The following is a 56523-nucleotide window of genomic DNA, read 5'->3' as shown; positions in this document are numbered from 1 at the left end:
CGCTGTTTCAGAGCTGGTTGACGAAATCCTCCCATCTCGAATCCCATGGCAGCCGGAGCGTGGACAGCTCCCACTCTGGACCGACGTTCAAGAGTGTCTCCCGGACGACGCAGTAGACTGGACGAACACGCTGGCCAGCGAGACCGTCGGAAATATCGGCGGTACTGTCAGGCACGATGGGGAAGAGCTCGCGGTTGGGGTTGCGCGCGACCGTGTGCTAAACCTGGCAACGGCCACTCTGGATGGGAGTCTTTCACCGAGAGCCGAGCGGGAAATCCTCCAGGTTGGGTCGCTGACTGGCCCGTCGACACCGTCGCCATCGCTCTCTCACAGCTACACGTCGCTGGCGGCCTATGAGGAATGCCCGCGGAGTCACTATCTGGACTACGTGGTCAACGCGTTCCCTGACTATCAGGAGACTGCGGCCACGGGCGATGTGAAGGAAGGTGTATCGCAACGTGAGATCGGATTGCTGTTCCACGACACCGCTGAGCAAGCCGCGAATCAAGGGGTGGAACGTCGTGAGGAGTGGTACGAGATCTGCGAGCGACTCGCCAGTCAGCGCCGCGCTGAGGACGCGCTCCCGGCGGCAAAACAGTGCATCGACCGGTACTTCGAGTTAGATCTCCCCAGTTACGAGATCATCGACGCGGAGCGAGAGTTCGAACTCACTATCGATGGGCACGAACTCGTCGGCTACATCGACGCCGTCTACCGGACGCCTGACGACGAACTGGTCGTCATCGACTACAAGGCGACCGAACGTCACCGCGACTTGGAGGACGACAAGCAACTCCCGATCTACCTGTTAGCGTGCCGTGACCTGTACGATGAGCCTGTCGCACGTGCGGGATACGCTTATGTTGGTGACATCGGGCCGAAAGTCGAATCCCGAACGTTCAGCGATAGTGACCTGGAAGCAGTCAGAGATGACGTGACGTCGTCGATGAACGATATTGCCGAGTTCTCGTTCAGTCGGTACACTGCGGGTGAGCACTGCCGGTGGTGTCAGCACAACCAACTTCCCTGCGCGCCGGCCTCGTTTACCGTCGGTCCCGGGTTCGAGGAGTGAATCGTCGACACCACGCGAAAACAATTTCCCGTAGATCCAGTTCCCATCTCGCCTGTATCCCTCGTCAGGTTCGGTGTCTTGGTTGCAGTGTGAGAATCACTCCAGTGGCTACCCGAATTCTTAAGTCATTATCGCAGTAATCATTATCCTAAGTATGACCTTCTACGACCGGGAGGAAGAACTCGATACACTCACGGGTGCGGTGGAGTCCCCCGGTTCGGACTTCGTTGTCGTCTATGGCCGGCGTCGGGTCGGGAAAACGGAACTCCTCAAAGAATTCTGTGCTGATCGTCCCCACATGTACTTCCTTGCCGCGCAGGAAGCCGAGCATCGACAGCGCGAGAAGTTCCTCGACCAAGTTGCGGACTACTTCGACGAGCGCGTCCCCAGAATCGACAGTTGGGACGAAGCGTTCGAATACCTCGGGGAGAACTTCCAGCGGGAGGACCTTGTCGTCGTCATCGACGAGTTCCCGTATCTCGTCGAAGAGAACGACTCGCTCCCATCGTACATGCAAGCATTCGTTGACCAGGCGCTCGACGGAACGGACTCGATGCTGGTGCTCTGTGGGTCGAGCGTGAGCACGATGGAGTCAGAGATCCTGGGGCACGAGAGCCCACTGTACGGGCGACGAACGGCCCAACTCGACGTAACGCCGTTCTCCTTTCAACAGGCACGAGAGGTCATCTCATACGACATCACGGACGCGATTCGCTCGTATGCCGTCACAGGTGGCACCCCGATGTACCTCACGCTGTTCGACTACGACCAGTCGCTCGCGGCGAACATTCGATCACACGTCCTATCACCATCTGCGGTACTGTATAATGAACCCGAGTTCCTCCTGCGCACCGAGCTCCGAAACCCAGCCCGGTATATGAGCATCCTCGAAGCAGTCGCACTGGGCCATACGACACCGAACGAGATCTCCGGCACAACAGGGATCGATCCGGGACCGCTCTCGAAGTACCTACAGACACTTCGCCGCCTCCGCCTCATCGAACGAGATGTCCCAGTCACGGCCTCGGGGAAGAAATCGAAGCGGTCACGGTACCGAGTTGCGGACGAGTTCCTTCGGTTCTGGTTTCGGTATGTCGAGCCGCATCGATCCAGTATCGAGGAAGCACCGGAAATCGTGTACGAGGGGACGATTGAACCGGACCTCCCAACGCACGTCGCAACCACGTTCGAGGACGTATGCCAAGAAGCCGTCTGGGAAGGGATTCGACGCGGTGCATTCGAACCGTACTCCGAAGTCGGTCGCTGGTGGTACGGAGAAGAGGAGATCGATATCGTCGGGCTGGCACCGAATGACGACCGAGTCCTCCTCGCCGAATGTAAGTGGACGACGGATCCGGTCGGGGAAGACCTCGTCGAGAGCCTGCGAGCAAAGGCGGAGAACGTCCGATGGGGACCGTCGGATCGAGACGAGCAGTTCGCCCTGTTCTCGAAAAACGGGTTCGTCGACGGACTCGAAGCACAACTCGACGACTCGTGGTCCCTGTTCAGCGTAGCGGACATCGACGACCTACTCACGCCGTCCTGAATGCTTCGCTACTAATCCAAGGGAACGTATATACGACGAACAACCAACAAATAAAAACATCAAAAATGGCTGTTCTGGACGATCTCTCCGGATTCGAGTTCGAGGACGTTATCGAGGATGTGTTCCGGAATCTCGGCTACGAGAACGTTCGACAAGCAGAACGGACGGCTGACGAAGGACGCGACATCCTCATGGAAGAGGTCGTGGACGGGACTCGCCGAGCCATCGTTGTCGAGTGTAAGCACACAGGAACTGTCGGGCGACCGGTGGTGCAGAAACTTCACTCGGCGATTGCGACCTTCGAGTTCGACGGACCGAAGCGTGGGATGGTGGTCACGACTGGTCGATTCACTAATCCGGCTCTCGAGTATGCTCAGCGACTCCAGCGGAATGATGACCCGTATCCGATTGAACTCGTTGACGGTGAAGACCTCCGTGAGATCGCTGACGAAATCGGACTTGACCTCTACAACGGTCGAATCGAGATCCTGTGCGACGAAACGCTCCGACCGCATGACCCAGCGACGTCGGTGACTGCGCCTGTCAAAGAAGCATTCCAAGACATCGAAAACATCCAGTCATCGAATCTTCCCGCGCCGTATTCCACCGTCACGTTCCGACCAGTCGTCGCCGTGACTGCGGATACGAACGCAGTCTTTGAAACGTCGGTTGGCGTGATTCACCGGATCAACGAACGGTCCCAGTTCGTCGTCCACGCCGAACGCGGACGCCCCCAAGCTGCGTCAGATGATGTTTCGACCCTCGTGTTGGAGAACCTCCACGCGACTGTTGATCTCGACGCGGACCGGTTCGAGAGTTCGTTCGATGCAGTTGAAGATCGGCGGTTCGGGCAAACCCAGACCGAATACAAAGACTGGGCCGTTGACCGTCTCAAAGACCATCACACGACGACCGTCTCCTACACCGGAGACAACAACGTCACGTACACGAAAACGTGTGAACCGAATCGATCCGACATCTCAGTACAGTCAATCGAACCGGTGTACCTGCCGCAGGTTCGGCACACGACTGACCTACAGGAGTACTCGTATCCGTACGAGTATTTCGCAGCAGGACCATCACGCGTAGCGAGCGAAGACGGAATCCACCAGTGCGTCCACTGCGACACAACAGGCACCGACAACGCCTACACGTACTGTGCGAACTGCGGAAGTATCAACTGTGACTCGCACATCAAAACCGAGCGATTAGAGGACACACCGGTCTGTACCGGGTGCGCGGTGACCGAGCGCTTCGCGTTCAAAACGAAGTACTTCTACGACGAGGCGAACCGAGACGCGTTCCGCGAACAGTACGAAGCCATGCCATTCTACGAGAAAGCGATGGAAAACACGCCGCTCACCGTCGGCACAGTCGTTATCGTCGTACTCGTCTTGCTCGGGATACTCGTCAGCATCGGTGGCCTCTAACAGGTCCTCGTGGCCGGTTCGCTACCGCTCCTCAATTTCGTCGATTGCGACCGACGCAGCGTGTCGTACCTCCTCGTTTGGATCTGTTTCCTCGATGTCTCGTAACCGCTCCAGTGCGTCTTCGGCTGCGAGGTAGCCGAGTGCCCAGCAGGCATTGGACCGGGCGTACGCGAAGTCCTCGTCTAATGCGTCGATCAACGGTTCGATTGCGGGTTCGACGGCATCCGGATCTGCTTTAGCGATTCGTGCGAGGATCGATGTCGCGTTGTACCGTGCCTTCTCATCAGAGTCGTCCAACAGCTCGATTGCCCGTGGGACCACCGGCTCGACCTGATCAGGGTATGCGTCAGCCAGGTCTGCCAACAGACCGGCTGCATTCGCGCGAAGTTTGTAGTGATCCGCGTCAAGTAATTCGATTGCCGTTGGGATCGTGTCTTCAGCGACGTTGGGGTAGTCCTTCGAGAATGTTCCGAGGATGGCGAGCGCACCGATCCGGTGTGACTCATCACTCTCGCCGAGGTACGCGGTGAGCTGCGGAGTGATCGGAACAACAGCGTCAGGGTATGCTTCTGCGATGCGTTGAATTGCTGTGATTGCTGTCGCGTCAGCGGGCGAGCCATCTTGGAGGAGCGCCGCGAGTTTCGGTACCGCATCGACGACAGCACCGGGATTCGAATCGGCAATCTCCGCGACGATGGTAATCGCGTCAGCAAGAACGTCAGGATCTGCTTCCGAAGCGAGAAATTCGATGATGTCCGCAGCAGCGGGGGTTACCTCTTCAGGATGCTCTTGAGCGACAGACGAGAGTATTGTTACAGCGTCAGCCTGGATAGCCGGGTCTGATCCCTGTAATTCAGTCGTTAGTACGGGAACAGCCGTAAGACCGGCACTGGGATCTGCTTCAGCGAGTCGTGCGAGCCTGAATAAGGCCAGTCGCTGCGCTTTACTCTCGCCCGTTTGGATAGTGTCAATCATCGCGTCAACATCGGTCGTGTCCACGGCTTCCAAAGGATTCTGAAGGTCGTCGTGGTCGTAGGCGTGACCGTACTGGTCGTACACTACGTACTCTTCGAATTCGGTTGCTGGAGGTATCGTGATGCTGGAGAGTGCTAGGTGGTGACTGACCGCCGCGAGTGCCTCACCCGGTGGCCGCATCAGATTAATCTCAACGAGATTGTAGCCAGCGTCCGGATAGTGGGCTTCTCGCTCCTCGTGGCCGCTTTCGAACGCGCGGTCAGAGTTCTCTTCCATTCCGTCACTCGACGGTTCATCGTTGCCGGTCATACTTGTTCGTAGAGACTGCGTTGACCCGAGGCCGGAGCGCAACGTGGGCTCTGCTATACCCGTTGAAGGATCAGATAGTTAATTCCGGAGGGGATTCTGGCTTGCTTCAGTTCAGACAGGCCCACTGAATTGCTGAGTTGAGTGGCGGGAAGACGACCAAAGTCTCTCGCGCGCGCCACCAATTACACTCTCTACCCAAGTATTATGTCCTCACAGTGTCATTCAAATGTAAGCGAATCGCATGACACCGGCGACCCCCGTTCCGCAGCGTGATGAAATCAGATCGGTCGAAGAGGGGTTCCTTTATAAGCGTCGTACTGCCGTCTGCCAAATGTTGCCCGTCACGCAGAATGATGGGCGCTGCAGGATTTGAACCCGCGACAACTTGGTCCGAAGCCAAGCACTCTATCCAGACTGAGCTAAGCGCCCGTACCGATCGGTACCTCGCAAACGGTTTTAAGTCCCGCGATCCGGTCTCATCGATGGCCTTCGGTTGCGGAGGGTCTCCCGACTGTGACGGATTCGCCGTCGTCTCGGGCGACTCGGTTCAGGTCGTCGTCCAGGCGGCGCCGATCAAAAAGAATATTATCCGGACTAGAGATGTTTGCCGTAGTCGATGTATCCCGGTCGGAGACGGTCGTCGAACGAGTGGTCCGCGTCGCTCCCCTCGCGATCGAGGTACACTCATGTATGATTTGACACCTCATCTCGACGCGGAGGTGGAACCGGGAACGAACCTACTTCTCACCGGACCACCGCTCACCGGGAAGCGATCGCTCGCGATGGACGTCCTCGCCGACGGAACCGACCAGGGTGACGGCGCGATCGTCGTCACGACGAAGGACGGTGCCGAGCGGGTGTTGAAAGACTACGAGAAGCGGACTCCCTACGAGGGGAAACCCGTGGCCGTCGTCGACTGTGTCACCCGCCAGCAGGGCTCCGACGTGCGCGACTCCGACCGGATCAAGTACGCCTCCTCCCCGGTCGACATGACGGGGATCGGGATCAAACTCTCGGAGTTCCTCCAGGCGTTCGGCGACCGCGGGATCGACCGCAACCGAGTCGTGGTCCACTCGCTGTCGACGCTTCTCATGTACTCGGACCTTCAGACGGTCTTCCGGTTCCTCCACGTGTTCACCGGTCGTGTCCAGAGCGTCAACGGTCTCGGGCTGTTCAGTATCGACTCGACCGCTCACGACGAGCAGAGCCTGAACACTCTCAAACAGCTGTTCGACGGGATCGTGATGGTCTCGGACGACGGTGACGTCGAGATCCGACTCGCCTGACCCTGCCAAGGTTTACCACCTTCCCCGACCGATCACGGGTATGCCCATCACTGACGATGCGGGACTCGAGCGTGTGCTCTCGGCCGAAACGATCGCCGTGATCGGCTGCTCGACGACGGCCGGAAAGGCCGCTCACGACGTGCCGGCGTACCTCCAACGACACGGTTATCGGGTGATCCCGGTGAACCCGTTCGCCGACCAGGTGCTCGGCGAGCCCGCCTACGACGAGCTCGCAGATGTTGAGGAGGAGATAGACGTGGTAAACGTGTTCCGGCCGAGCGAGGAGGTGCCGGAGGTCCTCGAGGCGGTGCGCGAGCGACACGCCGAGCGGGGGGACGCGGGGATCGCGTGGCTCCAGCTCGGGATCAGTCACGACGAGGCCGCCACTGCCGCGGAAGCGGACGGTATCGACGTGGTCCAGGACCGGTGTATGAAGGTCGAACACGGCCGCCTGCTCGGGTGAGGTCGGACCCGACGCGGGACGTCCGTTTCGTGAGCGTCGTCGAACGTCCGGACCTCAGCCCTCCCACTCCGCGAAGTCACGATACACGCCCTTCGAGAGGTAGCGCTCCGAGGAGTCGGGGAAGACGGTGGCGACGCTGTCGTGGGGAGCGTCGATCGCGCCGTCACGGATTTCGCGGGCGACCCGTTTCGCGGCGATCGCGTTCGCGGCCGCCGAGGAGGCGACGAGGTGTCCCTCCTCGGCTGCGAGCCGGCCCATCTCCTCGTGGACCTCGCGGTCGGCGATCGCATGGATCTCGTCGACGAGGTCGGGGTCGAACAGCTCGTTCGTCTCGATGTCGTGTGTTCCGATGCCCTCGGTCTTGTACTCCTCGTGGTCGACGTCCTGACCGAAGAACTCGCGGTAGGCGGAGCCGGCGGGTTCGACGGCGACGACGTGCGTGTCGGGGGTTCGATCGCGAAAGTAGCGGGCCATGCCGATCAGCGTTCCGGCGGTGCCGCAACCGGCGACGACTGCCCCAACCTCGCCGTCGAGGGCGTCGTCGATCTCCGGCGCGGTCGTCTCGTAATGTGCTTCCGCGTTGAGCGGGTTGGAGAACTGCTGGGGGACGACCGCGCCGTCCAGCTCCGCCGCGATCTCGTGGGCACGCTCGATGGCGAACCCCATCCCCTCGTCGGTCGGCGTGTTGATCACGTCGGCGCCGAGCGCCCGCATCAGTTGCTGTTTCTCGACGGAGAAGCGCTCGGGAACGACGAAGACGGCGTTCACGTCGAGGCGTCCTGCGGCCACCGCGATCCCGATCCCGGTGTTGCCGGCGGTCGGTTCGATGACGGTCCCGCCCGGCTCGAGGTCCCCCCGTTCGAGCATCCGTTGGAGCATGTACTTCCCGATGCGGTCCTTGATGCTCGCGCCGGGATTGAACGACTCGAGTTTCGCGTACACCGGCACCGAGTCGGGCGAGCCGTGGACCCGGACGAGCGGCGTCTCGCCGATCGTCTCCAACACCGAGGGGAGGGGCTCGTGATGGGTAGTCACGTCCAGGCAAGGGTTGCCGGTCGGTTTGTGTGTTTCCATCGCCGGGTTCGTCAACGGGCTCGAACGGTATGTCCCCACGCGGTACCGCTTCACTTCGATCCGGCGGTCCTAACGGCACGTTCCGCACCGATCGAACAACACTTATGCCGCTCGTCCGGTTTTCCGAGGGTATGAGCGAGACGGACGCGCAGGCCGACGTAACGGTCGTCCTCCCGGACGGGTCGGAACTCTCCGTACCGACCGGATCGACGGTGGAGGACGTCGCCTACGAGATCGGTCCCGGGCTCGGACGCGACACGATCGCCGGAAAGATCGACGGCGAACTCGTCGAGAAGTACGCCGAGGTGGACGACGGCGACCGGATCGAGATCGTCACCGAGGGATCCGACGAGTACCTGACGGTGCTGCGCCACACCGCCGCACACGTCTTCGCGCAGGCGCTCCAGCGGCTCCACCCCGAGGCGACGCTGACGATCGGTCCGCCGACCGACGAGGGGTTCTACTACGACGTGGCCGACGTCGACCTCGACGAGGACGACCTCGCGGCCATCGAGGCGGAGATGGAGGAGATCATCACTGCCGACTACGACGTCGAGCGCGTCGTCCGGTCCCACGAGGACGCCATGGAGATCTACGCCGACAACGAGTACAAACGCCAGATCCTCGAGGAAGAAGCCGACGAGGACGAGGTCACGTTCTACGTCCAGGACGGCTGGCAGGACCTCTGTCGGGGCCCGCACGTGGAGTCGACGGGCGAGGTCGGCGCGGCGGCGTTGCTCGAGGTCTCGGCGGCCTACTGGCGCGGCGACGAGGAGAACGACACGCTCACCCGCGTGTACGGGACGGCGTTCGCCTCCGAGTCAGACCTCGAGGAACACCTCGAGATGCGCGAGCAGGCGAAAGAGCGGGACCACCGGAAGATCGGCGGGGAGATGAACCTCTTTTCGATCCCGACGGTGACGGGTCCCGGGCTCCCGCTGTATCACCCGCCGGGCAAGACCGTGTTGAACGAGCTCTCGGCGTTCGCCAACGGGCTCAACCGGGAAAACGGCTACGAGGAGGTCGAGACCCCGCACGTGTTCCGGACGGAGCTGTGGAAGAAGTCGGGGCACTACGAGAACTACAAGGAGGACATGTTCCTCCTCGACGTCAACGACGAGGAGTACGGGCTCAAACCCATGAACTGTCCGGGCCACGCGACGATCTTCGATCAGCAGTCGTGGTCGTACCGCGACCTGCCGAAGCGCTACTTCGAGAACGGGAAGGTGTACCGGAAGGAACAGCGCGGCGAGCTGTCGGGGCTCTCCCGTGTCTGGTCGTTCACCATCGACGACGGCCACCTGTTCGTCCGCCCCGACCAGATCCGCGCGGAGATCGAGTCCGTCATCGGGATGATCTTCGAGGTCGTCGAGACCCTCGATCTCGAGGTCGAGGTCGCGCTCGCGACCCGCCCGGAGAAGTCCGTCGGCGGCGACGAGATCTGGGAGTCAGCCGAGGAGCAGTTGCGCGACGTGCTCGAGTCGGGCGGCTACGACTACGACGTCGAGCCCGGCGACGGGGCCTTCTACGGCCCGAAGATCGACTTCGGCTTCGAGGACGCTCTGGGCCGCGTCTGGGACGGCCCGACGGTCCAGCTCGATTTCAACATGCCCGAGCGGTTCGGGCTGACTTACACCGGGGAAGACAACGAGGAACACCGCCCGGTGATGATCCACCGGGCGCTCTACGGGAGCTACGAGCGCTTCTTCATGGTCCTCATCGAACACTTCGACGGCGACTTCCCGCTGTGGCTCGCGCCCGAGCAGGTTCGGATCCTCCCCGTCTCCGACGGGACGCTGGGGTACGCCCACCGCGTGAAGAACGCGCTCGCGGACGCGGGGATCCGTGCCGAGGTGGAGGACCGCGACTGGACGGTCGGCCGCAAGATCCGGCAGGGACACGACGACCGGCTCCCGTACATGGTTATCGTCGGCGACGACGAGGCGGAGGCGGGCACCGTCTCCGTGCGCGACCGCTTCGAGAACCAGCGCGGTGACGTCGACCTCGACGAGTTCGTCGACCACGTACTCGAGGAGTACGAGGAGAAACGCGTCGAACCCGACTTCATCGCGGAGACGGGAACGTAGTCGGGTTCCGCCGGTCAGCCGTCGACGAACTCGACGCCCGACTACTCCACTATCCGGGGTCGGTCCCGTGACTCCCGTCGAGATGACGGTAGGCCGTTCGTCCCGAGGTGGAGAGATCGTTCACCCCGAGGTGGAGAGATCGTTCACCCCGAGGTGTGGTGACCGTGTCACCGTGCGGAACGGCCGTGTTTCCGTCGCGTTTTTCACGTCCGGCACGAGAGGGTCCGGTATGTCCGATCGATCGTTGGAGACCGTGGTGGACGACGAAGCGCCCGAAGTCGGGGAACTCTCGCCGCCGGACCGGACCCTGATGGGGCCGGGACCGAGCGAGGTCCATCCGCGGGTCCTGCGCGGGATGAGCACGCCGCTCGTGGGGCACCTCGACCCCTCGTTCATCGAGATCATGAACGAGGTCCAGGAGCTGTTGCGGTACACGTTCCGGACCGACAACCGGTGGACGATCCCCGTCTCGGGGACCGGGTCGGCGTCGATGGAGGCGGCGATCGGTAACCTCGTCGAGCCGGGCGACACGATGCTCGTCCCGACGAACGGGTACTTCGGCGGGCGGATGGCCTCGATGGCCGAACGCGCCGGCGGCGACGTCGTGGAAGTCGACGCGCCGTGGGGCGAGCCGCTCGACCCCGCCGACGTCGAGGCCGCCTTCGACGCCCACCAGCCGGACGTGTTCGGGTTCGTCCACGCGGAGACCTCGACCGGGGTACTTCAGCCCGGCGTGCCGGAGCTGACCGACATCGCACACGCCCACGACGCGTACGTGATCGCCGACTGCGTCACGTCGCTCGGGGGCGTCGAGATGCGCGTCGACGAGTGGGACGTCGACGTGGCGTACTCCGGCCCCCAGAAGTGTCTGTCGTGTCCACCGGGCGCGAGCCCGCTGACCCTCAACGACCGGGCGATGGACAAGGTTCTCGATCGCGACGAACAGCCCCGGTCGTGGTACCTCGACCTCTCGCTTCTGGAGGGGTACTGGGGCGACGACCGGGCATACCACCACACCGCGCCGATCACCAACGTCTACGCGATCCGCGAGGCGCTCCGGCTCGTCGCCGAGGAGGGCATCGAAGAGCGGTGGGAGCGTCACCGTGCGATCGCCGGCGACCTCAAGGCCGGACTACAGGAACTCGGTCTGGAGATGAACGCGCCCGACGAGTACTGGCTCCCCAGCCTCAACGCGGTCCGAGTACCCGACGGCGTCGACGACGCCGCCGTCATCGACCACCTCCTCTCGGAGTACGACCTCGAGATCGCCTCCGGGCTCGGCGACCTCGCCGGCGACATCTGGCGGATCGGCTGTATGGGCTACTCGGCGCGCACCCAGAACGTCGAGTTTCTGCTGGCGGCCGTCGAGGACGCCCTCGACGCACAGGGGTTCGACGGCTAGCTCCCGGCCGACTCGGGACGGTCACGTCCCGGACGAATCGATGGGCGAGACCGCCAAACCTCGGGGGTCCCCGTCGAACGCCACCCGAACAGTCCAACCGCCGTCGGTCGACTCGACCCGAACTCCGATCGACCGGCGCTCCGGAGATCGTCGGAGGAACTCGACGACGATCGGCAACACCGGGAGAGCTCCGTTCCGCGGTGAGAGCGCGTAGCCGGTGATCCGGGCACTCTCCACGAACGAGTCGATCCCGGCACCGAGAACGGCATCCTCGGAGACTGCCGAATCGTGAGTGAACCCCTCGAGAAGCCCGTGTTTGTGAAGGTCGCCGAGCGTCCCGGAGAACCGGGTGGCCGTGTCGCCATCGTCGGCCCCGGGAGCGTCGTCGAGACGCGCGGCCCCGCCGTCGGTGTCGTCGAACGCGTCGATCGACGGATCCCCGAGACGGTCCGCGGCCCGGGAGAGGACATCGAGTTGGTCTCCGGCTGCGAGTCGGTCGGCGAGCTCCGCCGCCATTCCCTCGAGCAGGCAGAGACAGAGATCGTCGGGGTCCGGCACGCTCTCGGCGAGCTCGAAGTACCGGTCCAGTACCGCCGTCTCGACGTCGCGCCAGCCGGCCTCGGAGAGCGCCTCGAAGACCGCTGCCGCGATGCGGTGACAGAACTCGACCAACCGTCGTCGTTCGTTCCGCCGACCCCGACCGTTGATCACCGGCTCGGAGAGGGTCCACCGTTCCTCGTCGACGACGTGCCCGTCGGTTCGGCGGGTTCGCGATCCCTCCGGACGTGGTGTCGGATCGACGGACCGTCCCGGACGGTCACATAGCTGGCAGACGATGACGTCGTACCGCGGGACGGCAGGGTCGTACCGACGGAGCGCGGCCCGATACTGCTCGGTCGCCCGTACAGCGGCCCGTCCCGTGGATCGGTCCTCGAACCGGAGCCCCGCCGCGGGAACCGGACGGTCGCCGTAGCGCGCACAGACGAGGTAGTAGTCGCCCTCGGCGGTGGCGAGCCGTTCGATGTGGTCGCGGACCTCCTCGAGCGTGGTGCCGATCACTCGTCCTCCGTCGAAGGGATCGGAGCCTCACGCATCCGATCAGTCCCCCCGGAGACTCGGGTGCGTCTCCTGGTCGTCCGGGTGCGGTTCCGCGAACCGCTGGCGCGTGGTCTCGAGCGATCGGGCTTCGCGCCGCCGACGCTCCCGGTCGTCGACCTCTTCACACCCCGGCGGGATCGCCCGGCCGCGATCGGAGAAGTACCCCTCCGGAGCGACCCAGTCGTGGTAGAACGGCCGGTCGTCGTCCTCCAACAGCGTGACCGCCACTTCGGCGCCGTGGCCGGCACACACGACGGCCTGGTGCGGCTTCTCCGCGAGTCGGCCCGCCGCGTACAGCCCGTCCACGCCGGTCCGCCCGCGTTCGTCCGTGTCGACGAACGTCTTTCCGCGGTCGAGAAGGCCGACGCCGTCGACGTCTTCGAGGTACCCGGTCTCGTTCTTCGTCGCTGCGACGACGTATCGCGTCCGGATCCGGTCGTCGTCGTCGGTCGTGATCGCGAATCGGGCCCCGTCCGGGGTGATGTCGTCCGAATCGGCCGGCCCCCCAGAGTCGTCGTCGAGGACCGCGACGCGGATGACACGAGCGGTTGCCCGCTTCGCGCCGGCGTTCTCGGCCTGCTCGCCGAGGAGGTCGAGCAGGTGACGCGCGTTGACGCCGACGGGGAACCCGGGAAAGTTCTCCAGGTGGGCGTTCCGACGGAGGATCGAGCTGCCCGGGTCGACGACGAGCGTGTCGAGACCGTGGCGTGCCGTGAAGACGGCCGCCGAGAGTCCGGCGACCCCGCCCCCGACGACGACCACGTCGCGGTCGACGGCGTCGCTCACACAGCACCCCCGGTCGCGACGTCTGCGAGCGTCCCATAGTCGAGCGCGTCCGCGAGCGTCCCACGGTCGAGCGCGTCCGCGAGCGTCCCACGGTCGGACGGCTCCGTCTCGTCGAATCCGCCGGGGGAGACGTCCGTTGTCGCCGGTCCCGGCCCTGCGCCGGTCCCGCCGACGGGTCGGGCCGCGGAGACTCCCGCACCGACGACGGCGCCGTGTCCGACGGCGTCCCGACGGGTCGTCGCTGCCTCTCCGATATCTCTCGCCATATGTTTTAGGCCAGCCTAAAGCATTAAATCGGTTTCGAATCTTCGGGAGCGCAACCGAACGGTGACGAGCTGTATACCAACTGCGGTCGGCCGGAAGTCGCGGATCCGCCCGTGAGGCCTCCGGAGACGACACCCGTTTAAGTTCCCGGACGGCGTCGGACGCCCCATGAGTGCCTACGAGCGGATCGCGGACCTCACCGTCACGATCGAGTCGGTAGGGAGGCGACGCTACACCGCCGTCACGACGAGCGGGTTCGAGCGGACGACCACCGAGTTCCGGCTCGCGGGCGACGGGCTCGTCGGCCGCGGCGAGGACGTCACCTACGACGCTGCCGACCACGACGCGCTCGCCGGCACCGACCCGATCGACCTCGAGGGCGAGTGGACGATCGCCGAGCTGTCGGCCGCCCTCGACGACGTCGACCTGTTCGCCGTGAAGCCGCCCGGGCGGGAGACCTCCCGAAACTACCGTCGGTGGGCCGTCGAGAGCGCGGCGCTCGACCTGGGATTGCGGCAGGCGGACGCGAGCCTCGGGGAGTTCCTCGGGATCGAGCCCGACCCCGTCGACTTCGTCGTCTCCACACGGCTCGGCGACCCGCCGACGACCGACAGGGTGACCGAACTGCTCGCGATCGACGACGACCTGGAGTTCAAACTCGACCCGACCCCCGACTGGCCCGACTCGGTGTTCGAGCGCCTGCGCGAGACCGGCGCGGTCCGCGTGCTCGATCTGAAGGGGTGGTACGAGGGGACCGACGTGGACGTGCCCGCCGACCCCGAACTGTATCGGGACACCCTCGCCGCGTTCCCGACCGGCGTGGTCGAGGACCCGGCGTTCACGCCCGAGACGCGGCCGCTCCTCGAACCGCAGGCCGACCGACTCTCCTTCGATTACCCGATCGACGGGATCGAGGCGATCGAGTCGCTGCCCGTCGATCCGGGCTGGTGTAACGTCAAGCCGTCCCGGTTCGGAACCCTCGAATCGCTCTTCGAGACGATCGCGTACTGTCGGGAGGCCGGGATCGGGATGTACGGCGGCGGCCAGTTCGAACTGGCGAGCGGGCGGACCGCGATCCAGACGCTCGCGGCGCTGTTCTACCCGGACGGCCCCAACGACGTCGCTCCCGGCGCGTTCAACGACCCCGACGCGTCCCCACCGTATCCGAGGAGCCCGCTCACGCCAAGCGACGACGCCGTCGGGTTCGAGTTCTAGGCTACCGTACGGTGGCGCGCCTCCGAGCGCCCGAAAGGCGCGAGGAGCCCGCGAGGGACGCGAGGAGCGCTCGGAGAGCGCGAATCGCGAGGTTGGGGAGGCGTGAGGAGCGGTTGCGGTGCTGTGCGGGGTGGAGCGGTGCGGGGTGGGACTCAAAGGGGCAGTCGCGAGGAGGCCGTAGGCGACGCAAGCACCGCAACGAGGAAGCGAGTGAAACGAGCGACCGAGTGAGGAGCACAGCGAGCGTACGGCCTCCTCGCGACTGGGGCTTTGGAGGTGTTCTCCACGATCGTGATAAAGATGCGAGCGCATACCCCCGTCTTTGGGCGGGGGGTCAAGCGGACAATAGCCTACACACCCACCGACGACGCCACGTCTGGATTTCCCACGGTTCATCGGCAGTATTAACATGACGACGTACTATAGTGTACGACGCGGATGAAGACCACACGGCACGCGAGCTATAACCTCAACTACCACATAGTGTGGTTGCCGAAGTACCGTCAATCGGTACTCGTCAACGAGGTCGCTGACCGTGTGCGGACCATCCTCCACGAAATAGCCGAGAGCAAAGGCGTCGAAATTCTCGACCTCACCGTCCAGCCCGATCACGTTCACCTGTTCGTCAGTAGTCCACCGAAAAACGAACCGGCGCTACTCGCCAACTGGTTCAAGGGTATCTCCTCGCGCAAGTACAACCACCGATACGCCGACCAAGACGGCGAGAAAATCGGATGGGCGCGAGGGTATTACGCAGGAACCGCTGGACACGTTTCCAGCGAGACTGTCGAGAACTACATCCAGCAACACAAGGAGGGCGATTCGTGACCGAACTCACGAAGACACTCGAACTCAAACTCGTGGACCCGAACGCCCACAAGCGGCGGAAATTCCGAGAGACGAGAGAAGCGTACCAGCACGCCCTCCAAGACGCTTTCGACCAGAACTGTACCACACAGACCGAAGCGAACGACGTGGTGGTCACTTACGACCTGAGTGGGTACGCGAAGAACGCACTCAAAAAGTACGTCCCGCAACTCACGACGACCTACAACGCGGACGAACTCCACGACAACCACCCTGTGCGCTTCACCAACGAGGGGTTACGACTCGACCACAAGCCCGAGAACGAGATCGAGTGGTACGTCAAAATCCCGCACCACGAGGACTACCACCTTTGGATACCAGCCCAACCGAATCCCGATCAGCGAGACTGGCTGGAGGCGTTGAACGCGGGAGATGCCAGGATGGGTGAGAGTCGGCTGTTCGAGCGAGACGGGACGTGGTATCTCCACGTTACCGCCACCCGCAACGTAGAGGAACGCTCCGAGACATCCGCCGAAGAACGGACGCCCATCGGAGTAGACATCGGAGAAGCGTCACTCGTCACGATGTGTCACCGCGACGACCACGGTTCTCCGACCGCGCCCGAACTGTGGGCCGACGAGGGCAAGACTGTCCGTCGACTCCGCAAGACCTATTTCACCGCCAAGCGCCGACTCCAGACGCGCGGAAGCGAGCGTATCGTGGAGTTCTTTGGCAACGACGTGTGGAACCAGATAGACGACGTGTTCCACCGCGTCACCCGCGAAGTCGTGGAGTACGCCGAATCCGTCGAGAACCCCGTTCTCGTTCTGGAAGACCTGACGTATATCCGAGAGTCGATGGACTACGGCGAGTTCATGAACCGGCGTCTCCACGGATGGGGGTTCGCAAAACTCCACGCGCAGATACGCTACAAGGCCGTCGAGAAGGGGATCCCCGTCGAGACGGTGAACCCACGTAACACGTCGAAGGAGTGCCACGCTTGCGGTGAGGTAGGATACCGCCCGCGACAGGCGACGTTCAAGTGTCCGAACGACGCTTGCTGGATGGACAAGTACCAAGGGGACGTGAACGGCGCGATTAACATAGCGGACCGCTACCTCAGCGGAGAGAGCCATTCAAGAGAACACACGGATGGCGATGACTCGGCTGAGGATGGGGGGCGTTTGACCGCCCCACAAGACACCCAAGCCGATGCTACCAGACAAGAGACGCTTGGGACGGATGCGTCTTGAAACCGTAGGGCCACGACAGGCCTGAAATCCCGTGGTGGGATTCCCGCGTCTTCAGGCGCGGGAGGAGGTCAATCCCGCTTCGTATTTCCGATAGGCTGGGGCGTTGATGCCGGCCCGTTTTCGATCTAGGAGACGAACTTCAGCAGGTCGTCGCGGTTGTACTCGTGGAAGCGGTCGCGGAGACACGCCTCCAGCGCGTCGATGTCGCCGCGTTTCGCACAGATCGGCGCGACCGTGTCGGACCACTGCTGCCACGGCGGATAGAGGCCGAGCCGGTCGCAGATCTCGTCGAGCCGCTCGTCGAGGTCGTCGATCTTGTCCGTCTTGTTCACGGCCACGATGGGGTCGACGCCGACGTCCTCGAGGAACGCGAACATCTCCACGTCGTGCGGGACGTTCCCGCGTTCCCGGTGGCGGTCGATGATGTCGACGGCGCTCTTCCCGTCGACGACGACGACGCCCGCGAGGATATGCTCGGCGTTCGCCTCGACGTACCGCACCACGTCGGTTTTGATCTGCTCGCGACGGTCCTCCTCGACGCCGGACATGAAGCCGAAGCCGGGGAGGTCCGTGAACATGAACGACTCGCTGACCCAGTCGAAGTGGTTCGGCTCGCGGGTGACGCCGGGTTTCCCGCCGACGGAGACGTCGTGGCCCGTCAACTCGCGCATCACCGTCGACTTGCCGACGTTGGAGCGCCCCACGAGGACGACCTCCGCGTCGCGGTCCGGCCGGTCTTCGAACATACGCTCACTCCGCCGGCGAGCCGGTTAAATGGCGCGTCGCGGGTTCGGGCACCTGCGCGAGACACCGACCCACCGCCGACGGCGACGCCGACCCACCGCCGACGGCGACGCCGACCCACCGCCGACACGGATCTCGTTCAGTTCGGGGACGGCCCGGTCGGATCCGCGGGGTCGACATCGGTGGACCCGCCGGATCCGGCCGAGCCGGCGTCGAGGTCGTCGCTCTCGCTCGCGAACGCGGAGCCGAACATCCGGAACACCGCGACCTGCCCGTAGAACTGGAGGAAGGGAACGAGGAGCAGGCCGACGACCGTGATCGCGAGGACCCCCGTGGCGATCCAGAGGACGAACGTGACCACGAGCGGCATGATTATCGCGACGAGGTACTCCGTGCTCAACAGGGTCGGTTTCAGGAGGTCGACGTCGAAGGCCGCGCCGATCTCGTCGCGGACGGCGTACGCGGTCAGCGCCGCGGGCACCGCGTAGTAGACCAGGAACAACACCGGCAGGAACGCGAGCGCTAAGAGCACCCCGAGGGCGCCCACGAGCGCGCCCGCGTCGCCGCCGACCGCCCCGCCGGCACCGATCACGACGAAGACCACGATCAGGTACGCGAGCACCGGAACGAACGTGTACGCGACGGTGATGACGGTCCCGACGATCCCCTTCACGAGGAGGTCGCCCCAGTCTTCGAACTCCGGCGGGTCCTCCGCGCCCTCGACGGTCGTCTCGAGCACCCGAACGAGGTATCCGAGGACGACGATCGCGGGGAGCAGAAGGAACGAGAGGAACCCTAACACGCCGCCGATGAGTACGCGTCCGATCCAGTCACCGCGAAGCGGATACGAGAGTCCGTCCTCGAGCATGGCCGAACGATCCCACAGGAGGTATATAAAATCCCGTCGACCGGCGGGACTCCCCCGAACCGCTTAATCGCCCGCCTCCACACGACGCATACATGACGAACATGGACAAAGCGGCGGTCCGACAAGCGGTGTGGGACGCCCTCGAGGATCGGGGGATCGCCCGGTTCCCGTTCCCGCCGCACGACCGGATCCCCAACTTCGCGGGCGCGGAGGAGGCCCGCGACCGGCTGACGGGGACCCCGGAGTGGGAGTCGGCCGGGACGGTGAAGGCCAACCCCGACGCCCCCCAGCTCCCCGTCCGCCGGGCCGGGCTCCGCGCGGGCAAGACCGTCTACGTGGCCCAGCCCCGGCTCCGGGACCCGGACCCGTTCCTCCGGCTCGACCCCGCCGAGATCGACGACGTCGACGCGGCGACGACCGTCTCGGGGATCACGGAGTACGGCGTCCCGACCGCGCCAGAGGACCTGCCCCACGTCGACCTGGTCGTCTCCGGATCGGTCGCGGTCACGACGGACGGGGCCCGGATCGGGAAGGGGGAGGGGTACAGCGACCTGGAGTGGGCGGTCCTCCGGGAGCTCGACGCGGTCGACGACGACACGACGGTGGCGACGACGGTCCACGAACTCCAGGTCGTCGACGAGACGCCGTCGCCGGTCGAAGACGCGGCGGCGCTCCCCGAGCCCGACCGCCACGACGTGCCGCTCGATCCGATCGTCACCCCCGAGCGCACGGTCCGAACGGGCCACACCGCGGCTCGACCCGCGGGCGTCGACTGGGACACCCTCGATCCGGAGCGGTTGGCCGAGATACCGGTGTTGGCCGAGCGCGCGCCCGACGCTGGCGGGTAGCGCCACACAGCCGTCCGAACCGAACGAGCCGAACGGAGCGACCCGGCTGAGCCGAACGGAATGACTCGGCTGAGCCGAACGGAATGACTCGGCTGAGCCGAACGGAACGACTGGGGGCACGTCGAATGTGACGATCCGGATCGCGCCGCCCCGTCCGTCATCGATTTGCCGTCGGAGCGCGGAGTGCCGGCACGGATGGCGCTCCTCGAGAACCTCACGTTCGTCTTCCTCGCCGGGCTCGTCACCGCGCTCGCGACCGGGCTCGGCGCGCTCCCGTTCTTCTTTTTCGAAGCTATCAGCGACCGCGGAAACGTGGTCCTCTGGGGGCTTTCCTCCGGAATCATGGTCACGGCGTCGCTGTTCGGACTGATCGACGAGGGGCTGGCAGCGGGGACGATCGGGGAGGTCGCGGTCGGGATGGCCGCCGGCGTCGCGCTCGTGATCGCCGCCCATCGCGTCCTCGACGACGCCGACGTCGACCCGCACGAGTACGAGGAGGCCGACTTCCGAAAACTGGTGTTGATCCTCGGCGTTCTGACCGTCCACAGCTTCCCCGAGGGCGTCGCCGTCGGCGTCTCGTTCGCGGACCTCGGGTTGGCGGGCGGGGTCTCGTTCCTCGGGTTCACCGTGCCCGCGCTCGCGGTCTTCATGACGGTCGCGATCTCGATCCACAACGTCCCCGAGGGAACGGCCATTTCGATCCCCCTACGGGCGATGGACGTCCCGGAGTGGAAGATGGTGTGGTGGGCGGTGTTCTCGAGTCTCCCGCAACCGATCGGCGCGGTGATCGCCTTCGCGTTCGTCCGGATCGCTCGAGAGTTCCTCCCGTACGGGTTCGGGTTCGCGGCCGGCGCGATGATCTACCTCGTGGTCACGGAGTTCCTTCCGGAGGCGCTCGACGCGGGGGAGCGTCTCCCCTACGGGGGCAAACGTGAACTCGTCGCCGGGGTGCTCCTGGGGGCAGCGGTGATGGTTCCGTTGGCGTATATTTAATCGTCGACGGAGACTGTCCTCCCGTCCGGTTCGTGGACCCTGACGCGAACCGGTCCCGCGGGTCGCGTGTTCGCGCTGGCACGGAGCGTCAGGCCTTCGTCCACCGGATCCAGCCGGACCCGCCGGAGGAGCGTCGCGGTCGCGAGCCGCAACTCCAGGCGCGCGAACCGCATGCCGATACAGTGGCGCGGGCCGCCGCCGAAGGGGAAGTACGCGTACTCCGGGCGCCCCCCGACGGCCGGGCCGGGCGTGTCGTCGCCGACCGACACCTCCCCCGACGGCGACGTTCGGAGCCACCGCTCGGGCCGGTACGTCTCCGGGTCCTCCCACCACCGACCGTCGCGGTGGACGACCCACGGCGAGAGCGTCACCACGACGCCGGCGGGGAGCCGATACCCGCCGAGCGTCACCGGCTCGGTCGGCTCCCGGAAGAAGGAGTGAACCGGTGGATAGAGTCTGAGGGCCTCGTCGACCGCGGCGGTGAGCGCCGGACTGTCTCGGACCTGTGCCGGCGTGGGGTCGTCGTCGAACGCAGTGACCTCCCGACGGACCCGCTCTTGGAAGCCGGGGCGCGTCGCGAGCGCGTGGAGGGTGTAGGTCAGCCCGAGCGCGCTCGTCTCGTGGCCGGCGAACAGGAACGTCACGGCGTTGTCAAGTAGTTCCTCGTCGTCGATCGCGCCCAGTTCCGCGGCTACGACGAGCGTCCCCAGCAGGTCGTCGGCCGACCCCGGATCCGTTGGCGGGCCGGCCTGACGCCGCTCGGCGACGAGCTCTCGCAATGTGTCACGGAGCGCGTCGAGCCGTCGACGGTACCGCCGGTTCGTCGGCGTCGGGACCCACTCGGGCAGAAAGGAAGTCAGCCGCCGCATGTCGAACCGTTCCGTGATGCTCTTCGCGGCCGCCCGTACCGTCTCCCGTTCGCGCTCGACGTCGTCACCGAGGAGCCCCTCGGCGAGGACCGAGAACGCGTACTGCGTGGCCGCCTCGTCGAGGTCGACCACGTCGCCGTCGTCCCAGTCGGCGGCCAGCGTCCGGGCGTGGCCGACCATGACGTCGCCGTAGGCGTCGACGCGCTCGCGGAAGAACGCCGACCGCATCGCGGTCCGCTGTTCGCGCCACGTCTCAGCCTCCGCGAGGAAGAGCCCGTCGCCGAGGAGGCTCCCGAGCTGTTCGCGAGGCATCTCGCCTTTCACGTAGTTCGCGTGGTCCTCGACGAGGACCCGCCGGATCGCGTGCGGATCGGTAAGGAGGTAGCTCTCCGTGCCCAACACGTCGTATCGGGCGACGCCCCCGCGTTCGTCGGCCCGGCGCTCGTAGAAGTCGAGGGCGTCCGCTGTGAGCGAGTGGACGTTGCCGAGGACCGGAAGCCCGTCCGGCTCCGGCGGTCGCACAGCGTCCTCGCTCTCGCCGTCCCCATCGTGTCGTCCAGCCGAATCGCTCATGTCGACGGATCGGCGCGCCGGCGTGCTGGAGCTTCCGGCGGACACGTCCGTGTATTTTATACCCGATTCGACGGCTCCCTCACATCTTCAAGTCGCCGGCGACCGACGCCTCCCGCATGCGGTACGTTCACGTCGAGTTCCGGTTCCCACCGTCGATCCGACACCCGATGCACGACTTCCTCGACCGCGGCGACGGCTGGCGCTCGGAGCTTCTGACTTGGCGGCGGCTCGACGACGGAACGCTCGCGACGCTGTTCCGCGTCACCGCGCCGCGGGAGCCGTACCTCGAGCGGCTACGGGCGCTCGACTCGATCGAACGGTTCGAGGTCGGCCCGGCGGACGGCCCCGCGGCCGACGACCCCGACGGTGGTCGCGGGGGGGGCGGCGGGACGTTCTACCTTCGAGCACACGAGACGCTCGATGGACCCCTCGACGCGTTCCTCGGCGCGTTCCTCGAGACGGAGTTCCTCTCGATCCCGCCCGTCGTGTACCGCTCCGAGGGGCGGCTCTCACTCGGGGTCGTCGGCCCGCCGGACCAACTGCGCGGGACGCTCTCGGCGCTCCCGGACGCGATCGACGCCGACGTCGACCGGATCGGGTCGTACGAGGGTGGGGGTCGGCTCGCCGGCGTCCGGATGACCGACCGGCAGGCCGAAGCACTCCGTACAGCGCGACGGGTCGGGTACTACGACGTGCCGCGTACCGGATCGGTCGCCGAGGTCGCCGACGCGCTCGACTGCTCGTCCTCGACGGCGAGCGCACACCTCCGGAAGGCGGAGGCGACGCTCGTCGACGCGTATCTCGACGGATGAGCCGATCGAAGCCGAACCGCGGGAGTCCTACGAACGTTTCGCGATCTCCTCGCGGAGGGCGTCGGAGACGGCCTCGCCGTCCGCCTTTCCGCGGAGTGCGCCCATCGCCTCGCCCATCAGCCCGGAGAACGCGCCCATCCCCTCGGCTTCGACCTGGTCGGCGTTTCGCTCGACGACCTCGCGGACGGCCTCGCGGACCTCGTCGTCGCTCACGCCCGAGAGGCCCGCCGCCTCGACCGCCTCCCCGGCCGTCAGGTCGGGCTCCTCCGCGAGCGTCGAGAGCACCTCCGGGACGCCCTCCTTCGCGAGGTCGCCAGACTCGACGAGCTCGAAGACCGCGAGAAAGTGGTCGTCGGTGAGGTTCTCGACCGGCGCACCGTCCCGCCTGATCTCCGTCGTCGTCGACTCCAGCGTCGAGGCGGCGAAGGTCGGGTCGACGCCGCGTTCGACCGCGGTCTCGAACGTCGGGAACCGCCGACCGAACGCCACCTGTTCCGCGAGCCCGCGGTCGAGCCCGAACGACTCCACGTACCGGTCGGTCTTCTCGTCGAGCAGTTCCGGCCGGTCGACGTCCGACGGGTCGGGCTCGACCGGCGGCACGTCGGTCTCCGGGTACATCCGCGCCGCACCCGGTAGCGGGCGGAGGTACTGGGTCGTCCCGTCGTCGTTCGCCCCGCGGGTCTCCTCGGGAACGCCCTCGATCGCGGCCTCCGCGCGCGCGGCGACGGCCTCGATCGCCAGGTCCGCGGTTTCGGGATCGGCAGCGACGATCGCCACCGCGTCCGTCCCGCCCGCGTCCACCGCCTCGCGAAGTTCGTCGACCTCGGCCGCCGTCACGCCGTAGGCCGGCAGCTCGTCGGTGTGGAAGATCCCGCCCGCGCCGTGGCGTTTGGCGTGGTCGGACAGCTCCGTACCGAGCCGGCGGTCCGGCTGTATCTCCCGGCCGACGAGCCCGTCGAAGTCGAAGAGCGGAACCGCGGTGACCTTCCCACCGGCGTCGAGCGCCCCTCGGATCACGCCGGAGTCGGTGTCCTCGAAGACGTCGCTCACCTCCCGAACCTCGCCCACGCTCGCGTCGCGCTCGCGGAGGTCGTCGCGGATCGCGAGCAGTTCGGCCTGTCTGCCGACCTCACCGCGGACGATGTCCTCGATCCCCGCTAGGTCCTGGACGCCCTTCACCTCGACGCGGGCACCCTCGGCGATCGAGACGTTCACGTCCTGGCGGATCGTGCCGAGCCCCCGTTTCACCGCGCCGGTCGACCGGAGCAACATGCCGATGCGTTCGGCCGCCTCCTTCGCCCCCTCGGGGCTCCGGATGTCCGGTCCGGTCCCGATCTCGACGAGGGGGACGCCGAGGCGGTCGAGCGAGTAGACGACGCCGTCGTCGGTCTCCTCGACGCGCTTGGCTGACTCCTCTTCGAGCATGAGGTCCTCGATGGAGACGACCCCGTCGCTCGTCTCGATCGCGCCGTCCTGTCCGAGCAGGATCGACCGCTGGAAGCCGGAGGTGTTCGACCCGTCGATCACGAGCTTCCGCATCACGTGCGCCTGGTCGACGACGCTCACGTCGAGTAACTCCGCTATCTGGAGCGCCACCGACAGCGCCTCCTCGTCGACGCGGCGTGGCGGCTCGTCGTCCTCCTCGACCAGGCAGGTCGTGTCGTACGCGAGGTAGGTGAACTCCCGATCGACGCGGCTCTCCTCCAGGGCGGCCTGGTCGAGCTCGCCCAGTTCGCTCTTCGTGGGATGGAGCCGTCGGGTGATATCGCGGTCGGCCTCGGCCGGGTCGCGCTCGACGGTCGGGGAGTCACAGAACAGCTTCGTCGCCGTGTCGAGCTGCTGGTGGATCTCCAGTCCGGCGACGAGGCCCAACGCCTCGTGGTCGTACTCGCTCATTAGGGCCCACTCCGGCGTGGCGGGACTAAAAGGGTGGCAGTTCGCCGCGGAACGCCCCGCCGGCGACGCAGTCGCTCCGAGTGCGACGTCCGTAGGAGTTGTGCGTGGGTGCTGTCGTAGAGACAACACCGTGCATCGGTGTGGCGGGTGTGCCGCCGTGTACGATGCGTGGGACCGGATTTGAACCGGCGGACCTCTACAGGACAGCGCCCTCAACGCTGCGCCGTTGGCCTGGCTTGGCTACCCACGCTCGCGTCGTTTTCTCGCGTTTCGACGTACCCCGTCCCAGATTAAAAGCCCTTCCATTCGACACCGGCGTGCCGGCCGATGGCATCGCGAGACGCGCCGGGATCGGCACCGGTTTGGCGCTTCGAACCAACCCCAGTGACATGCGAGAGTGGGCCCGAGAGAACGTCCCGTTTCTGACCGCCGTCGCCTCCGTCGTGTCGCTCGCGCTCGTCTTCGGGGCCGTCGGCGGCGTCATCCCGAGTAGCCTCCTGCCGCGCGCGAGCGACGCGACGATCGCCGCGATCCCGCACCTGAACGCTGTGATCTCCGCGACCGCGATCGCCACGATCCTCCTCGGCTGGCGGGGGATCGCCCGCGGGAACGTCGAACGACACCGAGCGTTCATGTTGGCGTCGTTCGCGCTGTTCACTGCCTTCCTCGCCGGCTACCTCTACCGGCTGATCCTCGTCGGCACCGCCGAGTTCCCCGGGCCGGAAGCCGTCTACACCTACCTCTACCTCCCGTTCCTCGGGATCCACATCCTGTTCGCGATCGTCTGTATCCCGTTCGTCTTCTACGCGCTGATCCTCGCGGCCACCCGACCGTACGAGGAGCTGTACCGTACCCGCCACGCGCAGGTCGGGTTCGTCGGCGCGGTCCTCTGGCTCGTCTCCTTCGCCATGGGGATCGGCGTCTACCTCCTCTTGTATCACCTGTTCTGACGGGCGAGAACCGTGGAGGTCGACGCGGCGACGGCGCGGGCTCGGGACTACCGGTTCTTCTCCGCTTTGCGGTGGGCTGCGTAGAACAACGGTACGAGCAGGGAGCCGGCGACGCCGAGACCGAGTGCGAGCGCACCGAGGTCGCTCGCGGAGAGGGTGCGACCGCCCCCGTCGCCTTCCCCGTCGTCGTCGCCGTCGCCGTCCCCACCGTCGTCGCCGTCGCCCTCCCCGCCGTCGTCGCCGTCGCCATCTCCGCCGTCCGGGCTCACGATGTCGTCGTCGACGTCACCGATCGCGACCGATCCCTTCATTCCGACCGTCTCGTGGGGTACACAGAGGTAGTTGAAGACGTCGCCCTCGCTCGCGTCCTCGAAGGTGTACTCGAAGGTGGTTCCCTCCTCTTCGACCGCCTCGCCGCTGTCGAACGTCTCGTCGTCGGCGACGACGTTGTGTGCGCCCCCCGCCCCGGTCCACTCCCACACGACGCTCGTTCCGGGATCGATCAGGATCGCTGGCGGGGCGAACAGCAGGCCGTTGTCGCCCGCGCCGACCTCGACCGTGACCTCGTCCTCGCCACGGTAGTCGTGGGTGCCGTCGTAGTTGTCGACGTCGTCCAGCCACCCGTCGTACTGGGCGGCGCCGGTTCCGGTCCCCGCGGCGAGCCCCGCCGCCGCGACGACGGTCGCGCTCCCCGAACGGAGGAAGCCGCGACGACTCATCGACGGCTCGTCGGCGTTCGCTGTCATACGCGCATGTCGAACGTCGGCGTATTTAAGCTCCCGATACGTTCCGCGCGTTCGGGAACGCGGCGGGTTCGGATCGCCGAGGGTCGGTTCAGTCGTCGGCCGCGGTCGCGCCCCGCGAGGGACTGTCGACGGGCCGGTCCGTCTCCTCACCCTCGACGTCGAAGGGGTACTCGCCGGTCACACAGCCCAGACAGAGGTCCGCGCGGCTCGCATCGAGCGCCGCCGCGACCGCGTCGATCGAGAGGTACGACAGCGAGTCGGCCTCGACCCGCTCGCGGATCTCCTCGGTCGACGTATCGGAGGCGATGAGCTCCTCGCGTGTCGCCATGTCGATCCCGAAGTAACAGGGTGCGACGATCGGCGGCGCGCCGATCCGGAGGTGGACCTCCTCCGCGCCCGCCTCGCGGACCAACTCGACGAGCTGTGTCGAGGTCGTCCCGCGGACGATGGAGTCGTCGATAATGGTGACCGACTTCCCCTCGACGGTCGAGCGGATCGGGTTGAGCTTCAACCTGACCGCGCGCTCGCGCTCGTCCTGTGTCGGCATGATGAACGTCCGGCCGACGTACCGGTTCTTCATCAGTCCCTCCGCGAACTCGATCCCGCCCTCGTCATCGGGTCGCGGGTCGCCGTCGGGGGTGGTTTCCGCGGCGGCGTCGGCGTACCCGGAGGCGAACGCCCGTCCGGAGTCGGGGACGGGCATCACCACGTCGGACTCGACGCCGGACTCCTCCCACAGCTTCCGGCCGAGCTCCCGGCGCACCTCGTAGACCAGTTCGCCGTCGATCACGGAGTCGGGGCGCGCGAAGTAGACGTGTTCGAAGAAGCAGTGGGCCGTCGAGTCCGCCTCGACGAGCTGGTAGGTGTCGTAGCCGGAGCCGTCGGGTTCGAGCACGACGAGTTCGCCTGGGCGGACGTCCCGGATCAGCTCCCCGTCGAGGGTGTCGATGGCGGCGGACTCGCTCGCGATCACGTAGCCATCGGCGAGCCTGCCGAGACACAGCGGCCGGTTCCCCATCGGGTCGCGTACGCCGAGCACGGTGTCGTCGTGCGTGATGGCCAGCGAGTAGGAGCCGTGGATCCGGTTCATCGTGTGTTTGACCGCGCGGACGAGGTCCTCCTCCAGCAGGTTCCGCGCGATGTCGTGGGCGATGACCTCCGTGTCGCCGTCGGAGGTGAACGCGTGGCCGGCTGTGGCCAACTCCTCGCGAACCTCGTCGGCGTTCACGAGGTTTCCGTTGTGTGAGAGCCCCAGCGACCCCGACTTGAACGACACCGAGAAGGGTTGCGCACAGCTCTTGTCGAGGCTCCCCGCCGTCGGGTAGCGCACGTGGCCGATACCCGTCGAGCCGGCCAACGATTCCAGGTCGCCCGGCTGGAAGGCGTCGCCGACGAGCCCGCGCTCGACGTGGCTGTGTTGTTGAAACCCGTCGTGCGTGACGATCCCGGCCGACTCCTGGCCGCGGTGTTGGAGCGCGTACAGCGCGTAGTACAACGGCCGCGCGGCGCCCCTCTCCGCGAGCGAGACGCCGACGACACCGCACTTCTCTCGCGGCTCGTCGACGGTGTGGTCCCCACCGGCGTTCATGTACGCGACCCTGGGGCCGGAATCGATAAAAACCCTCGTGTTCGTGGCGTTCGACCCCGCAGAGTGGACGCGTCTTATCCACGTGTGTGGATCGCCACCCGTGAAACGGGAGGTCGAGAACCGTGAAACGAGGGACCGAGCGACCGCCCGCCGGCGGTCGGGTCACCCCCCGCCGACGAGCTCGTCCAACCGCTCGAAGTACGCCTCTCGGGGGACCTGATAGGCTGCCCGATAGTCGATCTCGCCGGCAGCGAACCGCTCGGCGACGTCGACGGCGGCGTCCGCACCCGCCTCGCGGCTCCCGTGCGTCTCGGCTACCGCCTCGATCTCGGGCTCTAAGAAGAGGACGACGTGCCACTCGTCTGTCGCGTACTGGCCCGACCCCGGCCGGGCGTTCCGCGCGCCGTTCGTCAGGTAGATCGTCGGCAGACACTCGGGCGGGACGTCCTCGCCGTCGAAGACGTCCGGCCGGTAGACGAGGATGGCCCGCCCGCTCGGCTCCTCGTTCCACACCCGCCACCCGTCGGGGAGCGCCTCGAAGCTCATGGTCACGTTCGGTCGCGGGGGCTTGAAAGGGTCGCGTTCCGGGACGGGCCGGTCCCGAGTTCCCGCTCGGTCACTCCACGAGCTCCGAGCCGCCTGGCGGGAGGAACTCCTGAAGGCGGTCCGCGCTCGCGACCTTCCGCACGAACGACTGATCGGCGAAACGCTCCTTGAGGGTCCGGTAGGCCATCATCGCGGCGTCGTTCTGTGCGTACATCCCCGGCTCCAGCGTCACGTGGGCGGCCGCCCGCCCTTCGATCGCCGACGGTGGCCCGCCGATCGCGCGTGTGACGGGCTCGCACTGGACGCCGACGGCGACCCGACAGGGCACGTCCTCGAAGTAGGTTCGGTCGCCCCGGATCACGAAGCTCCCCTTCTCGATGTACTCGCCGCTCTCCGGCGTCTTCGACACCTGATCCGGCTCGACCATGTAGGCGTCGCCCGCGCCGCGGCCGTCCTTCCAGTCCGAGGAGTACGAGACGGCGAACTGCGCGGCCTCCCGCAGGGTCTCCTCGGCGAAGTCGACGGGGTCCGCCGACTCCGACGGACCGGCCGCCTTCAACAGCGTCACCGGCCCGCCGTGTGCCTGCGTGTGGAAGAAGCGGTCGTGTTTCCCCATGTACTTCTTGACGAGCTCCTCGTTCTGGTCGGCGTTGCGCCCGCCGATGACGAGGTACCCCGTCGAGGTGTGGAACCAGCGGAACCGCTCGTACCAGTCGTCCGGACGCCGGATCGGGATCGATTTACGCGAGAGCCAGTCGACCTCGTACTCCCCGTCGCCCGCTTCGTCCCCGTCGTCGTCGCCCGTTCCGGGCTCCGCGTCCCCCTCCTCCCACGCAGCCTTCCGTTCTTTGACCGCCTCGAGCTCCTCCCGTGTCGACGCTATCGCCTCCTCGGCGCCCGCCTTCTTCTCCTCGATCCGTTTCGCCTCCCGGTAGAGCCGGTCGGCGTTCACCTCGACGCCGTCGTCGGCCTCCAGCTCGACGGCGAGGCCGTCCTCGCCGAGCTCGACCGTGACGGTCCCCGCGCTCCCGTCGACGTCGACGACCGCCTCCGCCGCCGGGATCCCGCGTTCCGCGCCCGCCTCGAGCGTCTCCTCGATCTCCTCCCAGGAGACGTCGTTCCCGCGGGCCTCCCGGACCGTCGAGAGCACCTCGTCGACGAGGTCGTAGTGGGCGTACACGAGCTCCGCGCGCTCGCGCTCCGTCTCAGCCTGCGCTTCGAACCCCTCGATCGCCCCGCGCTGTTGTTCGATGATCCGCTCCTGTTTGGCGATCTCTTCCTCGAAGTCCGGCCGGGAGGGGGCCGCGTCGGCGGGGGCGTCCCCGGCCCCCTCGTCGTCGCGCGCGAGCCGGTAGAAGTACTCGTCGACCGCGGCGTTGAACGAGTCGAACCCGACGCTCGGGAGTCCCTCGCGTTCCGACAGCGGGAAGGGCGTGACGTCGACCACTGGACGGTCAGTCGACCCCGCGTCCGAGTCGTCGGGCGCCCCGTCTTCGGCCCCGTCGAGCGGCTCCTCGTAGACGCGCGGGTCGATGTCGCCGGACCGGAGCCGGTCGGCGATGTCCTCGAGCGCCCCGTGGAGTGCCCGGTAGGTCCCCTCGTCCGCCTCATCGATCGGCGTCTCCTTCTCGACGCCCGCGCGGGAGCACACTTCCTCGGCGTAGAGGCCGCCGAGGTTGAGCTGGGTCGCGAGCGTCCGGACCACGTCGGTGTCGGACTCGTCCATGTGGCGGACGAACGCGTCGAGGCTCACGTCGAGGGGGTTGAGCCGCGAAGCGGGGTACTCGTACTGCGCGCCGGGCGCGACCGTGCGGGACTTGAGTCGGACGGTCGACAGCGAGCCGACGACCTCGCCGGTCTCGTCGAGCGCTGCGACGTTGCCCTGTCCGAACAGCTCCGCGACGAGCGTCGTGTTCTCGTCCTCGCGCTCGAACTCGAAGGTGAGGATCCGGTCGAACTCGTACTGGGTGACGCCCGCGAAGTCCGCACCCGACAGCCGGTTCCGCAGCATCTTCGCGAAGTTCGGCGGCCGCCCGGGCGCGTCGGCGACGTGTTCGGCGTCCGCGACGTGCGCGCGCTTCACGTCGCCGACCTCGATCATGAGCTCGACGCGGCCGTGGTCGAAGTCGCGCAGCTTCAGCCGGAGCAGGTCGTCGTCGTAGAGGTACGCCTTGTCGACCTTGGCGCCCTCGTACCGGCCGAGCTCGGTGACGAGCGCGCTCAGGTCGATGCTCGATAGCTCCCGCTTCGGGTCCATACGGACTCCACACGCGGGCCGGGAAAAGGCGTGTCGTTGTACGGGCGGGGACGAACGGCGGACGGTCGGCAATCGCTCGTGAACGATCAACCGTCGCTCGTGAACGATCAACCGTCGCCTTCGGACGGTCGGTCGTCGACGGCGTCCCGCCAGTCCGAGACGAGATCGAACGACTCGTCGACGTCCCCGAGAACGAGGAGCGCGTAGTACCGGAGGTACGTCACCACCGGGACCTGTGCGAGCGCCCACACCGCGAGCATCGTCACGCCGAACAGGAGCCCCAGGCCGACGAGGACGACGATACCGACCGTCGACGAGAGCGAGACGGCGACGTGCGTGACCATGGCGACGAGAACGAACGGGACGGCGAGCACGACCGCGACGAGCCCCACCGCGATCGACGCGACGAGTCCGACGGCGACCGTCAGCAGGAACGCGATGACAGCGTAGGCGAGGTACTGTCTCCACGCGGCCGTGATCGACCGCCAGAGCCGCCGCCACGCCGCGATCACCCCCGAATCGAACCGGATCATGAGGGGGACGACGAAGGAGGTCGTGAACCCCGAAACCAGCCCGTAGACGACGCCGACGACGAGCAGTACCGGGATGCCGACGAGGAACGCCACGAACGGGATCGCGGGGTCGCGTCCGGTGAAGAGCGGGACGAAGACCAGCACGAGCCAGCCGAGGACTCCCACGAGCATCGGGAGCCCGATAGCGACCCGGAAGACGAACAGCCGGAACCCCTGTCGCCATCGACGACGCCAATAGCGGCGGATCGACACCTCGCCGGTCCGGAGCGACTCGATCAGGACGAACTCCATGACCGCGCCGACGAACGCGAACAGCGCCCCGAGGAGGACCCCCGCGCCGACGAGCACAGCGACGATCACGAGGGGATCCGCCGGGAAGGAGCCGGGAAGCGTGTCCGGGAACCCGTTCACGGGTATCCCCTCGGACGGGGCGGAGGCGTTGAACTGTACCGACGGGAGGCTCACGCCGCCCCCGACGAAGAACGCGACGACGGCGAGTTTCGACAGGCGCCGAGCGTCGACCGGGGTCAGGAACTCCCGAGTGACGCCGAGGGCTCGTTGGACGTTATCGACCGCGTGGAGGGCCATGCCGGAGCGATCGCCCACCGCCGGGTTATCCGTTTCGGTGGCTCAAAGCCGCTTCGAGACGTAGGGGCCGTCCTGGTGGTATCCCAGCTTGTTCCGGTAGTACTCGCGCGCGCCGATCCCCGAGATGACGGCGACCTTCCGGTAGCCCGCGTCGCGGGCGAGTGCCTCGGCGCGTTCGATGAGCTTCCTGCCGTACCCCCGATGCTGCCAGTCGCCGTCACCGCCGAGCGCGACCTCGCTCCCGTACACGTGGAGTTCGCGCACCAGGGCGGCGTCCTCGAGCTCCCGGCGGACCGCGTCGGCCTCGGTGCCGGGCGCGCCGGGCTGGTCCGGCGCGAACGAGGGGAACCGCAGGCGACAGAAGCCGACGAGCAGGTCGCGGACGGGGTCCTCGAAGGCGATGAAGTGTTCCGTCCCGCCGCCGGCCTCGTAGGTCGTCACCGAGAGTTCGACGTCGTCAGGTTCGGGGTCGGCATCGTTGTGACCCACCTCGCGGGCGCGGATGTCCCGCTGGACGATCCCCTTCTCCTCGGCGCGCCGGTCCGCGAGCTGGCGGAGGTTCGACTTCCAGACGCCGCCGTCGATGAAGTCGGCGGGGATGTCGCGCTGGACGCGCTGGAGCCGCGTGTACTTCGGGATGACGTCCATGACCTCGGCGACGAGGTCGGCCGCCTCCTCGTTCGAGAGCGGCTCGAACTCGTCGTTGTGCCACCGGTCGTACACGCGGGTCCCGCGCACGACGAGCGTCGGGTAGATCTTGAGGTAGTCGGGCCGCCAGTCGGGGTTCTCGAACAGCTGGCGGAAGTCCTCGAGACACATCTCCCTCGTCATCCCCGGCTGGCCCGGCATCATGTGGAAGCCGACCTTGAACGCGGCGTCCCGCAGGCGACGGTTCGCGTTTCGGCTCGCCTCGTTACCGTGCCCGCGATGCATCTCGCGGTTGATCCGCTCGTAGGTGGTCTGGACGCCCACCTCCACCTTCGTCCCGCCGAGATCGAGCATGCGGTCGATCTGCTCGGGGTCACACCAGTCGGGCTTCGTCTCGAAGGTCGTCCCGATGTTGCGGATCGCGTTCGTCTCGTTCTCGGCTATCACGTCCTCCAGATATCGGAACTCGGTCTCTTCGGGGTCGGGGGCGAACGACTCGCCCTCGGCCGGTTCGGGCTCCGTCTCGAGGTCGTAGTCGTTCATCGCCTCCAGCGCACGTTTGACGAACCACTCCTGGTAGTCGTGTGAGCGCGCGGTCATCGTCCCGCCCATGAGGATGAGCTCCACCTTGTCGACCGGGTGCCCGATCTTCCGGAGCTGTTCGAGCCGCAGGGTGACCTGTCCGTACGGATCGTAGTCGTTCTGTTCGCCGCGGGCGGCGGCGGGCTCGTGGCCCGTGTACGACTGCGCGGAGGAGAACTCGGAGGCCGGCCCGCCGGGACAGTAGAGACACTTCCCGTGGGGACACAGCTTCGGCGAGGTCATGATCGCCACGGGCGAGACCCCCGAGGCGGTCCGGACCGGCTTCCGTCGAACCACCTCGATCACGTCGTCGCGGGCCTCCGGGGGGGCGTGTTCCAGGATCTCGGTGTTCTTCGGTACCTTCGGCGAGGAGAACTCCGAGCAGGCGTCGAGTTTCGCGGACTCCAGGTTCTCGCGGTCGACCTCGCCCGCGAGGATACGGTCGACGAGGCGCTCGCAGGCGTCCGCGAACGCCGCCGGCTCCGCACCCTCGGAGCGGGACTCGGAGCCGGCGTCGCTCGGCGCGTCGGTACTCATTGCTTCCAATTCGACGGGTTCCGGTGTTAAGGGTGTCGGGGCACGACGACGTCGTCGTCTCGCCACAGTCGACCGAACGGTCGGTGAGGGACGGTACCGGTCGAGGAAGGGCGGAACCTACCGGTCGAGGAAGGGCGGGGTGACGACCTCCGCACGCTTCTCGTCGCCGCGCACGACGACGCTCACCTCGGTCCCGGGCGCCGTGTACTCCCCGTGGAGGTACCCCAAACCGATCGGCTCGTCGAGGGTGGGGCTCATCGTGCCCGAGGTGAGGTGACCGATACGGGCCAGGTCGCCGTCGGTGACGGCGTAGCCGCCCCGCGGAACCCCACGATCGAGCAGTTTGACGCCGGTGAACTCCTCGGTCGGCCCGCCGTCGTCCCGCTGTACTGCGAGCGCGTCGCGGCCGACGAACTCCGTATCGAGGTCGACGACGAACCCGATCCCCGCCTCGTAGGGCGTCCGTGGCTCCCCCTCCGGGTCGAAGTCCTGACCCGACAGCAGGTATCCCATCTCCGTGCGTAGCGTGTCGCGCGCGCCGAGCCCGCACGGTTGGACGTCGAACGCCGACCACACCGCCTCGGCGTCGACCGCGGGACACATCACCTCGAAGCCGTCCTCGCCCGTGTAGCCGGTGCGCGCGACCAAGCTCGCGACGCCGCCGACCGTGGCAAGCGTTGCCTGGAACTTCGACAGGCCCGTGACCGCCCCCGGGGACGCAGACGCCTCGTCCATCGCGTCGACCGCTTCCGGCCCCTGGACCGCGACCATCGCCCAGTCGGCGGTCGCGTTCGCTACCACAGCGTCGAGGTCGTGCTCGTCGCGGTAGTCGACCCAGCGCTCCGTCGCGTCCCCGTCGTGACCGGCGTTCGGGACGAAGAGGTACGCGGGATCGCCGCTCGTCGCGTCCAGGTCGCCGTCGGTTTCGCCGTCGAGGTCCGACAGCGACGCGGCCGCGCTCCCGGCCTCGACGCCGTCTGGGAGCCGGTAGACGACCGTGTCGTCGAGCATGACCCCCTCCTCGTCCGTGATCGCGGCGTACTGGGAGTCGCCCGGATCGAGGGCTGCCACGTCGTTCGTCGTCAGGCGGTTCATCAGCGTCGTCGCGTCCGGGCCCGACACCTCGATCTCGCCCATGTGGGAGACGTCGAACGCGCCGACCGCCTCGCGAACGGCCGTGTGTTCCTCGCGGATCGAGTCGAACTCGACGGGCATCTGCCACCCGCCGAAGTCGGTGAACGTCGCGCCGCGCGCCTCGTGAACGCCGTGAAGCGGAGGAGTCAGTTCGCTCATACCGGCACCACTCCGGGACGAACCTAATGTCTTCTCATCGGAGGGGTCCCTGCCGACACTCTCAAGTCCGATCATCCCCCGAGACGACACGTGATCCGCCGTCCGAGAGAGCGGTTCGGACCCGCAGCCGTCGTCCTCGTCGTCGCCCTCCTCCTACTCGTGGGCACCGGCACCTGGCCCCCGCTCGTCGCCGTCGAGAGCGGGAGCATGGAGCCGTCGGTCGAGCGGGGCGACCTCGTCGTCGTGACGGCGGTCGACCGGTTCCCGTGGGACGGGCCGGTCGGAAGCGACGCTGTGGACCCGCCGACGAAACTCGACGGGACGGGGGACGTCGTCGTCTTCACGTCGCCGATCGATCCGAGCCGACCCATCCTCCATCGAGTCGCGTTCCGCGTGACCGCGGGGGAGGACTGGACCGATCGGGCCGATCCCGACCGCCTCGACGGTGCCGACTGCGTGGACATCGCTGCCTGCCCAGCCCCCTACGACGGATACGTGACCTACGGCGACGCCAACGGCGAATACGACCAGAGCGCCGGGATCGCCCCGATCGTCCACGAAGAACTCATCCACGCCAAGGCCCTGTTCTCGGTCCCCTATCTCGGGTTCCCGCAACTCGCCGTCGACGCGGCGGTCGGCCGGTTCGGGGTCGTGCCGGCCGGCGTCGGGATCGTCGCAGTCGTCTCGCTCGTCAGCGGGACCGGGGCGTTCCTCGTCGGCTGGGCGCGTGACGGCTGGCGGGGCCGGGTCGACCGTCGGTCCCGCGACGACCGCTAGCCGGGGACGACCGTGACTCGAAACGGGGGACGAAGGGAGCGTCGGGGCGGATCAGTCGTGGTGGTCGTCCCCGTCGTCAGCGCCACCACGGCTCCCGTTTCCCTCGTCGCCCCCGCTCGCGTCGTTCGACTCGGCGTTCCCGCGGTCGCCGGCCCCGCCGTCCACGTCGCCGTCGAGCGTTACCGAGTCGCTGGCAGCGTTGCGGAGGGCGTCCGATCGGCCGAACTCGCCGGGCGCGATCGCCAGCGTCCGGATGCCGTACCCGTTGGCCGTCTCCAACACCGGCTTGAAGTCGGTGTCGCGCGAGGCGATGGCGAGCGTCGCCATTCGCTCCTCGACTGCGAACCGGACGGCGTCGACCGCGAGCTTCACGTCCACGTCCCCGCTCGTCACGATCACCTCGAACCCGCGCGCCTCCGCCGCCTGTATCAGCCCCGGCGTGGCGTGTTCGTCGAGGTAGAGCCGGGTCGTCACGAGCCGTCCCGCTGCCTCCGCCGCCTCGCGAACGTCGTCGAGGTCGACGTCGAACTCCGCGCGCAACACGTTCGGGCCGTCGACGAAGAGCGCGACGCCGGCCCGACCCGAGCCGTCCCTCGCCGAGCCGTCCCGATCCGCGTCGTCGCGGTCCGCGTCGCCCCGACTGCTGGTCTCCATGCGACGTCCTCGGTGACCGCGGGAAAAAGGCGTGCTGATCCGCGACGGACGCCGTCCGCGCCGGACCACCTCCCCCGTCCCGAACCTAACAGACGGGCTTCGGGTTGACGCCCATCGACTCGAGCCGGTCGGTGTACTCCTCGTATGCCGTCCCGATCGCGCCGCCCGCGGCCTCGCGGGCACGTTCCCACACAGCCTCGTCGTCGCCACACTCGGCTACGAGCAGGTCGCTCGCCCGTTCCAGCTGCGCGTCGAGGTCGTCGCCCATCGACCGGAACAGCCCCGCAGTCTGCGGGTCCGCGTCGCCGACGAAGAAGCCGGTCACTTGGGTCTTCGACTTCTCGGCGGCGAGCGTCCGCCCGACGAAGCCGCCGAGCCGTTCGACGGTTTCGTCGAGCCCGCGGAGGTACGACTGGATCGCCGGGACCTCCCCGGGTTCGTGCTCGTCGAGCTCGCCGGCGACCGTGTCGTAGTGGGCCCGCTCCTCGCGGGCCGTCTCCGCGAACGCCTCGGCGACGTCGCCCGTCTCGGTCTCCGCCCACGACTCGTACGTCTCGGCGGCGTGGTGCTCGGCGGTCGCCGCGGCGGCGAGGACGACTTCGGGCTCCATCTCCCCTTCCGTGTCCGCGAAAAGCGACTTCGACGAGCCGAGCCGCGAGAGGGCGGTCTCGTTGTCGTCACGGACGGCTTCGATGAACTCCTCGGGAGTCATGCGCATCGGTACCGTCTCCGAGTAGTTGTATGCGACGGTCGGCGTCCGAAGAAGGGTTCGCGTTCGGGTCGTTCAGTCGTCGACTGTGAGGCTTCGCTACGCTCAGTCGTCGCTCTCGCGTCAACTCCTTCGCTACGCTCAGTCGTCGACTTCGCCCTTCTCTATCGGTGCACCGACCAGATTACCCCACTCGGTCCACGATCCGTCGTAGTTGATCGTGTCCTCGTAGCCGAGTAGCTCGTGGAGCGCGAACCACGCGACCGAGGAGCGCTCGCCGATCCGGCAGTAGGCGACCGTCGTCTCGTCACCGTCGATGTCGTACTCCGCGTAGATCTCCTTCAGCTCGTCGGCTGTCTTGAACGTCCCGTCGTCGTTCGTGACGACCGACCAGGAGACGTTCTGCGCGCCGGGGATGTGGCCGCCGCGCTGGGCGGTCTCGTTGAGTCCCGGCGGGGCGAGGACCTCGCCGCTGAACTCCTCGGGCGAGCGAACGTCCACGAGCGGGAGCCCGCGGTCGATGGCGTTCTCCACGTCCTCGCGGTACGCGCGGATGGACTCGCGTGGACCGGACGCCTCGTAGTCGACCGCGGAGTACTCGGGGACCCCGTCGGTCGTCGGGTAGTCGTTCTCGAGCCAGTACTCGCGGCCGCCGTCGAGCAGTTTCACGTCGTCGTGGCCGTAGTACTTGAACTGCCAGTACGTGTACGCTGCGAACCAGTTGGCGTTGTCGCCGTACAGCACGACCGTCGACTCCTCGGTGACGCCGTGGTCCCCGAGCAACGCCTCGAAGTCCGGTTTATCGAGGATGTCGCGGGTGGTCTGGTCTTGGAGGTCGGTCTCCCAGTTGAAGCCGATCGCCCCGGGGGCGTGGCTCTCGTCGTACGCCTCGGTGTCGACGTCGACCTCGATCAGTCGGAGGTCGGGGTCGTCGCTCTCGAACTCGTCGAGTCGCTCCTCGACCCAGTCGGCCGAGACGAGCACGTCGTTCGCGTAATCGTGATCGCTCATTACGACTCATCGTACGGGTCGGTCCCGTATATTACCCATCCCTCACGGCACGCTCGGCCGCTCCTCGCCGATCGCGGCAACATCTACCCGTTGGATCCGAGTCCGGAAGCGCTCGCCCGGAGGGGAGGGGTTAAACCGACGGCTCCGAACCTCGGGACATGAACGACCGGATCGTCGACGTCGACTGGCTCGCCGAGCATCTCGACACCCCGAACGTCGCCGTGGTCGACACCCGCGACGCCTGGGAGTACGGGGGGATCGGCCACGTCCCCGGCGCCGTCAACGTCCCGTTCGACTCGTTCCGGGCGGACGAACACGGCGCTGCCGAGGCCGGAATGTTGCCCGGCGCGGACGTCTTCGCCGGGATCGCCGAGTCCGCCGGGATCGACCCCGACGACGACGTCGTCGCCTACGACGACACCCACGGCGTCTTCGCGGCGCGGTTCCTCGTCACCGCGGAGCTGTACGGCCACGACCCGGCGAAGCTCCACCTGCTCGACGGCGACTACTCGGTCTGGAACCGCTCACAGCCGACGACGACCGACGAGCCGGACGTGACGCGGTCGACGTATCCGTCAGAGTTCCGCGAGGACGGCCCCCTCATCGACCTGGAGGCGATGACGGCCGCGGTCGACGACCCGCACGCGACCGTCGTCGACACCCGCGAGGAGTGGGAGTACGAGGAGGGACACGTACCCGGTGCGGTCCGACTGGACTGGCGGGAGCTCGTCGACACCGACGCGCGGACGGTCCGGCCCGAACCGGCGTTGCGGGAGCTGTTGGGTGCGCGCGGGATCGACCCCGACGATCGCGTGGTGCTCTACTGTAACACCGCGCGCCGGATCAGCCACACCTACACCGTCCTCCGCGCGCTCGACTACCCGGAGATCGCGTTCTACGAGGGGAGCCTGACCGAGTGGAAACGGGAGGGCGGCCGACTGGAGACCGGTGGTTCGGAGACGGGCGGGAGCGAGCCGTGACCGTGACTCCCGGAAACACCGGCGCCGCCCGATCGCGGAGTCCCGGACGGACTTGTTCGGGTGGGTTCGTTTAAGACCCCCGAGCGACAGGGTGACAGTATGAGCGAACAGCAGTCACAGCCCGACGGGGAGGACCGCTCCCGACGGCGCGCGGACGATTCGGACCGATTCGCTGGCGAGAAGGACGAGAACCTCCGGAGCCGGGACGTGACCGAGGGGGCCGACCGCGCACCTCACCGGTCGATGTTCCGCGCGATGGGCTTCGACGACGAGGACCTCTCCTCGCCGATCGTCGGGGTGCCGAACCCCGCGGCCGACATCACGCCGTGTAACGTCCACCTCGACGACGTGGCCGACGCCGCCCTCGACGGGATCGACACTGCCGGCGGGATGCCCATCGAGTTCGGGACGGTCACCATCTCCGACGCCATCTCGATGGGGACGGAGGGGATGAAGGCGAGCCTGATCTCCCGGGAGGTGATCGCCGACTCCGTCGAGCTCGTCTCCTTCGGCGAGCGGATGGATGCCCTGGTCACCGTGGCGGGCTGTGACAAGAACCTACCGGGGATGATGATGGCGTCGATCCGGACGGACCTCCCCAGCGTCTTCCTCTACGGCGGCTCGATCATGCCCGGGCAACACGAGGGTCGCGACGTGACGATCGTCCAGGTGTTCGAGGGCGTCGGCGCGTACGCCGAGGGCGACATGAGCGGCGAGGAGCTCGACGAGCTCGAGCGACACGCCTGTCCCGGGGCGGGCTCGTGCGGCGGGATGTTCACCGCCAACACGATGGCGTCCATCTCGGAGGCGCTCGGGCTCGCGCCGCTCGGGTCCGCCTCCCCTCCCGCGGAGGACGAGGAGCGCTACGAGGTGGCCGCGGAGGCCGGCGAGCTCGTCATGGACTGCATCGAAAACGACCGCCGCCCCTCCGATATCCTCTCGCGAAAGTCCTTCGAGAACGCGATCGCGGTCCAGACCGCGATGGGCGGGTCGACGAACGCGGTCCTCCACCTGCTCGCGCTCGCCGCGGAGGCCGACGTCGACCTCTCGATCGAGGACTTCGACGAGATCTCGAGGCGGACGCCGAAGATCGCGGACCTCCAGCCCGGCGGCTCCCGCGTGATGAACGACCTCCACGAGGTCGGCGGCGTTCCGGTCGTGATCCGCCGCCTCCACGAGGCCGGACTGTACCACGGCGACGCGATGACCGTGACCGGCCGTACGGTCGAGGAGGAACTCGCCGAACTCGAGGCGAACGGTGACCTCCCGGACGACGACGCGATCGAGGCGGACTTCCTCTACGCCGTCGACGATCCCAAGGAGGAGGAGGGGGCGATCAAGATCCTGAACGGGAACCTCGCGCCCGACGGCGCGGTCCTGAAGGTGACCGGCGACGACGCGTTCCACCACGAGGGGCCGGCGCGTATCTTCGAGAACGAGGAGGACGCCATGGAGTACGTCCAGTCGGGCGAGATAGCGTCCGGCGACGTGATCGTGATCCGCAACGAGGGCCCGACGGGCGGTCCCGGCATGCGCGAGATGCTCGGCGTGACCGCCGCCGTCGTCGGCGCGGGCCACGAGGAGGACGTGGCGCTACTCACCGACGGGCGCTTCTCGGGCGCGACACGCGGCCCGATGATCGGCCACGTCGCCCCCGAGGCGGCGGTCGGCGGCCCGATCGGGTTCCTCGAGGACGGCGACCGGGTCACGGTCGACATCCCGAACCGCGACCTCGCGGTCGACCTCTCCGAGGAGGAACTCGACGCACGCGCGGCGGACTGGGAGGCGCCGGAGCCGCCCTACGAGGGTGGCGTGCTCGCGAAGTACGGCCGCGACTTCTCCTCGGCGTCGATCGGTGCGGTGACGAACCCGCGGCTCACGCCGGACGAGTAGGGACGCGTCACCCAAACGTACCGGCGGTGCGTTCGGAGGATGTCTCCGACGAAGTCTGCAAAAGAGGGAGGACCACAATTGTCGGGGTGTCGTCGCCTCCCGGCAGGTTCCCGATTTACTCGAAGCCGACGCCGCCGTCGGTCTCCGCGACGTGAACCGACTCGGCGCGCCAGACGTTGCTCCGACGGCCCGCACGCGAGAGCTCCATCCGGACGACGGAGCCGGCCGGGAGGTCCGCGACGCGGTCGCGGGCGGTCCCGTCGGCGTAGTCCACGATGTGGTACGTCTCGTTGCGTGGGTGCGCACGTACTGCGGCGTGATCGTGATCGTTCTGTTCGGAAACGACGGTGAACTTGTTCGATGTAGACATCTTACTCTCCTATAACTGGAAACCCTACTTCAAGACTTCGTATAGTCACTCGGATGATTCGGGAGGTGCTAATAGGAATATAAGGCTCTGTTGGAATCCGCTTCTTCAGACAGATTCTCACCCGAAACAGCAGTAGATGAAAGCTACGCATTGAGTGGTGACCGTTCCACCAACCGATCTGTGTTCCGATGGTCAGCCGGGAGTTATCACACCATTCCGCGGGGAACCGTCCACGGACATATAAATCATAGTATGGAACCTGCAACGCTGCTCGTCATGTTCTCGCCACCACACTTCGAGGAGCTCCTCGAGCAACGCACCGAATTGATACCGGAGGAATTCGGGGACCTCGCCGCCGACTACGGAATCGAGCCAGGCAAGTGATCAGTGAGAGGAGCGATATCAACACCAATTGCCTTTCTTCCCTCAATTCTGTGGTTTTCACGAGTTTGGTAGCTACTCACAGGCAACACGGTAGGGCGATGAACAACAAACCGGGGAAACCTGGGTTACAGAGACAGTCTTCGCGCACCGCTCTGTGATGAATACGTGTTCTGTATCGGTCAGTCCGATATTGACATCCGTCGGGCAGTTTGTTGATACCGTGCTGAATAGAGAGCGCGTATGCAGCACAGAGCCCGTGGTCCGCAAATTCACTATGCTACACCGTGGTGAGAATCGAAAGTAACGTTAAATCAATAGCGTGCCAAATTGTTCACATGACCCGGACAATCAACTCGGTTCTCGTTCCGACCGACGGCAGTGAAGGGGCACAGGTAGGGGCACGGCGAGGAATCGATCTCGCTACCACGATCGGGGCCGATCTTCACGTATTGTCAGTGATTGACAGCCGTGAAATCGAACCGGATCTGATATCTAATGATCAGACCGAACGGGAGCAACTACTCGAAGAGGAGGCAGAACGGGCGGTGGATTCGATAGCGCGACTCGCCCACACGCATCTTTCTGGCCGCATTACTACCGCTGTCAAGTCGGGGATTCCATTCCAGACGATCAACGACTACGCCGATACTCACGACATTGATCTCATCGTGATGGGGTCACGAGGGCGGACAGGGTTCGAACGGCTTCTACTCGGGAGCGTTGCAGAACGGACTCTCCGGACCGCAAATGTCCCGATCGTCATGGTGGCCCCAGATGCGGACATCGTCGAAATCGGTGATCAGCTGTACGAAAACGTTCTCCTCCCGACTGACGGCAGCGAGGGAGCCGAACTCGCGATCGAGTGGGGGACTACTATAGCCGAAGTGTATGATGCGACGGTACACACGCTCTATTCTGTCGAAACGAGTCGATTCGGCGGCGTTGAGGGAATGGCAGAAATTCACGATGCACTCGAACAAACCGGACGGCAGGCACTTGAGACGGTCCAGGAGCGTGCCCGAGCAGCCGATATCAGTGTCACAGGAAATATCGCAAGCGGGCCGGCAGCACGCACGATCCTCGCCTACAGCGAAGAACACGATATTGACCTCATCGTGATGGGAACGCACGGCCGATCCGGCCTCCGACGATATCTTACCGGAAGCGTCACCGAGACAGTTGTCCGTAACGCATCTGTCCCGATCTGTTGTGTCCCGATGCGGTGACTCTCCTTTTCAGGCTAGCTCCGTCCGATTCGTCATTACGTGGCGACACCCGCGAGTATCACCGCTTTTTCGATGCCGAAAGCGTTCCTCGGTAGTACGTTTTAGGCCTTGATCACTCGGAACGGACCCTGCTGAATGTATCCTCTGTGTCGGTCAGCGGAACTCGGTCAGCAGACGAATGAAAGAATCGGTAACTGCAGAGCCTATATTCAACGGTTCCCCTGTATGAGAACCAACACCCATACAGGGACCAACTCACCGAAACCTCGTAACTCTGTCTAAACCGCAATTCTGGCTACACTCGGCTCTTTTCTCGCCAATTTGTAAAAATATCAAATATAGACACAGATCTGCCAAAGATTAATCAACATGGGAACTATGCGCTCACGCATGTCAGATTGTGACATGGCTGAGAAAGAAGTGGCAGATATCGATGAAGCGATGGCGGTTCTGGATGCGGCCCTCGAAGTTTCGGACGGCGCGATGGAGGAGACATAATGACGAGCCTGGCCGACATCGCCGGCGATGGCTTCACCAACGACTACCTCTGGGACCTGTACGAGGGACTGACTGATATCGGGAACCGGCTGACAGGCTCCGACGGCGAACATAAGAGTGCAGCGCTGCTCCGACGACGCTTCGAGAACGCTGGCCTTCGAGACGCACACATCGAAGAGTACGAGGCTCCGACGTGGGAGCGAGGCTCGGCGTCGCTCCGGGTCGACGGGAATATCTCACGAGCGTTCGATGGGAGTCACGAGATACTCGGGTTACCCGGGTCACCGCCGGAAACCGTCGAGGCAACAGTCGTCGACATCGGACCGGGACTTCCGGAATCCTTCGCCGACCACGACGTCGCGGGGAAGATCGTACTCGTCTCCAGCCAGAACCCGCCGGACTACGGACGCGCGATGAACCGTATCGAAAAGTACTGTTTGGCCGAGGAGCACGATGCAGTCGGCTTCCTCTACTACAACGACGTCCCCGGATGCATCACACCGACTGGGGCGATTGGATTCGCCCGCGACGGGACCGGGACGATTCCGGCAGCAGGGATCACGCGCGAAGTGAGCCGTCGAATCCTCCGTTGGCTCGAGCGTGACTCGATGACAGCAACACTTTCGATCGATGCGACCGTCGACCGTGGGACCTCGAAGAACGTCGAAGCGGTCGTTGGACCGGACACCGACCACGAGATCATCGTAAGTGGGCACCACGATGCTCACGACATCGCCGATGGGGCACGCGACAACGCAGCCGGAACCGTACTCGCTGCGGAAGTCGGAAGACTGCTCTCGAACGTCGACGATCTCGAAACCAGCGTTCGGATTATCGCCTTCGGTGGAGAGGAAACCGGTCTGTACGGGTCTCATCACTGGGTACAGACCCATGACCCATCTTCAGTGAAAGCGCTCGTCAATCTCGACGGAATTGGCTTCAGCCGGTCGCTCCGCCTCGGTGGCGACGAGACCATTGCCGAGGCCTTCCATTCCGTCGGCGACGAGCTCCACGTTCCAGTCGAATCCGAGCCCGGTCTCTCCCCATTTACGGACGCGTGGCCCTTTGGGCGTGAGGGTGTTCCGGTCGTCGTTGGCCGATCTGCGAGCGAGGGGTCCGGACAGGTGGTTCGGTATGGCCATCAGGAGTGGGGCCACACACACGCCGACACCATCGACAAAATCGACCAACGGGACATGCGCGACCTCGCGATTCAGCTCGCGGCCGGCGTTCGCGAGCTCTCGAGCGACGCGTACCAGCCGGAACACCGCACAACTGAAACTGTGCATGCCGAGCTGCCGGCCGCACTGAACGGGTATCTCGAGCGGTCGGGTCGTCTCGACCGGTACCTCTGACGTCCTCCCACGACTGAAGCGGTGACGTGTCACGGTCACAGGACGTGGTCACGACAGAGAGATTCCCGTCCGGTCCTCCCGCACGGGTGGGTTCTACAGGAAATCGAACGGCAACAGTTTGTCTCAAGGATAAGCGGAGAGCGAACGGGAGGATCCGGGACGGAAGACCCGGGCGAAAGCCTCACACGGTAGCGTGAAGTCGCCCTCGAGCGGGTCAGGTGTTACACTCGGCGAGCCACTCGCGGGCCCACTCGTCGATCTCCGCGAAGACGGGCGCGAGCGACTCGCCCTTGTCGGTGAGGCTGTAGTAGGTCGCGACGGGGGCGTCCTCCTCCATTCGCCTGTCGACGAACCCGGACTCCTGGAGGTCGTCGAGCACCCGCGAGAGGGTGCGGGCGTTCGCGTCGGTCTCGCGTTTGAGTTCGTTGAATCGTCGCTCGCCGTTCTGTAGCTCGTAGAGGACGACGAGCCGCCACTGCGAGCCGATCTGCTCGATCGAATCGACGATCGGACAGGGCGTGTCGGCGGTCGCGTCCGCGGTCTCTGGCGCCGGATCGGTTTCCGCGAGGTCCTGTGATGACATCGGTGTTACCTACTAACCTACTTGTCCGGGAAGCGATATATAGGTTGTGTTCGTACACGTAGTTACACGATGTTAGCTGAAATCACGACGCTACCGCTCCAGCTCGACGCGCCGTTCGCCGGCGAACTGTTCCTACTCGGTCGCCTGCTCTTCGGCGGCGTGCTCGCGTTCATGGGACTCAACCACTTCATGGACGTCGACGCGATGGCCGGCTACGCGGAGTTCAAGGGGCTTCCCGCGCCGCGCTTCTCGACCGTCGCCTCGGGCGCGTTGCTCGTCCTCGGCGGTGTCGGCGTCGCCGTCGGCGCGTTCCCCGTCCTCTCGGCGGGCGCGCTCACAGCCTTCCTCCTCGTCTCCGCGGTGACGATGCACGACTTCTGGAGCGTGAAGGACCCCGAGGACAGACAGAACGAGATGACGGGATTCCTCAAGAACCTCTACGGCGCCGGCGCGGCGCTCGCGCTGCTCGCCGTCGGCGGGACCGTGTGGCCCTACGCGCTCGGGATCGGACTGTTCTAGGCGCGCTCGCGGTACCCGATCCGACCGCCTCGCACCGACCGACCACCTCGTACCGACTGGCCGCCTCGTACCGACCGGCCGCCTCGTACCGACCGGCCGCCTCGCACCGACCGGCCGCTCGTCGCTTCACGGGAGAACTCGATCCCTTCCCTGCCAACGCCTTTGACCGTGGACGTCCACGTGCGGGTATGGGAGACGCGCCACCGACCACCGGATTACACCACGTGACGAACATCTGTACCGACATGGAGGAGACCGTCGCGTTCTACGAGGACGTCCTCGGCTGGCACACGGTCAAGCGGACCCAGAACTACGACGACCCCGGGACGCCGCACTACTACTTCTCACCGACGCCGGAGGGCGAACCTGGCACGAACGTCACCTACTTCGAGTACCCGGACTCGCGGGGGACCCCCGGTCCGGGCGCGAGCCATCACTTCGCGTTCGGGGTGGCGGACGAGGAGACGCTCCGCGAGTGGCAGTCGTACCTCCGCGAGCAGGACGTCAACGTGAGCGAGGTGAAGGACCGGACCTACTTCAAGAGCATCTACTTCAGCGACCCCGACGGACTCGTCTTCGAACTCGCGACCGGCGGACCCGGGTTCACCCGCGACGAGGAGGAGCCGGGCTCCGAGGAGATCGACCCGTTCGAACGGGGCTACGGAAACTGAGCGGTCCCGTACCTTATACAATATTAAGTATCGGTATCCACCCCGTCGAAGCGTTAATACGTGAATTCGCGCTATCGGGTTCAACGATGACCGACGCCGACCGCGACACGATGAAGGACGTCTCACACACCGCTCCGAACGACACCTCGGCGAGGGCGGTCTGGGAGCGAGGACGAGGACCGGTCGACGAGGAGGAAGAAGAGGAGTAGTTACCCCTCATTCTTGACGTCTCCGCTCTCCACGTCTCCGCTCTCCACGTCTCCCGCCCCGTCGTTCGGCTCGGACGGTTCCCTCGGCGTCGATTCGGTGGGCGGCTCCCGCCCGACCATCGCACGCAACGAGGACCACGCCTCCGTCCGTCCGGCCCCCTTCGAGAGCTGGACCCCGTCGAAGGCCGCAGCCGGGTGTCTCGTCTCCGGGCCGAGGTGGTCCATGTGGGCAGCGAGCCAGGTGAATACGCCGCCGAAAACGGTCAGGATGGCGAACGAGAGCCACGACTGTATCGCCGAGAGGTTAGCCGCGCCGACCGCGACGCCGGCGACCACGTAGACGAACGCGAGAAAGACGAGAAGCACCGTCACCGTCGCGAGCAGGTCGTTGACCGCGGTCACCCGGGCGTTGTAGTCGATCCACTCGGCGTAGCTACGGAGCAACCGCTCGTCGAACCCTGCCCGCGTCGATCCGGGGAGGTCCTCGCGTCCGGCCGGCTCGCCGTCACCCCCGGCCGTTCCGTCGGCTCGCGCTCGCTCGCGTTCGGCCGCGATAATCGCGTCCACGTCCGCGATGGTCAGCCCGCCACGGAGGTCCGACGCCGTGTATGTGACCGCGGCCAACCCGGTGGAGACGAGCAGGAGCACCCCGCTCGCCAGCGTGAAGGGGTTGAGGAACCCGCCGAGGTCGAACTCGGTCTGGACCACGATCGACCCGCCGGTGACGACGATCCCGATGAGAACGAGGTTGGCCTTGAGGATCTCGATGGCCTTGGTGTCGATCTCGCGGAGCCGCTCGACCTGGTAGGTGAAGGTCGTCCGGAGCTCCTCTCGGGCGGTGGCGGCGACCGCGGGGTCGACATCGACGACGGCATCGAGGTCGTCAACGGGATCACCTCCGTCCCCCTCTCCCCCCTCGGACATACGGATCCCGTTCTCGAAGGGGTACCGTAAGGCTACCGCCGATACCCGTCGGTCGTCGCGCCAGGGGGTTCGTCGCGCCAGGGGGTTCGTCGCGCCGTGTGACATCGGCCTCGCTTTCCACACCTCTACCCGGAACCGAACGACGATCTACCACGCCCGCGCCGACCCCGAGGACCCCGACGTCACCCAGCTGGCTCGCACGTTCGCCACCAACGTGGTGCTCTAGGCGAGTTCGACGGCTACCGGGCACACGGCGACGCTTGGGCCGGCGACTAGGCGGCCGGGCGAAGACGGTGGGCGATCCGAGGGCCCCGGACGTTCTCGCGGTTGATACCCGCGGGCGTGGGTTTAATTCAGTCCCCGATAGAGCCGAGCCCATGATCGCGGTCGCGGGCCTCGAGAAGACGTATGGTGGGTTCTCGGCGGTCGTCGACAGCACGTTCTCCGTCGCGGAGGGCGAGGTGTTCGGGATCGTCGGCCCGAACGGGGCGGGCAAGACGACGACGCTGAAGGTGCTCGCCGGGCTGCTAGAGCCCACCGCCGGCTCGGCGCGCGTCGCGGGCTACGACTCCACCGACCCGGCGATGCGCCACCACCTGGGCTTCCTCCCGGAGGAGTCGCCGCTGTACGAGGAGATGACGGCGAACTCGTACCTCCGCTTCTTCGCCGACCTCTACGAGGTGCCCCGGTCCGTCGCCGACGAGCGGATCGAGCGCGCGCTCGACCGGCTGGACCTCGACCACCGCGACCGCCGGCTCGGCGACGTCTCGAAGGGGATGAAACGGAAGGTCGCCATCGCGCGGTCGCTGGTGAACGACCCCGACGTGTTGGTGTACGACGAACCCGCCTCGGGGCTCGATCCCGTGACGACGAACTCGGTGCTGGAGTTCACTCGCGAGCTACGGGGGGCGGGCAAGACGGTCGTGTTCTCCGCTCACAACCTGTATCACGTCGAGTCCGTCTGTGACCGGGTCGTCATCATGAACGAGGGCCGGATCGTGGCCCGCGGCACCGTCGACGAGATCCGCCGGCGACACGGGGAGACGACCTACCACGTGTACACCGACGTACGACCGGCGATCGACGCGAAGGCAGGCGACGGCGACACGGCCGACGTCGAGGTGGCTGACGTCGGAGACTCGGAGGCGGTCGGCGACCGCTATCGTACGGTCGTGCCGTCGATGGACGCGGTCGATCGGGTGCGGACGGCCGTCACGGACGCCGGCGGAACCGTCGTCGACATCCGCACCCGGGAGCCGAGCCTCGAGGACGTGTTCCTCGACCTCGTGGGGCGACCGATGCCGGGGCGTCGGGGCGGGGCCGGGACTGAGGAGGACGACCGCAGGGACCGGCCGGGAACGGAGACGGGCGAGGGGGCCGAGTGATCCGACGCGCGAGCCGTCGGATCCGGCGAGTCGTCGGCCGATCTCGGCGCGTCGCCCGTCGCGCTCGGCTCGTCGCCCGGGTCGCGAGGTGGGAGGCGTCGCGGGCGGCGGGCGGGGTCGACCGGCGAACGCTTCTGACCGCGCTCGCGCTCCTGGTCGTCGCAGGAGGCGTTCTCAGCGCGGGGGTGGCCACCGATGTCGTCGGGCTCGACGTGGAGCGGGACGTCTACCGGGTCGGCGTCGATCCGGGCTCGCCGTACGCGGACGCGGTCGAGGCCGACCCCGCACTGACCGCCGTGCCGGTCGAAAGGGCGACGCTCGGGTCAACGGCTGACCTGATCGTTCGGGGGGTCCGTGCCGATGACGGCGGCGACCCGGCCGGCGTGGTCGTCCGCGCGGTCGACACGCCCAAGGGGGAGGCGGCGGCCGCGTCGTTCCGGGAGGCGGTAGAGGCCCACAACGAGCGGCTGATGAGGGCGGAGTCGAACGGGACCGCGGCCTTCCCAGTCGCCGTCACGCTCCGGTACGCGAGCCGCGGCTCGGCGCTCGACGACGGGGCGACGGTCGGCGGGACGTCGGACCCGAGCGACGGCGGAACCGACGGTGCCGGTACCGAGGACGCCGACGGAACTGCCAGCGACGACGGTTCGTCCGATTCCGGTGCCGTGGAAGAAAGCGGATCCGACGGCGACGACGACAGCAGTGTTGACGGCAACGACGGCAGTGTTGGCGACGGTGACGGCGACGACGGCGGCGACGGGGACGGTGGCTACGGTGACGACGGGGCGGGTGGCGACGGCGGCGATGGAGCGAGTGACGACGGAGCGAGTGACGACGGCGGCGACGGGGACGGTGGCGACGGCGACTCGTGGGCAGTCGGCAACGACGGTGGCTCCGTCAGCCTCGCCGTTCCCTCGCTCGGTGGCGGGGCGTTCGGCGCGGACTCGACCGGGTCGCCAGGTTCTATCACGCCGCCGTTCCCGTTCGCGTCGCTCGTGTTGGCGTTCGCGTTCCTCGTGCCGATGAACTTCCTCGCTCAGGCCTACGGCTCCTCGGTCCTCGACGAGCGGACCAACCGGCGGGGCGAGCCGCTCCTCGTCACCCCGCTGTCGCCGACGGAGATCGTCGCGGGCAAGACGCTCCCGTACGTCGCGGTCGCGGTCGCGGTCACCGCCCTGATCGCGGTCGTCGTCGGCAGCGGGCCGGTCTCCGTGCTCGCGGTACTGCCGATCGCTTTGACGTTCCTCGGTGCCACCTTCGTCGGCGCGGTGTTCGCACGGTCGTTCAAGGAGCTCACCTTCGTCACGGTCGCGGTGAGCGTCCTCCTCACCAGCTACGCGTTCGTCCCGGCGATATTCACGAACGTGACGCCCGTCGCGTTGATCTCGCCGCTCACGCTCGTCGTCTTCGACCTCCAGAACGAACCGGTGTCGGTCGGCGAGTTCCTGTTCGCGACGGGACCGACGACGGCCACCGCGGTCCTCTGTTTCGGGCTCGGGCTCGGCGTGTACCGCGAGGAGGACCTGTTCACGCAGAAGCCCGTGACCCGGAAGTTCCTCGACGCGCTCGCGGTCCGGCTCGCTACGGTCGGCGAGGGGGTCCGCGAGTCGCCGCAGACGGGGATCACGGCCCGGGTCCCGGGGCGGGTTCGTGGGCTCGTCGCGGTCGCGTTCCTCACCGCGTGTACGATCCCGTTCGTCTTCGTCGCGGAGCTACTCACGGTCGCGGTCCTCTTCGCGCTACCGATCACCGTCTCCGTTCCGGCCCTGCTCATCGTCATCGCGTTCGTCGAGGAACTCGCGAAGAGCGTCCACCTCTACGCCGGGTTCGAACGCGGCGTCCTCGCCCGGACCGACCGGGTCGCGGTCGCGGTCGGGCTCGCCTCCGGGTTCGGCTTCTTTCTCGCGGAGAAGGCGACCGCAGTCGTCCAGGCGGTCGGGCTCACGGAGCTGTACGTCGGTCGAGCCGCGTTCGGCTCCGTCGCGGGCGTCTCCGGGCTCCCGCCGCTCGTCCTCGTCGGGCTCTTCCTCGCACCGCTCGCGCTCCACGGGGCCACCGCGTCCCTGTCGGCGGTCGGCGCACGGCGGGATCGGACGTACTACGCGCTGGCGCTCGTGGCTGGGACGCTCCTCCACGCCGCGTACAACGTCGGGGTGGTGAGCCTCCATGGGTAGCCGGCTCGTCGTGGCCCGCCGGGAGATAGCCGGGCTCCGCGCGGAGAAGACGATCCTCCTCGCGATCGGGATCCAGCTGTTCGTCGCGGCGTTCTCCTCGTTCCTCGTCGTCGGGCTCGTCTCGATGTACGACCCCGGCGCGCTCGACGGTGCGGAGGTCGAGGTGGCGGCCACCGGCGACGCGGTCGGGGGGCTCGAGCACGCTGCCGCGGAGGTGCCCGGCGCGTCGGTGACGCGCTACGAGGACCCCTCCACGGCGCGCGAGGCCTTCGACCGCAACGCTGTGGACGCGGTCGCGATAGCGACGCGCGACGACAGGGGCGGGATATCGGTCGCGGTGACCGCGCCGGACGCCACCGTCGAGACCACGGTGATCGTCGTCCAGCTCCGGGACCTGCTTCGGACCTACGAGCGCCGAGAGCGCGTCGAGCGCGCGGATTCGCTGACCCGACGGCCGCTTCCCGTCCCCGATCCGACCGACACCAGCCCGTACTACACGTTCACGTACACCGTGTTGATCCCGGTGTTGGTGTTCCTGCCCGTGTTCGTCTCCGGGTCGCTCGTCGTCGACTCGATCACGGAGGAGGTCGATCGGGGAACGCTCGAACTCCTGCGGGTCGCGCCCGTGACGACCGGCGAGATCGTCGACGGCAAGGCGCTCGCTGCGGTCGCGATCGCGCCCGGCCAGGCGCTGTTGTGGCTGCTGCTTCTCGAACTCAACGGAACCCCGGTCGCCAACGTTCCGGTCATCCTCGCGTTGATGACCGCGCTGACGACGCTGGTCGTGGGGCTCGCTGGGGGGATCGCCGCCGTCGCGCCCGATCGGCGGGCTGGACAGTTCCTCTACTCGATCGCCGTGCTCGTGTTCTTCGGCGGCGCGACGGCGCTTTCGGGCGGTCCCGCGAACACGGTGGCACGGCTCGCGATCGACAGCGCCGATCCGTCGACGACGCTCACGGTCGTCGCCTACGTCGGACTCGCTTTCGTAGCGTACCTCGGCGTTCGGCGGTTCGTCGCGGTGAACGGGTTCGACGGGTAGGCCGTCGGCGGAGCGCGACGATTTGTTATTCATACAATAGTTTATTGTCATTGACCAGTCATCGGTCTAGCACGGTGATCGTATGGCTTCTCACTCGGACGTTCACGCCCTGCCCGGATTCGTCGCGATAGATGCGCTCTCCGTGTTACGCGGCGGACGCCGCGGAGCGAGCGTCCAGATAACGGACGGGTATCTCGAGGGACAGCGGCGGGTGCTAGCGGCCGTCGACCTCCCGATAGCGACCGACGAACGGAAAGCCATCTGTCGGGAGTCCCGGCGGATATGGGAGGACATCCACATCGATATCGACACGCTCACCGAGGAGAACCTCTGGGAGGCCTCGGTCAGGTTCAGACGGCTGCTCCGACGGCTCCCTGAGGTCAGATACCTCCAGCGGCACTATCCGGAGACGTGTGTCGTCGTCCCGGAGTGGTTACGAACGTCGAGCGAGGTGCGGTACGGGGCGCGAGTGTACTTCTTTGCCGACGACGCGCCCGACCCGGAGTCGATACTGGAAGAGAACATCCGGGCGGTGCTCGATGAGTCGCGGGGGCCCTTCGAGCGGTACCAGGGATCGCTTCACGGGTACCCGGAGTGCTGTATCGACTTCTACGAGGGGACGACGCGATCGCCCGAGACGGACCCCGAATCGCTGTCGATCGCACCGCTCGAGGAGCCCGTCCGCGACGATCGGCTCGAACGCGGATCGCCCCTCTCGTGGTCCTTCGACGAGATTCTCCGGGGGTTTTTCAACGATCCACAGAGCTACGCCTTCTTCGCTCACGAGTTCTATCCGGAGCCGGGGGGTGAGACGGCCCGACGGCGCGGCGTCGAGATATACGAGACGCTCGCCGACGCGCTCCCCGAATCGCTGGTTCGAGACTACTTCCGATTCAACTTCGGCTGGTCCTATCTCATGGCGAAGGCGGTCCGACACCGGGCCGAGAAGACGCCAGAACCGGGGCGGTTCGGACGGGAACACGCGCTGTTGTACCTCCCGTTACGGATCGTTCTGGAGCTGTATTGAGCGGCACTCCCCGAGGCGGCGTCGGTCCGGCCGGGAGTCAACCTCCGAACGCCCCCAAACTCGACTGGAGATCCCGTTCAGGCACCCCCTCAGTCAGCTCGTAGCCGACCAGTTCGCGGGCGTCGACCGCGTACGTCGACCCGCTGCGGTCGAGCACCAGCACCCGGCCCTTCCAGCCGCGCACCGTCCCGGCCGCCATCGTCTCCGCGACCGGACGCTCGGCCAGGTCGAGCCCGTACTCGAAGTCGAACCGCTCGATCGGGTCGAAGCGATCGACCAGGGCGTCCCACGCCTCCCCGTCGACGGTGCGCCCGAACCCGTCGAGTTTCGTCGGCACCCGGACCCGGTCGACGAGGTCCGGCCCGCTCGCGAGTTCGGCCTCCACCTCGCGGGCAACCCGGCCGTCCGGGAACGTCCGGACGTGGGCCGCGCGGTCGGCCCCCTGCTCGCGGAGCCGCGTCCCGAGCCGCCACAGCCGGGTAACGCCCACCTTGAACGTGTCCGGCGCGAACGCTACGAGGTACATCGCGTGCTCCTCGTGGCAGTCCATCTCGTCTTTGAGACACGTGCCCGTACAGCGGGCGCACACCCAGACGTCAGAGTGGGCGTCGCAGTACGGCGCAGTGGGGGACTCACAGGCGACGTGGCTCCCCTCGTGGACCGTCCCGGCACACCGGCGGTCGCCGAGCCCGAAGGCGAGCTCGGTGCCCGGGTCGACTGCGACGTACTCGACCTCGCCACCGTCGGCGACGTAGAGCCCGCCGGCGACCGCGTCGCTCCCGGAGCCGTCCCCCTCGTCGATCCCGCCCGACTCGTACCCGACGACCTGCACGGTCGAGGTAGGCGCGTCGACGACTAATAACGTTCGCACGACCGGCGCGAACCCCGCTCGCTCACGCCGGTCCGCCCCCGTGGACCGCGCGCTCGACGGCCGCCGCCAGCCGCTCGCGCGTCCGGTGGCTCGACTCGGCGTCGGTCCGCACCTCGATCAGGTGGGAGCCGTCGGCGTCGCGGGCGCGTCCGTACGCCTCCGCGAGCGCGCCGGTTGCGTCCGCAGTCGCCGATCCGCCCGTGGCCGCCGATCCGTCCGTGGTCTCCGAATCGGGCCGGGCGTCGATCCGGGCGTACTCGAGGCCGTGGAGGTCGGCGACCGGCTCAAAGGCAAGCCCGTGGGGCGTCTTGAACTCCGCGGTGAAGGGCGGGTCGAACGACTCGATCGGGAGCGCGTGGAAGATCCCGCCGCCGTCGTTGTTGACGAGGACGACCGTGACGTCGACGTCGCAACGGTCGGCCGCGAGTAGGCCGTTGGTGTCGTGATACAGCGCGAGGTCGCCGACGACGAGCGTGAGGTCGTCGGTGGTCGCGGAGCCCGCGCCGAGCGCGCTCGAGACGATCCCGTCGATGCCGGAGACGCCACGGTTGCCGAGCGCGGTGAGGTTCGTCGTCGACGGCGGGACGAACCGGTCGAGGTCGCGGACCGGCATCGAGTTGGAGACGAAGAGCGTCGACGGGTCCGGGACAGCCTCGGCGACGACGCGGAGCACGTCGCCCTCGTGGAACCCGGGGGACCCCTTACCGTCCCCCCCGATCCCCCGGTCACGGCGGTGGTACTCGCGGGCGACCCGGTCGGCCGACTCCCACTGGTCGCGCCACGCGGGGTCGCCCCCACTGCCGGAGACGAGCCGAGAGAGCCGGGCGCACAGGCGGTTCGGCTCGGCGACGACGAGGTCGGTCGCGGCGAACTCGGCCTCGCGCCACCGGCCCGCCGGATCGACGGCGTACTGGTCCGCCCCCGTCCCGGCGAGGTACTTCCGGAGGCGCTTCGAGGTGGGCGACGCGCCGAGTCGGAGGACGACCTCGGGGTCGGTCCAGCCGTCGGCGGCGGGGGACCCGCCCCCCGCGACGGTCGCCGAGAGATACGCGTCGTACGCGCCGATCACGGGCGCGACCCGGGTGTGGCCGCCGAACCGGAGCCCCGAGAGGGGGTCCGCGAGGACCGGGTACCCCGTGGCGTGCGACAGCGCCGTCATCGCCTCGGGGTCGAGCCCCGGCGGGTCCGCGGGGCCGGCGACGATCAGTCCGCGGTCGGCTGAGAGCGCCTCCGAGAGTTCGCGGAGCGCGGTCTCCCCCGGCTCCGGCGACCCGGGCGTCACGTCGACGTAGGGGCCGTCGCGTCCGGTGGCCGCGGTCGGGTCGAGGTCGTCCGGGACGTCCCCCTCGACCGGCGTCGGTTCGAGCGGCTTCGCGAACGGGACGTTGAGGTGGACGGGTCCGGCGTCCGCGCCCTCCGCGGTCGCCACCGCGCGCGCGACGGTGGTCCGAACCGACCGCAACGCGCGGTCGGCCGGGGCCGGCTCCGGCAAGTCCTTGTAGAGCCGGACCGCGTCGCCGTACAGCTTCTCCTGGTCGGCGGTCTGGTTGGCCCCGGAGTCGCGGAGTTCGGGCGGGCGGTCCGCCGTGAGCGCGAGCAGCGGCACCCGGGCGTTGTCCGCCTCCATCACCGCCGGGTGGTAGTTGGCGGCGGCGGTGCCGGAGGTACAGATCAGCGGCGTCACGCGGCCGGTCCGGCGGGCGCGGCCCAGCGCGAAGTAGGCGGCCGACCGTTCGTCGAGCTGTGAGAACAGGTGGAGGTCCGCGTGGCGTGCTGCGGCCACGGTCAGGGGCGTCGAGCGACTGCCGGGCGAGACGACGACGGCGTCCACGCCCACAGCGACGAGCTCGTCGACGATCGCCCGCGCCCACAGCGTGTTCCGGTTCGGTGCGGTCATCGACGGCCGTACGCCGGGGCGGGATAAGTAACCCGGCAGGTCGCGGTCGCGCCGGCGGTGGCTGGGAAGGATCGGGACCACCCCGGGATCGACCGCGTTCTACAACGCTTATACACGCCGACGGACTTCGATCGGACATGAGCGACGACGACGCCGTCGAGGTCGGATCGCCAGGTGAGCCCGACGCGACCGCCGAGGACGCCGGATCCGGGGGCGACGCGGCCGCCGAGGACGCGACCGAGGTGGACGGGGACGCCGGGGGCGGGGACGCCGGGGGCGGGGACGCCGTCGAGCCCACCCTCGCCGACCGCGTCGCCGAACACGACGAGGCGCTCGCGGAAGAGGTGGCCGACCTCGAGTCGGAACTCGACGAGCGCCGTGAGGAGGTCGACGAGCTGACGGGCAAGCTCGCGCGCGTTCGCGCCGACT

The 56523-nt window shown here is 66.9% G+C and carries 52 protein-coding genes, 2 tRNA genes and 1 pseudogene (2 of these 55 only partly in view); 29 read left to right on the top strand and 26 right to left on the bottom strand.

What is annotated here, in order from left to right:
• From DQW50_RS08135 to DQW50_RS08125, 3 genes are all read left to right on the top strand, one after another.
• Positions 1-1072 carry the end of an ATP-dependent DNA helicase gene (locus tag DQW50_RS08135; protein WP_112078785.1) on the top strand. 2387 nt of this gene lie to the left of the window's left edge, so the window shows 1072 of its 3459 coding nt (coding positions 2388-3459); the start codon falls outside the window, past its left edge; the stop codon is at positions 1070-1072.
• A 154-nt stretch (positions 1073-1226) separates the two neighbouring features.
• Positions 1227-2618: an ATP-binding protein gene (locus DQW50_RS08130; protein ID WP_112078784.1), complete on the top strand. Its 1392-nt coding sequence runs from the start codon at positions 1227-1229 to the stop codon at positions 2616-2618.
• Between the two features lie 65 nt (positions 2619-2683).
• Positions 2684-4048 (top strand): restriction endonuclease, encoded by a 1365-nt coding sequence (locus tag DQW50_RS08125; protein WP_112078783.1) that lies wholly within the window; start codon positions 2684-2686, stop codon positions 4046-4048.
• A gap of 21 nt (positions 4049-4069) precedes the next feature.
• Here DQW50_RS08125 and DQW50_RS08120 read toward each other — a convergent pair whose 3' ends face one another.
• The gene (locus DQW50_RS08120) at positions 4070-5332 is read right to left on the bottom strand and encodes a HEAT repeat domain-containing protein (RefSeq protein ID WP_112078782.1); all 1263 of its coding nucleotides are present in this window, start codon (positions 5330-5332) and stop codon (positions 4070-4072) included.
• Between the two features lie 354 nt (positions 5333-5686).
• Positions 5687-5761: transfer RNA gene (locus DQW50_RS08115), tRNA-Arg, on the bottom strand.
• Between the two features lie 257 nt (positions 5762-6018).
• Between DQW50_RS08115 and DQW50_RS08110 the strand changes: the two genes are divergently transcribed.
• Both DQW50_RS08110 and DQW50_RS08105 read left to right on the top strand, forming a co-directional pair.
• Positions 6019-6618 (top strand): recombinase RecA, encoded by a 600-nt coding sequence (locus DQW50_RS08110; protein ID WP_112078781.1) that lies wholly within the window; start codon positions 6019-6021, stop codon positions 6616-6618.
• Positions 6619-6658: 40 nt separating this feature from the next.
• Positions 6659-7081, top strand: a complete 423-nt coding sequence (locus DQW50_RS08105) for a CoA-binding protein (RefSeq protein ID WP_112078780.1) — start codon at positions 6659-6661, stop codon at positions 7079-7081.
• A gap of 54 nt (positions 7082-7135) precedes the next feature.
• Here the strand turns inward: DQW50_RS08105 and DQW50_RS08100 are convergent, their stop codons facing one another.
• Complete coding sequence (locus tag DQW50_RS08100; RefSeq protein WP_112078779.1) at positions 7136-8116, bottom strand: PLP-dependent cysteine synthase family protein; 981 nt, start codon at positions 8114-8116, stop codon at positions 7136-7138.
• A gap of 143 nt (positions 8117-8259) precedes the next feature.
• Here DQW50_RS08100 and thrS point away from each other — a divergent pair, with 143 nt between their 5' ends.
• Positions 8260-10242: a threonine--tRNA ligase gene (thrS, locus tag DQW50_RS08095; RefSeq protein WP_198664639.1), complete on the top strand. Its 1983-nt coding sequence runs from the start codon at positions 8260-8262 to the stop codon at positions 10240-10242.
• Between the two features lie 229 nt (positions 10243-10471).
• Complete coding sequence (locus DQW50_RS08090) at positions 10472-11644, top strand: alanine--glyoxylate aminotransferase family protein (RefSeq protein WP_112078777.1); 1173 nt, start codon at positions 10472-10474, stop codon at positions 11642-11644.
• A gap of 21 nt (positions 11645-11665) precedes the next feature.
• On the opposite strand, the gene DQW50_RS08085 is transcribed toward DQW50_RS08090, so the two are convergent.
• From DQW50_RS08085 to DQW50_RS08075, 3 genes are read right to left on the bottom strand one after another with little or no spacing between them, the layout of a single operon-like run.
• Positions 11666-12703, bottom strand: a complete 1038-nt coding sequence (locus DQW50_RS08085) for a hypothetical protein (protein ID WP_112078776.1) — start codon at positions 12701-12703, stop codon at positions 11666-11668.
• 39 nt (positions 12704-12742) lie between these two features.
• Positions 12743-13528: an FAD-dependent oxidoreductase gene (locus tag DQW50_RS08080; RefSeq protein WP_112078775.1), complete on the bottom strand. Its 786-nt coding sequence runs from the start codon at positions 13526-13528 to the stop codon at positions 12743-12745.
• The gene (locus DQW50_RS08075) at positions 13525-13794 is read right to left on the bottom strand and encodes a hypothetical protein (protein ID WP_112078774.1); all 270 of its coding nucleotides are present in this window, start codon (positions 13792-13794) and stop codon (positions 13525-13527) included. The genes DQW50_RS08080 and DQW50_RS08075 overlap by 4 nt, the downstream gene beginning before the upstream one ends.
• Positions 13795-13960: 166 nt before the next feature.
• On the opposite strand from DQW50_RS08075, the gene DQW50_RS08070 reads away from it, so the two are divergent.
• The 3 genes from DQW50_RS08070 (at position 13961) to DQW50_RS08060 (ending at position 17067) form a co-directional block, all read left to right on the top strand.
• Positions 13961-15007 carry a hypothetical protein gene (locus DQW50_RS08070; RefSeq protein WP_112078773.1) on the top strand — a complete coding sequence of 349 codons (1047 nt, stop codon included), beginning with the start codon at positions 13961-13963 and terminating at the stop codon, positions 15005-15007.
• Positions 15008-15445: 438 nt separating this feature from the next.
• Positions 15446-15835, top strand: coding sequence for an IS200/IS605 family transposase (gene tnpA, locus DQW50_RS08065; RefSeq protein ID WP_112078772.1), 390 nt, complete (start codon positions 15446-15448; stop codon positions 15833-15835).
• The gene (locus DQW50_RS08060; protein WP_112078771.1) at positions 15832-17067 is read left to right on the top strand and encodes an RNA-guided endonuclease TnpB family protein; all 1236 of its coding nucleotides are present in this window, start codon (positions 15832-15834) and stop codon (positions 17065-17067) included. The genes tnpA and DQW50_RS08060 overlap by 4 nt, the downstream gene beginning before the upstream one ends.
• 125 nt (positions 17068-17192) lie before the next feature.
• Here DQW50_RS08060 and engB read toward each other — a convergent pair whose 3' ends face one another.
• Complete coding sequence (gene engB, locus DQW50_RS08055) at positions 17193-17813, bottom strand: GTP-binding protein EngB (RefSeq protein ID WP_112078770.1); 621 nt, start codon at positions 17811-17813, stop codon at positions 17193-17195.
• 137 nt (positions 17814-17950) lie between these two features.
• Positions 17951-18679 carry a DUF4013 domain-containing protein gene (locus DQW50_RS08050; protein ID WP_112078769.1) on the bottom strand — a complete coding sequence of 243 codons (729 nt, stop codon included), beginning with the start codon at positions 18677-18679 and terminating at the stop codon, positions 17951-17953.
• Between the two features lie 101 nt (positions 18680-18780).
• On the opposite strand from DQW50_RS08050, the gene DQW50_RS08045 reads away from it, so the two are divergent.
• Positions 18781-19527, top strand: a complete 747-nt coding sequence (locus DQW50_RS08045; RefSeq protein WP_112078800.1) for a 5-formyltetrahydrofolate cyclo-ligase — start codon at positions 18781-18783, stop codon at positions 19525-19527.
• 195 nt (positions 19528-19722) lie between these two features.
• Positions 19723-20520, top strand: coding sequence for a ZIP family metal transporter (locus tag DQW50_RS08040; protein WP_112078768.1), 798 nt, complete (start codon positions 19723-19725; stop codon positions 20518-20520).
• Here the strand turns inward: DQW50_RS08040 and DQW50_RS08035 are convergent.
• Entirely contained in the window at positions 20517-21962 is a 1446-nt protein-coding gene (locus DQW50_RS08035) for a cytochrome P450 (RefSeq protein ID WP_112078799.1), read from the bottom strand. The genes DQW50_RS08040 and DQW50_RS08035 overlap by 4 nt on opposite strands.
• A gap of 116 nt (positions 21963-22078) precedes the next feature.
• Here DQW50_RS08035 and DQW50_RS08030 point away from each other — a divergent pair, with 116 nt between their 5' ends.
• Complete coding sequence (locus DQW50_RS08030) at positions 22079-22774, top strand: helix-turn-helix domain-containing protein (RefSeq protein ID WP_112078767.1); 696 nt, start codon at positions 22079-22081, stop codon at positions 22772-22774.
• Between the two features lie 27 nt (positions 22775-22801).
• Here the strand turns inward: DQW50_RS08030 and gatE are convergent, their stop codons facing one another.
• Together gatE and DQW50_RS08020 are read right to left on the bottom strand one after the other, a co-directional pair.
• Positions 22802-24670 (bottom strand): Glu-tRNA(Gln) amidotransferase subunit GatE, encoded by a 1869-nt coding sequence (gatE, locus tag DQW50_RS08025; protein ID WP_112078766.1) that lies wholly within the window; start codon positions 24668-24670, stop codon positions 22802-22804.
• 165 nt (positions 24671-24835) lie between these two features.
• Positions 24836-24920 (bottom strand) — tRNA-Leu (locus DQW50_RS08020).
• 139 nt (positions 24921-25059) lie between these two features.
• Between DQW50_RS08020 and DQW50_RS08015 the strand changes: the two genes are divergently transcribed.
• Positions 25060-25620 carry a DUF420 domain-containing protein gene (locus tag DQW50_RS08015; protein WP_112078765.1) on the top strand — a complete coding sequence of 187 codons (561 nt, stop codon included), beginning with the start codon at positions 25060-25062 and terminating at the stop codon, positions 25618-25620.
• A 47-nt stretch (positions 25621-25667) separates the two neighbouring features.
• Here DQW50_RS08015 and DQW50_RS08010 read toward each other — a convergent pair whose 3' ends face one another.
• From DQW50_RS08010 to DQW50_RS07980, 7 genes are all read right to left on the bottom strand, one after another.
• On the bottom strand, positions 25668-26366 hold the full coding sequence (locus DQW50_RS08010) for a halocyanin domain-containing protein (RefSeq protein WP_112078764.1): 699 nt from the start codon (positions 26364-26366) through the stop codon (positions 25668-25670).
• Positions 26367-26454: 88 nt separating this feature from the next.
• Positions 26455-27954 carry an amidophosphoribosyltransferase gene (gene purF, locus DQW50_RS08005; RefSeq protein WP_112078763.1) on the bottom strand — a complete coding sequence of 500 codons (1500 nt, stop codon included), beginning with the start codon at positions 27952-27954 and terminating at the stop codon, positions 26455-26457.
• A gap of 162 nt (positions 27955-28116) precedes the next feature.
• Complete coding sequence (locus DQW50_RS08000; RefSeq protein WP_112078762.1) at positions 28117-28500, bottom strand: DUF5820 family protein; 384 nt, start codon at positions 28498-28500, stop codon at positions 28117-28119.
• A gap of 70 nt (positions 28501-28570) precedes the next feature.
• Entirely contained in the window at positions 28571-30757 is a 2187-nt protein-coding gene (gene rqcH / locus DQW50_RS07995) for a ribosome rescue protein RqcH (RefSeq protein ID WP_112078761.1), read from the bottom strand.
• Positions 30758-30864: 107 nt separating this feature from the next.
• Positions 30865-31878: a hypothetical protein gene (locus DQW50_RS07990; protein WP_112078760.1), complete on the bottom strand. Its 1014-nt coding sequence runs from the start codon at positions 31876-31878 to the stop codon at positions 30865-30867.
• A 42-nt stretch (positions 31879-31920) separates the two neighbouring features.
• Complete coding sequence (locus tag DQW50_RS07985; protein ID WP_112078759.1) at positions 31921-33645, bottom strand: tRNA uridine(34) 5-carboxymethylaminomethyl modification radical SAM/GNAT enzyme Elp3; 1725 nt, start codon at positions 33643-33645, stop codon at positions 31921-31923.
• Between the two features lie 117 nt (positions 33646-33762).
• Positions 33763-34938 carry a glycine cleavage system aminomethyltransferase GcvT gene (locus DQW50_RS07980; protein ID WP_112078758.1) on the bottom strand — a complete coding sequence of 392 codons (1176 nt, stop codon included), beginning with the start codon at positions 34936-34938 and terminating at the stop codon, positions 33763-33765.
• 90 nt (positions 34939-35028) lie between these two features.
• On the opposite strand from DQW50_RS07980, the gene DQW50_RS07975 reads away from it, so the two are divergent.
• Positions 35029-35715 carry a S26 family signal peptidase gene (locus tag DQW50_RS07975; RefSeq protein ID WP_112078757.1) on the top strand — a complete coding sequence of 229 codons (687 nt, stop codon included), beginning with the start codon at positions 35029-35031 and terminating at the stop codon, positions 35713-35715.
• A 51-nt stretch (positions 35716-35766) separates the two neighbouring features.
• On the opposite strand, the gene DQW50_RS07970 is transcribed toward DQW50_RS07975, so the two are convergent.
• The 3 genes from DQW50_RS07970 to DQW50_RS07960 all read right to left on the bottom strand — a co-directional run bounded on the left by DQW50_RS07970 (position 35767) and on the right by DQW50_RS07960 (position 38089).
• Positions 35767-36369 (bottom strand): NYN domain-containing protein, encoded by a 603-nt coding sequence (locus DQW50_RS07970; RefSeq protein ID WP_241964378.1) that lies wholly within the window; start codon positions 36367-36369, stop codon positions 35767-35769.
• An 85-nt stretch (positions 36370-36454) separates the two neighbouring features.
• On the bottom strand, positions 36455-37081 hold the full coding sequence (locus tag DQW50_RS07965) for a rubrerythrin family protein (RefSeq protein ID WP_112078756.1): 627 nt from the start codon (positions 37079-37081) through the stop codon (positions 36455-36457).
• A gap of 138 nt (positions 37082-37219) precedes the next feature.
• Positions 37220-38089 (bottom strand): sulfurtransferase, encoded by an 870-nt coding sequence (locus DQW50_RS07960; protein WP_112078755.1) that lies wholly within the window; start codon positions 38087-38089, stop codon positions 37220-37222.
• A gap of 158 nt (positions 38090-38247) precedes the next feature.
• On the opposite strand from DQW50_RS07960, the gene DQW50_RS07955 reads away from it, so the two are divergent.
• Both DQW50_RS07955 and ilvD read left to right on the top strand, forming a co-directional pair.
• Complete coding sequence (locus DQW50_RS07955) at positions 38248-39069, top strand: sulfurtransferase (RefSeq protein WP_112078754.1); 822 nt, start codon at positions 38248-38250, stop codon at positions 39067-39069.
• A gap of 99 nt (positions 39070-39168) precedes the next feature.
• Complete coding sequence (gene ilvD / locus DQW50_RS07950; protein WP_112078753.1) at positions 39169-40962, top strand: dihydroxy-acid dehydratase; 1794 nt, start codon at positions 39169-39171, stop codon at positions 40960-40962.
• 115 nt (positions 40963-41077) lie between these two features.
• Here the strand turns inward: ilvD and DQW50_RS07945 are convergent, their stop codons facing one another.
• Positions 41078-41332: a hypothetical protein gene (locus tag DQW50_RS07945; RefSeq protein WP_112078752.1), complete on the bottom strand. Its 255-nt coding sequence runs from the start codon at positions 41330-41332 to the stop codon at positions 41078-41080.
• A gap of 252 nt (positions 41333-41584) precedes the next feature.
• Between DQW50_RS07945 and DQW50_RS18625 the strand changes: the two genes are divergently transcribed.
• The 3 genes from DQW50_RS18625 (at position 41585) to DQW50_RS07935 (ending at position 44795) form a co-directional block, all read left to right on the top strand.
• The gene (locus DQW50_RS18625; RefSeq protein WP_255417628.1) at positions 41585-41716 is read left to right on the top strand and encodes a hypothetical protein; all 132 of its coding nucleotides are present in this window, start codon (positions 41585-41587) and stop codon (positions 41714-41716) included.
• Positions 41717-42051: 335 nt separating this feature from the next.
• A complete protein-coding gene (locus tag DQW50_RS07940; protein WP_112078751.1) occupies positions 42052-42942 on the top strand; it encodes a universal stress protein in 891 nt (296 codons plus the stop codon).
• A 497-nt stretch (positions 42943-43439) separates the two neighbouring features.
• Positions 43440-44795, top strand: a complete 1356-nt coding sequence (locus DQW50_RS07935) for a M28 family metallopeptidase (RefSeq protein WP_112078750.1) — start codon at positions 43440-43442, stop codon at positions 44793-44795.
• A gap of 214 nt (positions 44796-45009) precedes the next feature.
• Here DQW50_RS07935 and DQW50_RS07930 read toward each other — a convergent pair whose 3' ends face one another.
• Positions 45010-45378, bottom strand: coding sequence for a helix-turn-helix domain-containing protein (locus DQW50_RS07930; protein ID WP_112078749.1), 369 nt, complete (start codon positions 45376-45378; stop codon positions 45010-45012).
• A 69-nt stretch (positions 45379-45447) separates the two neighbouring features.
• Here DQW50_RS07930 and DQW50_RS07925 point away from each other — a divergent pair, with 69 nt between their 5' ends.
• The 3 genes from DQW50_RS07925 (at position 45448) to DQW50_RS18620 (ending at position 46777) form a co-directional block, all read left to right on the top strand.
• Positions 45448-45897: a DoxX family membrane protein gene (locus tag DQW50_RS07925; protein WP_112078748.1), complete on the top strand. Its 450-nt coding sequence runs from the start codon at positions 45448-45450 to the stop codon at positions 45895-45897.
• 188 nt (positions 45898-46085) lie between these two features.
• Positions 46086-46568 carry a VOC family protein gene (locus DQW50_RS07920; protein ID WP_112078747.1) on the top strand — a complete coding sequence of 161 codons (483 nt, stop codon included), beginning with the start codon at positions 46086-46088 and terminating at the stop codon, positions 46566-46568.
• An 86-nt stretch (positions 46569-46654) separates the two neighbouring features.
• Entirely contained in the window at positions 46655-46777 is a 123-nt protein-coding gene (locus tag DQW50_RS18620; protein ID WP_255417627.1) for a hypothetical protein, read from the top strand.
• On the opposite strand, the gene DQW50_RS07915 is transcribed toward DQW50_RS18620, so the two are convergent.
• On the bottom strand, positions 46778-47701 hold the full coding sequence (locus DQW50_RS07915; RefSeq protein WP_112078798.1) for a hypothetical protein: 924 nt from the start codon (positions 47699-47701) through the stop codon (positions 46778-46780).
• Between the two features lie 79 nt (positions 47702-47780).
• On the opposite strand from DQW50_RS07915, the pseudogene DQW50_RS18445 reads away from it, so the two are divergent.
• From DQW50_RS18445 to DQW50_RS07890, 5 genes and pseudogenes are all read left to right on the top strand, one after another.
• Positions 47781-47924, top strand: a pseudogene (locus DQW50_RS18445) (deacylase); the annotation flags it as partial.
• A gap of 154 nt (positions 47925-48078) precedes the next feature.
• The gene (locus tag DQW50_RS07905) at positions 48079-49086 is read left to right on the top strand and encodes an ABC transporter ATP-binding protein (protein ID WP_112078746.1); all 1008 of its coding nucleotides are present in this window, start codon (positions 48079-48081) and stop codon (positions 49084-49086) included.
• Positions 49086-51260, top strand: coding sequence for a PrsW family intramembrane metalloprotease (locus tag DQW50_RS07900; RefSeq protein ID WP_394338581.1), 2175 nt, complete (start codon positions 49086-49088; stop codon positions 51258-51260). Before DQW50_RS07905 ends, DQW50_RS07900 begins: the two co-directional genes overlap by 1 nt.
• Positions 51253-52299, top strand: coding sequence for an ABC transporter permease (locus tag DQW50_RS07895; RefSeq protein ID WP_112078745.1), 1047 nt, complete (start codon positions 51253-51255; stop codon positions 52297-52299). The genes DQW50_RS07900 and DQW50_RS07895 overlap by 8 nt, the downstream gene beginning before the upstream one ends.
• Before the next feature lie 82 nt (positions 52300-52381).
• Positions 52382-53326, top strand: coding sequence for a hypothetical protein (locus tag DQW50_RS07890; RefSeq protein WP_112078744.1), 945 nt, complete (start codon positions 52382-52384; stop codon positions 53324-53326).
• Positions 53327-53363: 37 nt separating this feature from the next.
• On the opposite strand, the gene DQW50_RS07885 is transcribed toward DQW50_RS07890, so the two are convergent.
• Complete coding sequence (locus DQW50_RS07885; protein WP_198664637.1) at positions 53364-54158, bottom strand: DUF2797 domain-containing protein; 795 nt, start codon at positions 54156-54158, stop codon at positions 53364-53366.
• Positions 54159-54219: 61 nt separating this feature from the next.
• Positions 54220-56094 (bottom strand): 2-succinyl-5-enolpyruvyl-6-hydroxy-3-cyclohexene-1-carboxylic-acid synthase, encoded by a 1875-nt coding sequence (menD, locus tag DQW50_RS07880; protein WP_112078743.1) that lies wholly within the window; start codon positions 56092-56094, stop codon positions 54220-54222.
• Positions 56095-56231: 137 nt separating this feature from the next.
• Here menD and DQW50_RS07875 point away from each other — a divergent pair, with 137 nt between their 5' ends.
• On the top strand, positions 56232-56523 hold the 5' portion of the coding sequence (locus DQW50_RS07875) for a nucleotide exchange factor GrpE (RefSeq protein ID WP_112078742.1). The gene runs 374 nt beyond the window's last position; the window shows 292 of its 666 coding nt (coding positions 1-292); its start codon is at positions 56232-56234; its stop codon lies beyond the right edge, outside the window.

The sequence above is a fragment of the Halorubrum sp. 48-1-W genome (assembly GCF_003287355.1).
In the GTDB taxonomy this organism is placed as follows: Archaea; Halobacteriota; Halobacteria; order Halobacteriales; family Haloferacaceae; genus Halorubrum.
Note: the sequence above shows the minus strand (reverse complement) of the source record. Positions and strands in the feature narration are given on the sequence as shown.

What these genes read in the sequence shown, in the direction of transcription:
- DQW50_RS08130 (WP_112078784.1), top strand. Translation starts at nt 1,227, where the DNA reads ATGACCTTCTACGACCGGGAGGAAGAACTCGATACACTCACGGGTGCG.
- DQW50_RS08125 (WP_112078783.1), top strand. Translation starts at nt 2,684, where the DNA reads ATGGCTGTTCTGGACGATCTCTCCGGATTCGAGTTCGAGGACGTTATC.
- DQW50_RS08120 (WP_112078782.1), bottom strand. Translation starts at nt 5,332, where the DNA reads ATGACCGGCAACGATGAACCGTCGAGTGACGGAATGGAAGAGAACTCT.
- DQW50_RS08110 (WP_112078781.1), top strand. Translation starts at nt 6,019, where the DNA reads ATGTATGATTTGACACCTCATCTCGACGCGGAGGTGGAACCGGGAACG.
- DQW50_RS08105 (WP_112078780.1), top strand. Translation starts at nt 6,659, where the DNA reads ATGCCCATCACTGACGATGCGGGACTCGAGCGTGTGCTCTCGGCCGAA.
- thrS (WP_198664639.1), top strand. Translation starts at nt 8,260, where the DNA reads ATGCCGCTCGTCCGGTTTTCCGAGGGTATGAGCGAGACGGACGCGCAG.
- DQW50_RS08090 (WP_112078777.1), top strand. Translation starts at nt 10,472, where the DNA reads ATGTCCGATCGATCGTTGGAGACCGTGGTGGACGACGAAGCGCCCGAA.
- DQW50_RS08075 (WP_112078774.1), bottom strand. Translation starts at nt 13,794, where the DNA reads ATGGCGAGAGATATCGGAGAGGCAGCGACGACCCGTCGGGACGCCGTC.
- DQW50_RS08070 (WP_112078773.1), top strand. Translation starts at nt 13,961, where the DNA reads ATGAGTGCCTACGAGCGGATCGCGGACCTCACCGTCACGATCGAGTCG.
- tnpA (WP_112078772.1), top strand. Translation starts at nt 15,446, where the DNA reads ATGAAGACCACACGGCACGCGAGCTATAACCTCAACTACCACATAGTG.
- engB (WP_112078770.1), bottom strand. Translation starts at nt 17,813, where the DNA reads ATGTTCGAAGACCGGCCGGACCGCGACGCGGAGGTCGTCCTCGTGGGG.
- DQW50_RS08050 (WP_112078769.1), bottom strand. Translation starts at nt 18,679, where the DNA reads ATGCTCGAGGACGGACTCTCGTATCCGCTTCGCGGTGACTGGATCGGA.
- DQW50_RS08045 (WP_112078800.1), top strand. Translation starts at nt 18,781, where the DNA reads ATGGACAAAGCGGCGGTCCGACAAGCGGTGTGGGACGCCCTCGAGGAT.
- DQW50_RS08040 (WP_112078768.1), top strand. Translation starts at nt 19,723, where the DNA reads ATGGCGCTCCTCGAGAACCTCACGTTCGTCTTCCTCGCCGGGCTCGTC.
- DQW50_RS08035 (WP_112078799.1), bottom strand. Translation starts at nt 21,962, where the DNA reads ATGAGCGATTCGGCTGGACGACACGATGGGGACGGCGAGAGCGAGGAC.
- DQW50_RS08030 (WP_112078767.1), top strand. Translation starts at nt 22,079, where the DNA reads ATGCGGTACGTTCACGTCGAGTTCCGGTTCCCACCGTCGATCCGACAC.
- gatE (WP_112078766.1), bottom strand. Translation starts at nt 24,670, where the DNA reads ATGAGCGAGTACGACCACGAGGCGTTGGGCCTCGTCGCCGGACTGGAG.
- DQW50_RS08015 (WP_112078765.1), top strand. Translation starts at nt 25,060, where the DNA reads ATGCGAGAGTGGGCCCGAGAGAACGTCCCGTTTCTGACCGCCGTCGCC.
- DQW50_RS08010 (WP_112078764.1), bottom strand. Translation starts at nt 26,366, where the DNA reads ATGACAGCGAACGCCGACGAGCCGTCGATGAGTCGTCGCGGCTTCCTC.
- purF (WP_112078763.1), bottom strand. Translation starts at nt 27,954, where the DNA reads ATGAACGCCGGTGGGGACCACACCGTCGACGAGCCGCGAGAGAAGTGC.
- DQW50_RS08000 (WP_112078762.1), bottom strand. Translation starts at nt 28,500, where the DNA reads ATGAGCTTCGAGGCGCTCCCCGACGGGTGGCGGGTGTGGAACGAGGAG.
- rqcH (WP_112078761.1), bottom strand. Translation starts at nt 30,757, where the DNA reads ATGGACCCGAAGCGGGAGCTATCGAGCATCGACCTGAGCGCGCTCGTC.
- DQW50_RS07990 (WP_112078760.1), bottom strand. Translation starts at nt 31,878, where the DNA reads ATGGCCCTCCACGCGGTCGATAACGTCCAACGAGCCCTCGGCGTCACT.
- DQW50_RS07985 (WP_112078759.1), bottom strand. Translation starts at nt 33,645, where the DNA reads ATGAGTACCGACGCGCCGAGCGACGCCGGCTCCGAGTCCCGCTCCGAG.
- DQW50_RS07980 (WP_112078758.1), bottom strand. Translation starts at nt 34,938, where the DNA reads ATGAGCGAACTGACTCCTCCGCTTCACGGCGTTCACGAGGCGCGCGGC.
- DQW50_RS07970 (WP_241964378.1), bottom strand. Translation starts at nt 36,369, where the DNA reads ATGGAGACCAGCAGTCGGGGCGACGCGGACCGCGACGACGCGGATCGG.
- DQW50_RS07965 (WP_112078756.1), bottom strand. Translation starts at nt 37,081, where the DNA reads ATGACTCCCGAGGAGTTCATCGAAGCCGTCCGTGACGACAACGAGACC.
- DQW50_RS07960 (WP_112078755.1), bottom strand. Translation starts at nt 38,089, where the DNA reads ATGAGCGATCACGATTACGCGAACGACGTGCTCGTCTCGGCCGACTGG.
- DQW50_RS07955 (WP_112078754.1), top strand. Translation starts at nt 38,248, where the DNA reads ATGAACGACCGGATCGTCGACGTCGACTGGCTCGCCGAGCATCTCGAC.
- ilvD (WP_112078753.1), top strand. Translation starts at nt 39,169, where the DNA reads ATGAGCGAACAGCAGTCACAGCCCGACGGGGAGGACCGCTCCCGACGG.
- DQW50_RS07945 (WP_112078752.1), bottom strand. Translation starts at nt 41,332, where the DNA reads ATGTCTACATCGAACAAGTTCACCGTCGTTTCCGAACAGAACGATCAC.
- DQW50_RS18625 (WP_255417628.1), top strand. Translation starts at nt 41,585, where the DNA reads ATGGAACCTGCAACGCTGCTCGTCATGTTCTCGCCACCACACTTCGAG.
- DQW50_RS07940 (WP_112078751.1), top strand. Translation starts at nt 42,052, where the DNA reads ATGACCCGGACAATCAACTCGGTTCTCGTTCCGACCGACGGCAGTGAA.
- DQW50_RS07935 (WP_112078750.1), top strand. Translation starts at nt 43,440, where the DNA reads ATGACGAGCCTGGCCGACATCGCCGGCGATGGCTTCACCAACGACTAC.
- DQW50_RS07930 (WP_112078749.1), bottom strand. Translation starts at nt 45,378, where the DNA reads ATGTCATCACAGGACCTCGCGGAAACCGATCCGGCGCCAGAGACCGCG.
- DQW50_RS07925 (WP_112078748.1), top strand. Translation starts at nt 45,448, where the DNA reads ATGTTAGCTGAAATCACGACGCTACCGCTCCAGCTCGACGCGCCGTTC.
- DQW50_RS07920 (WP_112078747.1), top strand. Translation starts at nt 46,086, where the DNA reads ATGGGAGACGCGCCACCGACCACCGGATTACACCACGTGACGAACATC.
- DQW50_RS18620 (WP_255417627.1), top strand. Translation starts at nt 46,655, where the DNA reads ATGACCGACGCCGACCGCGACACGATGAAGGACGTCTCACACACCGCT.
- DQW50_RS07915 (WP_112078798.1), bottom strand. Translation starts at nt 47,701, where the DNA reads ATGTCCGAGGGGGGAGAGGGGGACGGAGGTGATCCCGTTGACGACCTC.
- DQW50_RS07905 (WP_112078746.1), top strand. Translation starts at nt 48,079, where the DNA reads ATGATCGCGGTCGCGGGCCTCGAGAAGACGTATGGTGGGTTCTCGGCG.
- DQW50_RS07895 (WP_112078745.1), top strand. Translation starts at nt 51,253, where the DNA reads ATGGGTAGCCGGCTCGTCGTGGCCCGCCGGGAGATAGCCGGGCTCCGC.
- DQW50_RS07890 (WP_112078744.1), top strand. Translation starts at nt 52,382, where the DNA reads ATGGCTTCTCACTCGGACGTTCACGCCCTGCCCGGATTCGTCGCGATA.
- menD (WP_112078743.1), bottom strand. Translation starts at nt 56,094, where the DNA reads ATGACCGCACCGAACCGGAACACGCTGTGGGCGCGGGCGATCGTCGAC.